Origin of the sequence: Algoriphagus zhangzhouensis (genome assembly GCF_900148515.1) — a bacterium.
GTDB classification, from domain to species: Bacteria; Bacteroidota; Bacteroidia; order Cytophagales; family Cyclobacteriaceae; genus Algoriphagus; species Algoriphagus zhangzhouensis.
This window is the reverse complement of record NZ_FRXN01000001.1, coordinates 1,153,431-1,211,101: the sequence shown is the minus strand read 5'-3', so window position 1 is coordinate 1,211,101 and position 57,671 is coordinate 1,153,431. Positions and strand designations below refer to the sequence as shown.

The window sequence follows — 57,671 nt, the reverse complement described above, 5'->3', positions numbered from 1 at the left end:
TGCTTTCGATGACCAAACTTCTGATCCTAAGGCTGAATGTGAAAGAATTCAGGCAGAGTTGAAAAAGTCTGGACCTATTGATATTTGCATCTTAGGAATTGGTCAGAATGGTCACATTGCTTTAAATGAACCTAATTCAAAATTGCAATTGGATTGCCATGTGGCTGCTTTGTCAGAAAGGACCTTGTCCAGTGGTATGATTGAGAAGGTCGGAATTCCTTTGAAGGAAGGAATGACAATGGGTCTAGGAGCAATTATGGCTTCAAAAATGGTGATTCTGTTGGTCACTGGAAAAGGAAAGAAAGAAGCTTTTGATCAATTGATGAAGAGAGAAATCAACCCTGAACTTCCTGCTTCCATGCTCTGGACGCATCCCAATGCCTATGCGATAGTTGATGAGACTTCGGTTTGAAATAGGCTTAGATTTTTATCCCAAAAGCATGCAATAAAACCAACCTCAAACCAACATAAATCACCAAGATTGCTGTCAAGCCTCCTAAGAAGCGAAGGTTAAATTTTTTATTGGATAAATAGGAACCAATTCCACCTCCTAGCAAAACGGCAATAACGAGCTTCCAGAGGAGATTCAAGTCCAGTTCAAATGTTCCTGCTACTGTCAATCCTAAAAGTCCAGCCAAAGAATTGACCAGACTAAAAATTAACTATTTACAATGATAGATAAATTTATTTTTGCTTAATTGCCTAAAATGTAATTAATTAAATATTATATATAATTAATTGAATTTCTATTGAATATATAATTTATTTTTTGGTATTGTTTTTATTAATAATAATCTCTTAATTAACAGGGATTATTGTTTAGTGGAATGTTTTTATATTTTAGTTGGAGGTAGTATTCTACTAAATAGGAGTTGAGTTGATTTTTATTGCGATAGCAAATTTTTACAGATTTATAATTCTCAAACCTATGAAAAAAATGTTTCTACTTGGAATGATAAATATGTTTATCATTTTCCAAGTCCAATCCCAAAATGAAAGAAATTTGGGCAAAATCCACTTTAATGGAAGTCCAGACATTATTCTTTCTGCGACAGAGTCGAACGGAGCTTTTACCTATGTTTTGGAAAATGAAAGTGAAAAGTCCGAACTTTTTACGTTTACTCTTTATGATAATTCCTATGAAAATTTCAGGACTGCTGTAAAGCAAAAGTTAATTGATGTACAGAGTGTTGCCGAACCCACTCCGGAGATCTTAAATCGGTATTTTTTCTATTTTCAGAATCAAACGCATTTTCAGGTATTAGAAAAGCCTGGCGGTTTGGCTATGAAAATGGATTTTAATGATACTTTGGTTGTATATGGATTTAAATACGCCAATCTAAGCCATGTAAAGAAAAAAGATGTAGCGAATTTTTTAGCTTCTCTAGAATATCAAAATTTTGATCCTGCAAATTTTGATGAAAATCCATGGGACCCTGCAGTATACAGTAATTTTATCTTTTTAAAAGGAATAAAAGCTGGTGTTAATGAAAAAGAATTGACTTTCAAAGCTTTTGAATATAAGCTGTCTGAAATAGAAAAATTCAAGCCGCATTCATTGCGATGGTCTGAACTTTACAAAGAAATCCAATACAGATATTATTTATTCACCATCAGGGGTATTGAAGAAAAAGTGGAAACTATTAGAAAAGGAGGGAAATCCATATCTGAAAAAAAGTTAGATATTTCCATTTTAAAGAAAGAAGTTGATGGCCTTGTTTTGAAAGAGACTATGTTAATTGATACTATCGCCATACTAGCAAATTCTGTGAGAGCCCTCGAAATAGAAAAAGTTCTTTATTCCAAAGAAAATACTTCCATAAAAATATGGACACTTCCGGAAGGATTTTCCCTAGCTGATACTATAGATCAGAAAGAATACATTCAAAAGTTTTCTAATATCCTAACCAGGGCAAACCAAATTGATAGTAGCGTACATGTGAACCCTATACCGAATCTAGATGGGAACTTATCTAAATCGGATCTGGAAAGCAAATACGGCGAAAATTTGCGCATTCTTGAAAGTGCCCAAGCTTCCTTGGACAGGTTTAATGCAATTGACCCTAAAATCAGAGAATTGAAGGACATAATGGCCAGAATGGATGTTATTCTTGAATCCAGCCAATTCAGAATCAATGAAATTAGAGATTCTTTAAAATCCGAAAATGAAAATCTAAAAAATCTGGAGGAAAAAATTCAGGATTCAATAAAGGTTCAAATAGAAGCATTAAAGAAATCCAATAAATTCAACTTTGTTCCTACAACTATTCAAATAGAAATTAATAGGGGGTATTTGGAGAATATTGTTATAGAAGGAGATGCTTTTACCTATGTGGAACCAGCTATTGCTTCCTTTGCTGATGGAGTGTCATTTTCAAAAACAAAAATCAAGTTTGTCAATGATTATCCTTTAGGGATTTCTTCAAAACTGGATATAGAGAAATTGGGAGAAATAAAAATCTATTCCCGGAATGGTGATGGACAAATAAATTTTGAAATGAGGCTCGGTAATTTGATTTCAAATATCGTGGAGATTTTGGCCTTGGATAGAACGGATTATTCACCAAAGGATAGTGCATATACTATTAAAATGAAAGAAAGTTCGTCTATTGATTTCCCGAAACCCAATTCAAAAGAGATTTTGCAAATGAAGGTTTTTTCAGATTTTATTGGTCTAAATGAGGAGAACCCAAATGGATTGATTCAATTGGAAATCGATAAAGAAATACCTTTGGTGACCAAAAGAATTGCACAGCCATATGTGTGGAGACCTTTTAGATGGGCGATTAATAAGTATGGGAATATCGGTTATTTCAATTTCTTTAAACCGAAGTTTGTTTTGTCCAAAGTGGAGGATAACAATCGTTATTTACATCCTAAGGAATTTATTGAATACGATGAAGCAGGAAAACCCATTCCACCTGGAAATCTGGGGGTAACTACTCTTGATCTTAAGTTATACGAGCGATTTGTGATTGGTACCGAGCTTAACCTTTTACTTTACAATATTCCCTATGGCAAATCAACTTTTCTAATTAATGCAGGAATGCATTTCGGAAGAACAGATTTTGTTAGCTATGATACTATTCCGGAAATCACCATTAAACCGAGAGAGTATACCAATACCTATCAACCAAGCATAGAAGGATTGTGGAGAATCTCCGGTGACGAACGCTATGGATTCGAATTTGCCTATGGGGTCAATTGGGTCATTTCTGATCAACAAAATTTCACTCAGCGATCCAATACTTTTGGTATTGACAATTTTAAGGATTTTAAGGACTTAGACAAGCAATATGCAATTCAGAGAGTAACTCTGTTAGCTTATTTAAATGTAAACCAAAATAGAGAAGGGAGACTGTTTTTTCGCTACAGGTCCAATTCCCAGTGGAGATTCTTCAAAAACAATTATTCTCAACTACAAATTGGGTATACAACTTCCTTGACAAAGCGAGTTGACTAATGACTCCAAAAATTTATTTTGAAATGATAAAATACAGAAATCCCAGGTAAGCCTTTTATCTGGGATTTTTGTTTATTTATAAAGCTTCGTCTTTATCCATTTTCTTTCACTATTATTCCTATTTGATTTTTAGGAAAAAAATGAAGTTTATTACCTCATAAGTTGGTTCTGAATGTTCAAATTTTAATCCCAAAAGCATGCAATAAAACTAATCTCAAGCCTACATAAATGACCAAAATAGCGGTTAATCCGCCGAGGAATCGAAGGTTAAATTTCTTGTTGGATAAGTAGGAGCCGATTCCACCTCCTAGCAAAACGGCAATAACGAGCTTCCAGAGGAGATTCAAGTCCAGTTCAAATGTTCCTGCAACTGACAATCCTAACAGTCCAGCTAAAGAATTGACCAAAATAAAAACAGAAGCTAAAGAGGCTACAGTTCTTGGGTTGGCCCAGTTTAAAAGATTTAAGACAGGGGAGAGAAAAATTCCACCACCAATACCGGATACCCCGGCTAATAATCCTACTCCACCACCTAAGGCGAGTTTTTTTGAAAGCTGGAATTCTCGGGAAACCAACTTGGCTTTCACATATCTCAATAGCATAAAACCTCCGGATAAAATCAGAGAAGCACCTAAAATCAGAAAGAAGGTGGTTTGAGATAAACGCAATTGAGCTCCAAAATAGGAGAGGGGAATACTGCTGACCAAAAAGGGCCAGAACAGCTTTAAATCAAATACTTTGTTCCTGATAAATACAATGGTCCCGATAGTTACCACACAGATATTCAGAATTAAAGCAGTCGATCTGATCTCATAAAAGTTGGTGATAAAAAGGCTCATAATCGCCAAATAACTGGATCCTCCTCCAAAACCCACAGAACTGTAAAACAAGGCGATGATAAAAAATAGGATTGGAAGAAATTCTATGGACATTCGGTTGCTAGAGTCTTTTGAAGAAAATAAAAAGCCAACCCAAGTTAAGAATGATTTGGGTTGGCTTTAAAGAAATTGAGGGAGAATTACATTCTCAAATTTTGCATTTCCAACTGTGGAGCAAATGGCTGCTCATAATAGCGTTTTCCAGTTGCCTTATAAAGTGAATTAGCCAGTGCTGCGAAGACAGGAGGGAAGAGCGGTTCACCCAATCCGGTCGGATCTTCAGTGTTTTCTACGAAATGAACCTCGATTTTCTTTGGTGCCTCTCGATGGCGAATCATTCGATATTTATCAAAATTGGTCTTTGTCGGAGCTCCGTTTTCAAAAGCCATTTCCCCAAAGAAGGCATTTCCGATTCCATCGACAATAGCACCTTCACCCATATTGGCTGCGGCATCTGGATTGACAACCACCCCGCAATCCACGGCGGCATAGACTGATTCAACTACTGGCTTGTTGTCTTTCACCACTGTATCAACTACTTCTGCTACATAAGAATTGTGACAGAAATAAGCTGAGACTCCTCTATGAACATTGGCTTGAGGACTATTCCAATTTGATTTTTCCCTCACCAATTCTAAAACTCCTGCATAACGTGAGGGAACATAATCATTGTTTTCTCCCACAGGGTCCATTTCTGCTCTTTTCAAAAGCTCTAATCTAAATTCAATTGGATCTTTCCCCATTTCTTCTGCCAATTCATCCAAGAAGCTTTGTTCCGCTCCCGCGATAAAGTTGGATCTTGGAGCTCGGAAAGCCCCAATAGTAATATTGGAAGGAAGGTCCCAGCCTTCTGCTAAGTAATTTTCAATTGCACCTGCTGGGAATCTGTTAGCATGAATTGGAGATTCAGGAATACCTCCGGCTTTAACATGGAAAGCCAAAAGCTTATTGTTTTCATCCAAGGCTGCTCTATAGGTCGCAGAATAAGTTGGTCTATAAACCCCGGCTGACATATCGTCCTCTCTCGTATAAACCATTTTCACTGGAGCTTGGATCTTTTGTGAAATCAAAGCCGCTTCAACCAAATGGTGGCTATAAGCTCTGCGACCAAAACCTCCACCCATACGAGCTAGGTTGATTTGAATATTTTCTTTAGGAATGCCCAATGCTTGCTCGATAGTCCCTCTGATCATTTCCGGTGCTTGAGTCGGTCCATAGATTTCTGCTTTATCACCTTGTACATGAGCAAAAGCATTCATCGGCTCCATGGTGTTATGAGCCAAGAATGGAGCTGAATAAGTCCTCTCGATTACTTTATGAGCCTTTTTAAATTGACCTTCAGGATCTCCATCTCTTCGAAGTATATTTCCGGGCTTTTGAATGTATTCAGCCATTCTTGCTTTATGACTACTTGTATTTTCCAAGCCTGCTGGAACTGTAACTTCGGTAGCATTTCCACCAAAGCCGGCTGCCATAAATTCAGATTTTGGAGCTTCTTCCCATTCAGCTTTTAGATTCTTTTTAGCCTGCATGACTTCCCAAGTGGAATTTCCTACAATAGCTACGATTTCAGGAAAAGTAGTTGTGTCGAAAAAATTTCTTGCATAATCATCCTTGAAGATGTTGATCGAAAATACATCCATAATGCCTGGCATTCCGCTAATCGATTCCTTATCGAAAGATTTTAATTTCATTCCAAAAGCTGGTGGATGTACAATTGCTGCATATTTCATTCCCTCCACTTTTTTGTCCAAGGCATACATGGGTTTTCCAGTGACGATCTTTTGACCATCAACATTCTTTTTGGAATTACCAATGATTTTGAAATCTTTAATTTCTTTCAACTCCACTTCTTCTGGCACCTCCAAAGTAGCAGCTAAGGAAGCCATTTCTCCATATCCTGCTTTTTTTCCAGAACCTGCATGTGTGATTTCTCCATTTGAAGTAGTGATTTCTGAGGCAGGTACATTCCAAGTCTGGGCGGCCGCAGCAACGAGCATGGCTTTGGCTGTTGCTCCAGCGGTTCTCAATGGTTTCCAACCTTGTCGGATTCCTTGGCTACCTCCGGTAAATTGTCTGTCGAATCGTTCTGGGTAAAAATCAGCCTGCTCAACCATCACATTTTTCCAATCCACATCCAGTTCTTCTGCCACAAGCATGGGCATGGATGTTTTGACATTGGATCCAAATTCTGGGTTGGGAGAGTAGATGGTGATCAATCCGTTATCTCCAATTTTGATATAGCTATTCAATTCAAACCATTCTTTTGGCATGGCAAGCATTTCTTTGGCGGTTGGCTTACAGCCAGCGAGCCAGCTAAAACTCAAAACCATCCCACCACCTGCCAATGCAGATACCTTCAAAAATGATCTTCGGTTTATTTTAGTATTTACAGTTGTCATGGTTTCAGAATTATAGGTTTTGAGAAGCGGTCTTTACAGCTGCTTTAATCCTGGTATAGGTTCCGCATCGGCAAATATTTCCATTCATCGCATTATCAATATCCTCATCACTTGGAGTCGGGTTATTTTTCAATAGTGCCGCTGCTGACATGATTTGACCAGCTTGACAATAGCCGCACTGAGGAACATCATGCTCGATCCAGGCTTTCTGAACAGGATGATCTCCTTCTCCGGAAAGGCCCTCAATGGTTGTGATTTCAGAGTTTTCAACTGCTGAAACAGGCAATTGACAAGATCGGACAGCATTGCCATCTAAGTGGATGGTACATGCTCCACATTGGGCAATTCCGCAACCGAATTTGGTTCCAACTAAGTCTAAGTGATCTCTCAACACCCATAGCATCGGGGTGTTTGGATCCGCATCTACTTGAAGGGATTTACCATTAATAGTTAGGTTGTATGTAGCCATAGTATTTTCTGTTTTTATAAAGATAAGGATTAAGGGAAAGGCTTACTTACGAATATCAAACAGAAAGCCTTATAAATCAAGTAACTATCAGGAGTTTGATTGGTTTTCTAATTGATGGATATAGGGCTGTTTATAAAATCTTTCACCGGTACTTTTATACAATGCATTCGCTAATGCTGCAAAGACAGGAGGGTAGGCTGGTTCACCTAAACCTGTTGGGTCAATGTTGTTTTCTGCAAAGTAGGTTTCAATAACTTTGGGGGCTTCTGGCATTCTGATCATTCGATAGGTATCGAAATTTTTTTTTTGGGGTACTCCATTTTCAAAGATTTGCTCTCCAAATAATGCTGTTCCGATTCCATCAACTACTGCGCCTTCACATAGGTTTTTGGCGGCATCAGGATTAATCACGATTCCGCAATCAATCGCATTGGTGACCTTGAGGATGGCGGGTTTTCCATTTTCGATTTTTAGATCCAAGACTTGAGCTGCATAACTGTTGTGGCAGAAATAGGCGGAAACCCCTCTTGATATTCCTGCTTGTTCGATTCCCCAGTTAGATTTGGCTTTGACTAATTCCAAAACTCCGGCATATCTTTCAGGATCATAATCATTGGATTCTCCCACTGGATTTTCTTTTGCCTTTTTCAAAAGCTCCAATCGAAACTCTATTGGGTCCTTTCCTATTTCTTCAGCCAGCTCATCCAAAAAGGATTGTTCTGCGGAGGCATTGAAATTGGATCTAGGAGCTCGAAAGGATCCGGTTGTTACATTGGAAGGGACATCCCATCCTTCGGCTAGATAATTGTCGATCGCTCCAGCTGGAAATCTATTTTGATGAAGCGGGTTTTCAGGTAAGCCTCCACCGACTACATGAAAGCCTGTCAAGTTATTGTTTTCATCTAATGCAGCACGATAGGTCAGTTGGTATCTGGATCGATAAATTCCATCGGTCATATCATCCTCTCGGGTATAAATCAATTTGATCGGACTATTTACTTTTTGTGAAATAACTGCCGCCTCAATCAACCAATGCGCATAGGATCTTCTTCCATATCCGCCTCCCAATCTTGTCATTTCTATATTGATGTTCTCAATTGGTATTCCTAGCCTTACAGATAAGGCATATTCTGTTAATTCCGGTTTTTGTAAAGGCCCTGCACAATTCATTTGATCTCCTTGAACATCTGCGAAGAAGTTCATAGGCTCCATGCAGTTATGAACCAAAAAAGGTGCTGTGTAGGTTTTTTCGATAATTCTGGAAGCTTCAGCAAAAGCTTTTTCAGGGTTCCCGTCCCTTCTCAATTGATTTGGAGTCTGTGAAGCTTTGATCATTTTTTCCTCCTGAGTGCTCTCACTTTCCAAACCAGCAGGAACTTCCCGTTTCCCGGGTCTTCCAAACATATCCCTTTCTTCGGTATAGGCTTCTATCAATTCCCATTCGGCTTTGACTACTTTTTTAGCATTGAGTACTTGCCAAGTACTCTCCCCGACTATTGCTATCAAATCAGTGAATTGGACCGTGTCAAAGAAAGTTCGAGGATAATCATCCTGAAGTGATTTGATTTGAAATACATCCAAAATCCCTGGCATTGCCTTAGCCTCTTCTGCATCAAATGATTTGAGTTTTTGACCGAAAGCAGGAGCATGGATGATCATGGCATATTTCATCCCTTCCTTTTTGTAATCGATTCCAAAAAGTGGTTTGCCGGTAATAATGTTTTTGATGTCTACATTTCGATGTGACTTTCCGATCAATTTGAAATCGGAAATCTTTTTCAACGGAACCTCTTCCGGAATAGGGAGAGTAGCAGCCAATGAAGCTACTTCACCATAATGTATCTTTTTTCCGCTTCCTTCATGAATCAAAAAACCTGCTTCTGTTTTTATCTCCTGGGAAGGAACATTCCAAGTTTGGGCAGCTGCCTGAATTAATAATTGCCTGGCAGTAGCACCTGCAGTTCTCAAGGGAACCCAACTTGTTCGGATTGCCTGACTTCCTCCGATATATTGTCTAGTAAAATTGTCTGTGTCTAAAGGAGCCTGCTCCACGACCACATTTTCCCAATCAGCATCCAGCTCTTCGGCCACCAACAAAGGCATGGAGGTTTTTACATTTTGACCACCTTCTGGATTAGGAGACATGATGGTGATTAGGCCATTTTCGCCGATTTTGATAAAACCATTGAGTTTAAACCATTCCTTTGGTAAACCAAGATTTCCGACTTCTTCTGGCTTACATCCAGTGAGCATATTGAAGCTCAAAATCATACCACCCCCAGCCAATGCAGAGACTTTGAGAAAAGATCGGCGATTTAACTTTTTGGTTTCTGAAAACATAGGTGAACTAGAGCGGTTGATTTAACCTGTTGTCTATGAAAGACTTGAATAATATAGATAAAAATCAAGTCAACTTCCACCTAGATGTGATAGGCGGGTTTTGTTCATTAGTTGAATATCATTTCAAATGCTCCTTTAAAAATGCAAATACCCGTTCTCTAATTTCTGGCGCATCGAACATAGATCCAAAATGTGGTGCTCCTGGAACGACAATCATATCTGTCGGAACTCCTTTTACTTTCAGCCAAGCATTCAATAAATGAGATTGACGAGGTGATACCAAGTCGTCTTTTTCGCCATGGATAATCAAAAATGGTGGATCCTTTTCATCGACAAAGCTGACAGGACTGGCCATTTTTGCTAGATCAGGTCTATCTAGAGGAGCTGCACCTATCAGTAATCCTTCAGGAGATTTGGCATCGATAGCTCCTGGAAAAAGCGTTAAATCGGCTGGTCCATAAAAGTCTACCACTGCTTTGAATTGGAAGTCCTTGCTCGTGCCCGGAACAAAGAATTCATTCACTTTTTGATTATTAGTTAGTCCCAGCATGGACGCTAAATGCCCACCTGCGGAGAACCCCATTAAAGCAAAGCGGTCGGTATCAAAACCATATTTGGAAGCATTGTCATACAAATAGGAAATGGACGCATTGCAATCGAGCATTTGCGCCGGGAAAGTTGCTTGCGTACTGAATCTATAATCAATGGAAGCCAATGCATATCCCTGATTGATGATTTCTGCAATAGTTTCCTTCATATATCCCATATCGGCATATTTATCATTGCTGAGCCAGCCTCCACCATGTACCCAAATCACTAAAGGGACATTTCCTTTAGCATTGGGAGGAAGGTAGATATCCAACAAATGCTTTTTTAAAGTATCCTGCATATAGGGGATATTTCCGTGAAGTTTGGTGCCTTCTGGAAATAGCTTCATCATGGGATTTGTTTGGGAATATCCAATTCTGAATAATAAAAATGCGAATAGAAACAGGGATGCTTTTTTCATATGACCATAATTTTATCCTAATGTAATTTTTTTGAAATGATAGGAATCCTGTTTTTATTCTTTTTAATAAAATTTTGTTCAGACGATAATAATTTCAATTTTTGCCTGAATTTTTATTAAAAAGGCAAAGTAATTTTGCTGATTAAAGAAAAAGTAGAATGAAAAACAAATGGAAATTGGCGTTTCTGATTACCATAGCAGCGCCAGTAGTAAGTTTCTTTTGGAAAGTAAAAGACCCTGTTATTGACCATTTTGGAACCGAAGATCAATTGGTATTTGCAGATATAGCCTGGCTATTGACTGCTTCCTGTTTGGTGTTGTTAATGACCCCTGGACTATCCCTGTTTTATGGGGGGATGGTAGGGAAGAAGAATTTGATTTCAACCATGTTGCAGAGTTTCATCTCCCTAGGTGTAGTCAGTATGCTGTGGGTGGTGGTGGCTTTTAGCCTTTCATTTGGAGATGCCTGGTTGGGGATTACTATAGATGGGACGCACTATGGAATCCTGGGGAATCCATTCCAGTTTATGTTTTTTGATCAGGTCGCTACATTGCCACATTTAGGATTGGGGACAACCATCCCATTTGTGCTTTTTGCTCTTTTTCAGATGAAATTCGCCGTTATTACACCTGCGATTATCACTGGTTCATTTGCTGAAAGGGTTAGGTTTATCGGATACCTTTTCTTTATTGGGATTTTTACTGTATTAGTCTATGCTCCACTTTGCCATATGGTATGGCATCCTGATGGATTGATAGGTGCCTATTTTGGGGTGGTTGATTTTGCAGGAGGTACTGTGGTTCACATCAGTGCAGGTCTTGCTTCTTTAGCAGGAGCACTTTTCATTGGGAAAAGAAAAAGCCCGAATCATGATCCTTCCAATGTAACTTATGTGATTTTGGGAACCGGAATGCTTTGGTTTGGATGGTTTGGCTTTAATGCTGGATCTTCTTTGGCAGCCAATGGCACCGCAGCCATGGCATTTGCTACAACAACGATCAGTTCGGCAACCGCCATGATGACTTGGGTGCTTTTTGATAGGATTCAAGGAAGAAAAATTTCAGCCATGCAGGCTTGTATAGGTGCTGTTGTAGGATTGGTCGTGATCACCCCAGCAGCGGGATATGTCTCGGTTCCTCAAAGTTTCATTTTTGGATTTATCGGGGCTATCGTTTCCAATCTACTGATGAATGCGAAGTTCCTGAAGAAAATTGATGATACACTGGATGTATTTGCTTGCCACGGCATAGGCGGTATTATGGGGATGATCTTGACAGCTATTTTTGCCAATAAAGAAGGAGCTAGCCTATTACATGGAGGTTGGGGTGTCTTTGCTTCCCATATGATGGTATTGGTTGGGGTAGCAGTCTTTTCTTTTGCAGCTTCTTACTTGATATTCTTTGTCTTGAATAAGTTTGTGACTTTAAGGGTAAGAGAAGAATATGAAGAAATTGGATTGGATCTTTCCCAACATGGGGAGTCTTTGAAAAGTAGCTAAGGAAGGCTTTTGTCTTTCGAAAATAGACTAAATTTTAAAAGTTTGTTTCAGATTATGTCAAATTGAGCGGAGTCGAAATTTTAATGGCTTCGACTCCGCTCAGCCTGACTAATTAATTTTTTAAAGAAATTCATTAAAACAACTTCTCTTGTGGAGGAGTAACTCCGCCCAATCGAAGATAAACTGTTGTTTGTCCTCTGTGATGTGTTTGATGCTCGAAAGCCTTCTCGATTGCTTTCATTCTACTCATATCAAATCTTCCAAATAGCTGAATTTGTTCATTAAACTGGCCTGCAGGTAGTTTTTTGATACTTTCAATCACAAAGTCATATCCATCGCTTACCAATTTGATGACTGTTTCTTTGGATTGATCTTCACTTTTTTCAGACCCACCAGCTCCTTCAGGCATGCTTGCTCCTGTAGCGGTAGCAACAAAACCATAATTGGCATCATTTAGATGAAGCATCTGCTGAGCGAAAGAACGCATTTCAGGGGTTGGCTTTAGATCGTATTTATCGGCAGGCATGGCTTCTAGATATTCCAGGGTATAGGCTTTCGCTCTTTCCCAGTCTTTGACCATTTCACCGGTAAGAGTTTGGGAAAAGGCCACCGTGCTGATCCCAATGAAGAATAGAAGTGTTGTTAAGGCTTTCATTATTTCAGGTTTTTGTTTCCAGAAGGTACAAAAAATCCCATTTAGAATCTTTGATTTTGTTTCCTATCATGATTCCCTCCGAATGTCATTTGATAAAATATTGTTTGAATATTATAAGTATTGATTTGAAAAGTGGTGGTGGATTATTTGGTGATTACTGATTTTTGTAAAATAAATTGGAAAAGAATAGCTATTTTCCATTCTATATCTGCTATAACCCAACCTAATGAAATCTCAATCTATCAAGGGAATTGCGTTGATCTTTGCTTTGATCAGTGTAACTCTAACTAGGTATTCCTATGCCCAATCAACAACTGAAAATCAATCATTAATCAAACATTTCAACGGAACAATCACTGCTACAAATAATGGGATTTCTATCATTCCCTCTTTCACATTGGGAAGACCAGCGGTGTTCTTTGACCTCAATGTTGGAGGTGAAAGACTGACTTTTGAACCCATGTTTCGTTTTGGAATGGATGGGAAACCTTGGTCATTCGTGTTGTGGTGGAGGTACAAGGTGATCAAGGATAAGAGATTTTCGTTAACAGCTGGAGCTCATCCGGCCTTTTTGTTCAAAGAAATGGAAGTGTTGGTTGACGGCCGGCCCGAAAAAATGATGGTTTCCAAACGCTATTTGGCTATGGAGCTTTCACCTTCTTTTCAGTTTACTCCTAAATCGAGTATAGGCATTTATTTCCTGAAAGGGCATGGCTTTGATCCTGATCCGCCCGTCAATTCCACATTTGTTGGGTTTAATTGGGTGCTAAAAAATGTAGCTATGGGCGAAAACGTAAGATTCAAGATGACTCCTCAGTTTTATTACCTAAAAGTGGATGCAAACGATGGGGTATATGTGACTTCAACTTTCACATTTACTCACCAAAAACTTCCGATTGGTATAGGATCAACGTTGAATCAGAAATTGAACTCAACTATACCAGGTGATGATTTCGTATGGAACATAGCATTGCTTTATAATTTTGCTAACCAGTTTACCAAAAAGAAATAAAGTGGAAAAACCAGAATCATTAGAAGAGTTTCTAGCTCTCGGGACTATCTTTGCAGCTCCAAAAGCATTTGGAGAAGAATAAGAAACCCAATTAGTAACGAATGAAAATTGATATGAAGTTCTGGAAAAAGCTAAGTACAGAGCAAAGACTACAGAGGGTCCAGCAGGCCTTGAAAGGAAATGTGGATTTTTATAATGATGCCAGCCTAGGATATCCAGCCTCTAGATTGGATGAAAAGGTTTTTCCTGTTGATGCGCCTTTTCTCAAGGATGCACCAGTACTTTCCACTTTCGTAGCCAATCCTAATCATATCGGATGTCACACTTTTGGGACATCAGAATCAGCTTTCCAAGGGACGCACGAGATAGAGAGAGATGTGTTGGATATGATTGCTGTGGATCTGTTCAAAGCGGAAGAAGGAGAGTATGATGGCTATATTTCCCCAGGAGGTACCGAAGCTAATATTCAGGCTTTATGGATTTATAGAAATGAGTTCAAAAAGAAGTACAATGCCAAGCTAGACGAGATCGCGATCCTAGCTTCTGAGGATACTCACTATTCTATTCCAAAAGGAGCCAATTTGCTGACTTTGGATTGGATTAAAATCCCTGTCGATTCCGACACCCGTCAGATTGCAGAAGAGGATTTAAAAGCTGAAGTTTCCAAGGCTATCGAGGCTGGTAAAAAGTATTTCATAGCAATATCAAATATGGGAACCACCATGTTTGGTTCGGTTGATGATCCAAACTTGTATTCATCAGTTTTGAAATCATTTGATGTGCCTTTTAGAATGCATATTGATGGCGCTTACGGAGGCTTTGTTTTTCCTTTTTCAGAAAATGAAAGTCAGATAAACTTCCAGAATACAGACATTTCTTCGATTACGATTGATGCACATAAAATGCTTCAGGCTCCTTACGGAACGGGTATTTTTATCTGCAGAAAAGGTTTAATTGAAAATGTTTTAACTACAGAAGCCCAGTATGTTGAAGGTATGGACTTAACCCTTTGCGGTAGCCGTTCTGGAGCAAATGCAATCGCGGTTTGGGTGATCCTGACCACCTATGGACCTCACAAATGGTTTGAGAAAATCTCCATCTTGAAAATGAGGACAAACTACTTGTGCAAGAGCTTGGATGAGATGAATGTTCCTTATTTCAGGGAGCCTGAAATGAATATTGTAACGATTAGATCGCAGGCCGTTCCAAAGGAATTGGCGAAAAAATATAGCCTGGTTCCAGAATCACATACTTCCAATAATGAATGGTACAAGATCGTTTTAATGGATCATGTAGAGGTCGAGCATCTCAAGGATTTTATCCAGGAACTGAAAGTGGCAATAGCTTAAAAATTTTGATTAATGTAAATAGAATAAGGCCTTTGAAAATCGATTTCAAAGGCCTTAATTTTTTTAGTTTTCTGAAAGAATATTTCCTTTTTGATCGATGATGAAGTTCTTTTCTTCTTCACCTTTTTCTATTCGTATAGCGATAATAATCACTCCTTTATTTTCTCTGTAATTCACTCGAGTCACTTCAAAGCCGGGGAAATCCCCTTCGATTTTTCTTTTGAGTTCTTCAGGCAATGGATCCTCATAAGGGATCGTATTATTGAATCTATATTCTGGTCCCAAATCTTGCTTCAATTCGGTGAATTTATTGATCCCATTGGATTGCTTTTCTAAAATGAAAGCATCGTATAATTCACCGATAGCAGTGAAGGATTCAAACTTAAGTGTATTGTCTTCAATGCTGATTACCTGAACCAATTGCGTATTTTCCGCTGCTCTGTCTCTAACAGCTTCGGTACCTTCCCAACCATTTGGATTCAAGCCATACATTTTTCCCCCACTGACAGAGACGACATAAACAGTTCCTGTTTGATCTCTCATGTTCATTCCATCCATGACATTGTCATTTTCTCCAGGATTAGCACGTCCTCTTGCATAGCTGTGATCATGTCCTTGAAGAGCCAAATCTACTTTATACTCATCAAAGATAGGTTTCCAAATTGCCCTTAATTCATCGTTATCACGTCCAGCAGAAGCTGAAAAGAGGGGGTGGTGATAAGAAACAATCGTCCATTTTTTATCATTTTCTGCCAAGATCTTCCTTAACCATTCCGACTGCTTTTCATGATCTCTATTGCTATCTAAGAAAATCATTTTCACATCGGGATAATCAATGAAATAGGCAGTTTCTTCTAAGCCTTCAGGCCCATTCTCAGGAAGAGTAAATTGAGGCTTCCATTGAGCGGAAAGTTGTCTTCCTTCATCCCTTTTTGCTTCAGATAGGTAGTTGTATTCATGGTTGCCGGGAACAGCAATGGTCGGAAGCATACTATGGATAAACCCTCCAGCTGTAAACCATTCGTGCCAATCCTGTTCTCTGTGGGCTGTATTGATCAAATCACCCGCATGAATGATAAAATCTGCATTTGGAGCTTGTCTATATCCTTCGCGGATCAATCTTGACCAGAGTTCAAGGACGTAATTTTGGGCATCTCCTACGTAGAGGAAAGAAAAGGGAGCTGATTTTTCATTTGAAGCAGTTTTGAATTGAAACCATTCTGACCAATGCTCTCCATCACCAACCCTGTAACCATAAATGGTATTGGGTTCAAGCCCAGCAAACTTGACAGAATGATTTGCAGAGATAAGTCCTGCATTGGCAATCTCAGTCCCATCCAAAATGGTGGTTTTTGCCTGAAGGGTTTTACCATTTCTCCAGAATTTCGGTGCTGCTGTTGCTGGAGCAATTTCAGCATAGGCCACAGTAACCTCTGGACTGGTTCTCCAAGTCACTGCCATTTGGGAGGTTGGATCTGGGCCAGGATTAAGAACTATTCGATCAGGATGAATCCCCGGTTTGGTCCAGTCTGCCTGAAATTTTGGAGCCTTGTAGACTCGTATATCTTGAGCTTGTGACTCTGGTTTTAAGATCAAAAAGGAGAGCAAAAAGAGTAATATGGTGTTTTTCATGATTCGGTTTAAATTCCTTTTAAAATAACCCAAAGAATCTGAAAAAAGACTACTCAAATGTCTTCAAATGAAATTGCTAACAAATTGATAACGTTTCTTTTATTTGAATCAGAAAGAAAGAGACCAGACTCCACCTAAATCTGCATTTTGAATTGTAATGCTATCTCCTTTATGGATAAAAATTGGTTGACCGCTAGCACCTAAATCCCAAAATTCACCCTTTAAGAACAAAGTCATTCCAACTGGTGCGTTGGTTTCATATATTTTTTTGGGAAGAGAATATTTTTCTATTGCTTCAATTAAGGTGATATTTCCCAAGTCTGTAGAGTCAACATCTGTAGGGGGAGAAGATATCCCAAATCCTTCCCATGGCTCAGCCATTGAATTAATCCCAGGGGAAAAAGAAGGGTTTAGAATAACTGCCGGGGTGGAGTTTTTAATCAATTGATAACTGTCCTCGAACCAGGCATCTTCATTTAGTAGGATGGATGTTTTCCCGACAGGAAGGTCAAAAACTTCATGATTTTCGCTCTGAACCAGATTTAAAAGTAGATCATCAAAGACGCCAGAATGTTCTTTGATAATGGGGTTTCCGATGATTTTTCCATCAGGCCCAAAAACAAAAGAGACATTAGTAAGTGGTTCAGTGATATCTATATAAATTTCACCCTCTACCACACTTGGTCTAGGTAGGATAATTGATCCAGCAACGATATAAGTTTGATATTGCTGAGCTAAACTAGAAAAGGTATCAAAATAGGCTTCTGCCATATTTTTCGCTTTCATCCTAAATACAGCGGCCATGGATCGATCTTCTTCATCAGATCTTAAATAGGCTAAGCTAAAGTCAAAAATATTGCTCCAAATTAAGGTAGCTTTAGCATCTTCCAATCTTGTTTTTGAAGCTAGGCTATGTTTTTCATCAACTAAAATCAACCAGGTTCCAATATTTTCTGGAAAAACAACTAGCGTGTTTGTTTTTATCAGATCGGATTTTTTTGCTTCGGCCATGTAAAGCCCAAGCTTGTTTTTATATCTCTCTTGTAATACAAAATCCGCCTCTTCCATGTAAGGCTGTATGCCAACCAAATTATTTTTTAAAGTATCATTTGGGTTTATATCTTGGACTAGAGACAGGAAAATCTTGGGAGGGTCAACAGGAGTTTTTCTTCCAGAATAGGACCAAATCAACCAAATAAATATAAATAATAGAACCAGACTGATTCCAATTCTTTTAAGCATGGAGTTTTTTTAAAAATCTATGAAAGTTATAATGGACCGTAAAAAGTAAAATTACTTTTAAGGAAATCGCAATTTATTTTTGGGAATAAGTAAAGATATGAAACTGATCTTGAATTGTCATTTTTAATTTTTTAAGGTGATATTTCAATTGCTGAAAGAGATAAATCCCAGGTTTTTATTTGGTTCAAATAATTAAATGATTGATTTTCAGGTTAAAGAGTTTTTTTTTAGTAGATTTATTTAGTTGAAAATAAGCAGATTGATGCATCCAGGTTTCATCCGGAATAAGCCAACTACTTTTTAAATTTTATTTAGAATTATCCGATTGAAGGTTTCAGTAAAATGAAGGTACTAGCCATACCGTGAAATAGCTTATTCAAAATCTTTTATTCCCGAATTTTGAAATTTTGTAGCTAAGGGTTTATTGAAAAATTGTTGATCTGATCAAGTAAGTTTTTAATTGTTTCATCAATTTTTTTCTGATCAAATGAAAATTGATAAATCTCCGTTTGATAGCAATTTATTGGTTGGTTTGGACCAAAGTGAATTGCTTTTGTCCAAAATAAAGAAATGGGGAGCTTGTCTTGAAGAATCCAATGTCTGGGTTCCTAACACAATTTTTGTTTTTGCGAAAGTAAAAGGATTTGATGTTGAGAAACTAAAAAGGTTTCTAAGGAGTAATGAATTGCAAGAGCATAAACGGAGTTGTGAGTTCGAATTGTCGATCATATTGATAGTTGACAATTCTCTTCCTGAGGCATGGTCTTTATTAGAGTTGGGGATTTCAGACGTGATTTACTTCAAAGAAGTTAATGAGTTTGTCAATTATTGTAAGGATTTAAAATTTCAAAACTCCTTTATTAAAAACATCCTAAGTAGTCAATTGGTTAAGAGTAATCTAATTGGATGTTCTACATGTTGGATGGAATTTTTGAAAGAAATCATCACTGCTTCGATTTCGGGAAAAGGAAATATTTTTCTCTATGGAGAGACAGGCACAGGTAAAGAGTTACTGGCAAGATTCATTCATACGATAGATAAAGTCCGGTCAAAAAATAACTTGGTAATATTGGATTGTACCACAATTATTCCAGAATTATCGGGTAGTGAGCTTTTTGGTCATGAAAAGGGAGCCTTTACAAATGCTTCTTATCACAGAGATGGGGCTTTTTCTCTTGCTGATGGAGGTTCACTTTTTATGGATGAAATAGGGGAACTACCAGTTCAACTTCAATCCGAATTTTTGAGAGTACTTCAAGAAAAGCAGTTTAAAAAAGTTGGAGGAAATTTTTATAAATCTTCCGATTTTAGACTTATCAGTGCGACTAACCGTAATTTAATTCAAATGATAAAAAATGGTAGTTTTCGTTCTGACCTTTATTTTAGAATTTCGGATCATTCTTTTAAGGTGCCAGCTTTAAGAGAAAGGAGGGAAGATATACCGGGCCTCGCAAGATATTTTTTGTCCAAGGCATTAGATGCCCCATTAGATGAAACTCCACATTTTGATAAAGGTGTCATGGAGTTTTTAATGCATAGGGATTACCCTGGAAACATTCGTGAGTTAAAACAATTGGTTTTTCGAATTGCGAAAAATCATCATCATCATCATTTGGTGACTCCAGGTGAGGTTCCCTTAGCTGAAAGGGCAAAAATCCCAAAAACAATAAGATTTGAAAAGGAAGGACACTTATATGAGATTATGAAAAAAAACCTTCTCTCTGGAGTGAATCTTACCGAGATAAAAAGGCAAACCATGCGGGAGGCTATCAAAGCTGCACTGGATATTAATAATCAAAATAAGCATTTGGCAGCTAGGTCTCTAGGTATTACTGTTAGGGCTATTCAAAAGTTTCTTCAAAAAGAAAATGAATCGAATGAAGAAGATTCTAAAGAAGAGGGTAAGGATTAGACTTTGTATTATCGAACATTGATTGAAAGGGGGCATTATTCAAATATCTTGGGTCTGAATTGATATCTCTCGATATTCGGAGTTCATCCTTTGATTCACCTTTAATTACATAGTTTTTGCAAGTTTGGCAGCTACATGATTTTATTTTAGAATTACTATTTGAAATTAGTTTAAGGAAATTTTTAGACAGAATGGACTCTTTGTCTTTTCTTGAGATTTCCAAAGCCTTTACTTTATAAAGTTCAACGCCAGGATGGAGCCACGGTCCATCACTTCCAAATAAGAATTTTGAGGATCCGGCTCTTTGTACTGCTTCTTGCAAGACATCAAATCTTCTTATCCCAGAAGTATCTGCAAATGCATTCGGGTATCTTTCCAATAGGCCAATGCAATTTTTTTGAGCTTTCCAATCGTCCGCAAAGCTTCCTAAATGCGGAATAATAAAGTTTACATCAGGATATTCAGATATGGCACATTCTGTTCCTCCAATATCACCCATGGGGTCATAAAGGATAGGTAACCTGAAATACCTGGCTACTTGACAGATTTCTCTGGAAAGTTGAGAGTCGGCTCGGTGAACTTTGATTCCCTTGAACCCATATTCATTTACGGCAATTTTGACCAAATCAAAAATTCTACCTGTATCTCGTGAAGCGTGGACAAAAGCAAATCCATAGAAGCGTTGGGGATTTGAGTTGACTATTTTAGCTACCTCTCTATTTGCAATAGCGTAATTGCTATGAAAAGCTGCAAACAAAACCGATTTGGTTATTTGAGACCGATCACACCACTTAAGGTAGTCCTTAAGTGGTGCATTCGTATCCCAAGGTCCGGTTAGCCCATCACCTTTGCCAGCATGACAATGACTATCAATGATCAGCATAAGAGTTCTATTGTTGAGAAAGTCTTCTTTTGATCAGGATGGCCGGCTTGATGTGATAATCCCGCTTTGCATAATCCGGAGCATTGGCGCTTAAATCCACTCCTGTGACTACCTGATACCTGTGAATATATCCCTGGATTTCATTTCTCCACTCATCTGCCCATTGTGCGGCAAAGTTTGCCTGGTTGATAACATACCAGTCTCCGTATCGGATACTGAGGATTAGTTGCTCCCCAAAGATTGCCAAATCATGGAAATTATTGATACTGACTGGATCCCAGCCTTGAAGGTTTTTCATACTATCTACTCTCGGCATCCATCCTTGGCTATAAGGGATCATTACCTTACCTCCCAGAAATTCGCGAACCTCCGGACGGGATAGAATCCATTGCTCTATGAGCATTTCTATTTTGGATACGGTAGGCAAATCACCAAATTGATTATGGGCACCTTCAGCCAAAATCATATGTACTTCCTTTAGTGCATTTAGCACAGGAAATCCATCAGGAATTCTTTGGATGTTGTCCCGTTCTCTATAAAAGTGAGCACATTTATTCAATAAATTATTAAATGCGGCCATAAAGCCAGATCTACTGTTGACTGGATTTAAATTAGATATGGCTTTGCCTATGATATTGATTCCATAGTGATTCTCATATTCGTAAGCACGTCTCGGTATAGTAAGCCGATGTTGGGTATCCTGAATATATCCCCACAAAATATTACTTAGAGGTCTTAGCGGATCTATGTCCATTTGATTTAAGGCATTTTTTCCATCTGTCTTGATGTTTTGGAACCTGTGGGATATCGCATTCATGGTCTGCACCAGGTATCCTTCTTCATGCCAGTAATTCCATATCAATTCAGAAAGAACAGGGAACTCGAATCTACCGCATTCATCATTGCAAAGAGTCAGCGAGAAATCTTTTAAACTTTCTTTGATTCTGTCAATATATGGCGAGTTTGATAATGAGATTGAGTTTATCTCATAATCCAGATTGTTTCCTGCATCTGATATGATTTTTACATACAACTCCGTAGCGTTTTTCAATACACTATATGCCTGAGAGTTATGGAAGGGGATTTGATTGGATAAAATAGGCTTTACTACTTTTTCCTTACAATTATCAGTCGACTTACTTTCTTTTTTTATAACATTTTCGGAAGTAGTAGGACACATGATACTCGTGATGAATTTTTCATAGTTGGCAAAATCAATTTTCCGACTTCTGATTACTTTCCATAAGGTTTCATCTTTACTGAGAGCTCCACCGTGATCTTCATATTCGAGATTTGTTCGACGGTTAGATATTGTCAATGTATTCTCGGAGACAAATTTTTTCCCTTCTTCGTGAATGAATTTTTTCAAGCCTTCATCTTGATACCATTTTGCCTCATTGTCTTGAGTGTTTTGTTTTTGAGTTGTCATTTTATGTTTGTTTAATGTCTTTTAAAAGCCCAATTCCTTAGCTGTTGGGTAAATATTTTGCTCTCCTCTTTTGGAGAAATTTTTCCTAAAAACCTTGCCTGTCCGAATACAGAAAAAACCAATGTTGGCGGGGCTGTTTGAATCAATTTTGTATTGGATTTCCATTCCAAAAATTTTTGATTGAGTTTAGCCGGCTGCCGATCTCGAATCGGAAATAATTCTCCGAGAGATTTACCCTTTAGGGCTTTCGGTTTATGTAAATGAACAAGTTTTATAAATTCCGGAATCATTGCTTGAAGGTTTTGAACTAATTCAACCTTCTTTTCAGGAAGCCCATCAAGAGGATAAAATCTCTCCCAAAAACTCCATAGTATGTTCCAGGCTTGGTTTGGGAATAGCCATCTCCCAAATGCGCAACTAATAAATACCCTCATATACGGTGCAGGGTGCGGGTCATCCAGATCCAATCTAAACTGGAAGTATTTGGGCAGTGAAACTACTCCCATCAATCCGGTAGTTGCCGAGATTCCCAAATGACACATGGCCCAATAATCGGCTAGGATCTCAGAAATCCATCTTTCATAATATTTCCAATATTCAGAATTCTGTGGTTGTAGAGTTTGCATTTTCTGGAGCTCACTTCTCAAAGATTGAGTGATACCCAATAGTTCTGCACCTTGATGTCCGACTTCATGAATGATTGATGCCGCTATGCCATTTCCTACCAACCTTTCCCGAGGAATTTGAATTACTGCTACCGGATTTTGATCTCCGCCTGGTAGCCTAGTTCTCGCCCTTCGTATCGCAGCTCCATGGCCTCTTTCTAAAAAGACCATTAGGTCGGGTGTTTCATCGAAATAAGGTTGTCCTACTTTCAATCCATCTTCGGATAAGGCGTCCAATCCACTTAGCCATATTCCAGTCTCATGTTCTGATCTCTGAGATAAAACGTCAGCAAAAATGTCCATTTGATCCAAAATGCTATTGAAGCGTAACTTGAGGATCACTAAATCTTTTTGAAGATTTTCAGGAGCCTTATTCTCCTTTTTGGCTCTTTTCAAGTTTTCCAGAAAAAGATTGATTCCCTTGAATAATTTGCTTTTGCTTGATTGCAGTAAGTGGCTGACTTTCTGCATGGCTGATGACGATACCTCTGCTCCTTTGACCATGGGCATTGTCATGATAAATGGTTTGTGCTGAATCAATCTTACTTGCAGCGACTCAGCCTCCCTAGTTAGGTAGTCGTATGCTAAGCTTGAAGTATTCATGGTCCCGATTAAATTCCCTGAAGAATTATGTTTCCGCCTTTTCTATACCATCTACCTGATTTTCTTTTGGAACTGCTAGGTAAAGATCCCCCTCTCACTCCAAGCAATCCTGGAGCAAATGTTCTCGCCGCATGTTTGAAAGCAGAACTGGCCGAAGCCCTTCCTCCATTAGGAGGCATTTTGACTGCATTTTTTGCAGCATTGCTGGCAAATCTCACATAAGCTCTCGCCATTTCGAATTCTTGATCCTCAGGACTGAGACCTTCAAGTTCCAGTTCGAAAAGGTTTCCTGCGAAGGATCCAAGTTTCCGGCCTACCATCCCGCCTACACCTGGAACCAAAAAATTGCCAATGGCTCCGCCTGCAATTGGTAATGCTCTCTTGGCAACTTTTTTAAGCATTCCTCCAAGGGCTCTTCCGGTACTGCTCCTTGCAAACCGTCTCACTCCTCTAGCTGCTTTTTTGAATAGTTTGCCAAGAAACATATCTAATTCCTGGTCTGAATTGATATTTAGAAGTTCTCCGGCGAGTTCCATTTCCATGGCTTCAGTCAACCCTGTTTCACTGTCTACCTCGCCTTCGAATTCAAATTCATTTTCAAATTCGTATTCGTTTTCAAATTCATTCTCAAATTCCTCTTCAAACTCGTATTCATTTCCACTTGAACTCCCTCTTGCTCTTAGAATTATTGGATAATGGTTGGAAGCTGCCTTGATTATTGCAGGATTGATTTCCATACTCATTCCAGAGTTTAGCTCTTTGGATAAATTTCTAAAGGTGTCTGCCGTAAGCCTTACAAACCCTGGCAATCGATTAGCAATCACCTTTCCTGCTTTTCCACCTAAAAATGCTCCTGCTCTTCGACCCCACGCAGCTCCTGTTCTTGCGCCAGCTTTTCCATAAACTCTTCTGCCAATAGCTGAGCCTATAGCACGACCCGCAGAACCACCCCAAGCCGGAAGAGTTCTTTTTGCAATTCTTCCCAATGATCGAACGGCCTTCCTACCTGCAGAACTTGAAAGTAAATCCGCGGCAACTCCTGCAGTCCGTTTTGCTACTTTTTTTGCCCAATCAAAAAATTCGGCTTCTGATTCCAACTCAAGTAATTCTTCGGCGAGCTCCATTTCAAAGACTTCAAATTCCATCTCATCGGAAGCATAGTCTTGATCAAGTTCAAACTCAAATTCATTCTCTTCATCGTATTCTTGTTCGAATTCAAATTCTGGATCAAACTCAAACTCAAACTCATCTTCTACAGAATTAAATTCCTGCTGAAAATGATCGTTAGGTATATTGTGCATGATATTTTTGTTTTGGTTAAAAATGTGAACGCTTGCAAGCCAAAACTTTATTTCTATCATTGTGCCAAAGTTAAAAAGCTGAAAATCAGATTATTGTAAAATAATTTATGCGAACAAAATTTCTTATTTAAAAATTAGTGGAACTTGAGCGAACTTTTTTTCGCTGAAAAATTGCCACTTTTTTGAATGAGGATTCAAGAAAGAGCAAACCTTGGAATAGCAGCACTTTTCTAATTTGTAACTAGAAGTAATACTCTAAATAACTTAAAGGCCAATTAAAAAATCCCTAAATTCTTTTGTGTTGAAATTGCTCATTCCTTCTTGATAGAAAACAATTTTACCTTCTGGATTTACCACTAACGTAGTAGGAATGGATTCACTTTGTAGGTCTTCATTCAAGCCAAAAGAAGCATGGGCAGTTGGGAAAGTCCAAGATTTACCATCCAGCATTTTTCTGCTTTTTTCGATGTCATTATCCAATCCAATCATTAGGAAATCGATATTGTCTTCACCTTCCAGACTCTTATATAATTCCGAAATATGGGGCATTTCCGCACGACAAGGACCACACCATGATGCCCATAGATTGATAAAAAGGGTTTTTCCTTTGTAGTCTTTTAAATCAATTCTATTTCCGTCAAAACCCATGAATTGGCCTCTGTAATCAAAATCATTATTTGTCAGATCAACTCTTTCGATTTTTGGTTTGATCAAACCTGTGGACAAAAGAACTGATTGAATAGCTCCCTGAACTACAGGTAATAATCCTGTAAAGTACAAGAAGGCAAAAAAAGACAAAATCAGTCCCCAGGACTTCAATTCTTTGAAAATGGTTTCTCTATTCATACTCTTAATTTAGAATTCCGATAATTATCGGAAGAGATTTGAAATTTCAGATTCCAATACCCAACGTTTAAACCTTAATTCCGATTGGTTAATTTTTAAATTTTCCAATTCTCTTCAGTAAAATTACTTCCACGATTTCAGACGGTTAGTGACATGACTCACGAACAGTCCTTTTTTCAACGAAAAGCTGCCTTATCTTGCAGGTCCAAAATTTACGAGAATATCCAATGAGTATGAATTACGAGATAAAAATAGCTTCCGAACTTTCCATCAAACCACATCAGGTTAAGGCTACCTTAGAGTTGTTGGACGAGGGAGGAACCGTTCCATTTATTTCCAGATATCGAAAAGAGGCGACCGGAAGTTTAGATGAAGTTCAGGTTGCGGCAATCCGTGACCGAGTGACTCAACTTCGTGAATTGGATAAACGAAAAGAGGCGGTTCTCAAATCAATCGAGGAGCAAGGTAAGTTGACGGATACTTTGAAGAAATCTGTCGAAGAGGCAGAGACTATGTCCAAATTGGAGGATATCTACCTTCCCTACAAGCCGAAAAGAAGAACAAAGGCGACTATCGCTCGAGAAAAGGGTTTGGAGCCTTTGGCAGAATTAATTTTTGAGCAGAAAAGCAGCAATCTCTCTTCTGAAGCAGAATCTTATGTAAGCGAAGAAAAAGAAGTGAAATCAGTAGAGGAGGCGCTTCAAGGTGCTAGAGATATCATTTCAGAATGGATCAATGAGAATGCACCTTTGAGAGAAAAAATGAGAAAGCTTTTCTTGGAAGATGGAACATTCACCTCCAAAGTGATTCCAGGAAAAGAGGCAGAAGCGGCCAAATATAAAGACTATTTCGACTGGTCTGAACCGATCAAATCGGCTCCATCTCACCGAGTTTTGGCGATGAGAAGAGGGGAGAAAGAATTGTTTTTGATGCTGGATTCCTGCCCTGAGGAATTGACTGCTTTAGGAGTGATCGAAAGAGAAATCTTGGCAGACGAGGCCAATGAATCTGTAGATCAGGTGAAATTGGCGATCAAAGATGCCTACAAACGACTTTTGAAACCTAGTATGGAAACGGAAGTTCGCTTGCTTACCAAGAAAAAGGCAGATGAAGAAGCGATTCGTGTTTTTGCTGAAAATTTGAGACAATTGCTATTGGGAGCTCCATTGGGTGAAAAGTCTGTCATGGCCATTGACCCGGGTTTTAGAACAGGATGTAAACTGGTTTGCTTGGGACCTCAAGGTCAATTTTTACAATACGAAGCTATTTTCCCTCATGAACCGCAGCGTAGATCTGCTGAGGCTGGCATGACCATCAAGGGCTTGGTTGAGAAATACAAAGTGCAGGCGATTGCGATTGGAAATGGTACAGCAGGAAGAGAAACTGAAGCATTTGTGAAGAGCCTAGGCCTTCCGAAATCTGTCATTGTAACTATGGTCAATGAAGCAGGGGCTTCTATCTATTCTGCCTCTGAAGTGGCACGTGAGGAATTCCCAGATTTGGATTTGACTGTAAGGGGTGCTGTTTCGATTGGTAGAAGATTGATGGATCCGTTGGCGGAATTGGTGAAAATCGATCCAAAGTCAATCGGGGTTGGTCAGTATCAGCATGATGTGGATCAAAACTCCCTGAAGAATGCTTTGGATGATACGGTGATGTCCGCGGTAAACGGAGTAGGTGTAGAAGTAAATACAGCTTCCAAACAGCTATTGACCTACGTTTCAGGATTGGGACCTGTTTTGGCTCAAAATATTATTGACTTCAGAAATCAAAATGGGCCATTTGCTTCCAGAAGTCAGCTTTTGAAGGTTCCTAGATTAGGGGAGAAGGCTTATGAGCAAGCGGCCGGTTTCTTGAGAATCGGTCAGGCAAAGAATCCATTGGATGCTTCGGCTGTCCACCCGGAGAGATATGCATTGGTGGAATCCATGGCCAAAGATTTAGGGGCTTCAGTGGCAGAATTGGTTCAGTCTGAGGAATTGAGACAGAAAATTAATTTGAAATCTTATGTGTCTGATCAAGTAGGTTTGCCGACTCTTCAAGACATTTTGGAAGAATTGGCAAAGCCTGGAAGAGATCCAAGAGAGACTTTTGAAGTATTTCAGTTTGAAGAAAGTGTCAATGCGATCAGTGATTTGAAGACAGGAATGAAATTGCCAGGTGTAGTTACGAACATTACAGCTTTTGGAGCCTTCGTAGATGTGGGAGTTCATCAGGATGGGTTGGTTCACTTGAGTCATTTGGCTGATCGATTTGTAAAAGATCCGAATGAGATCGTCCATGTGAATCAGAAAGTCCAGGTAACCGTGATGGAAGTGGATGTGGCTAGAAAGAGAATCGGATTGAGTATGAAATCAGATCCTTTTGCAGAAAGGGGAAAGAAAGCAGATAAACCGAACAGAAATTCCCAAAGAAGAGAAGAACCTCAAGGGACTATGGCTGAGAAACTGGCCATGCTCAAAGGGAAGTTTGGGAGCTAAAAATTTAAGAAATAGCCTCGAATTACCTCGAGGCTATTTTTTATCTCAAATTGAGCTTTGATTGATTTTCATCTCCTCAATCAATTCCAATACTCTCTCCTTTGCCTCCTGCGGGGAAATGATCTGAACCATATCGGCTAAACAGATGATCCAGCGTACAAAGCCTTCGATATGGGATGTCATAAAAGTCATCGTGACTTTGTTTTTTTCACGTGTTTCCATCACAAATCCATGATTGTATTTCTGGGTTCGAAGGTATTTTTCCTTTCTTACAGGAACTTCGATTTTGACCTCAATCAGATTGTCAGCAGATCTTACTTTGTCAATGTAATCTTTCAAGGAAGGGTGTGCCTGTGGATTATAATCCTCTCCCAAAATGCGTAACCAATTGATTCTGTCCAGACGAAAAGTTCGATAATCTTCTCGCATTTTGCACCAAGCTATCATGTACCATTGATCAAAGGCGTAATAAACACCAACCCCTTCCAAAGTCCTTTCGCTCGTTTCCTCTTTATCAAAGGTGGTGTAATTGATACTGATTAGCTTTTTTGCACTCAAAGCCTCTAAAATCAACCTCAGGAACTGATCTTTTCCCGAATGAAGTAATTGATTCTTCTGCGTATAAACTGCAACCAAAGGAGAAAGCTGATTAACACGGTCTTTTTCCTGTGTTTTTAGCACTGATTTAATCTTCATCAAAGCAGAATGAAAATGCTCACTACTTCCTTTGTCCGAGAATTTCTCCAAGATCTTTTCTGCCACTACAAATGCCTGTGCTTCTTCTTGCGTAAACATCACTGGTGGCAATCGGTAGCCTTCCACCAAGGAATAGCCTTGTCCAGCTTCACCAATCAAGGGAACCCCAGCCTCCTCCAAGGCCCTGATATCTCTATAAACTGTCCTTAAACTTATCTGATATCGATCAGCGATTTCCTGTGCTTTGGTAAGTCTTTTGGATTGGAGATGGGTAAGAATGGCAGTCAGCCGATCGATTCTATTCATTTTTTTAAGAAAAGTAAAAATTACAAAATCCTACTGACATACTGTTGTCACTATGCGGCTGTTTCTTTGAATAACATTTAAACAACACATTATGGAAACGCAAGTGAATCAAGCAACATTCATCACCAATCAGCAAGTTTTGGAACATTGGCAAGGACATAGAGCTTTGACAAGAAGAGTCATCGAGGCTTTTCCGGAAAAGGATCTTTTTACTTTTAAAATAGGAGGGATGAGAACCTTTGGAGAAATGGTCGGTGAACTTTTGGCCATAGCAGGACCGGGTGTCATTGGACTGGCGACCAATGAGTGGAAAGCATTGGATGAAAGAGACAAGTCACAGGAAAGTAAAGAGAAATTATTGGAGTTTTGGGACCAGGCTACTGAGGTGATCAATGAATATTGGAGCAAGATTCCAGAGGAGAGGTTTCAGGAGACTCAATCCGCATTTGGGATGTATGAGAATAAAGGCTATGCTTCTCTGTTATATTTTGTGGACAATGAAATCCACCATCGCGGACAGGGATATGTCTATTTGAGAGCTTTGGGTATCGAGCCTCCGGCATTTTGGGAGCGTTAAAATAAAAAGGCTGTTTCAAATTTTTGAATCAGCCTCTTTTTGATTTTCTGTTTTTTAAATATCCCCTCTTCTTCCGCCTTGTCCTGGGCCGCCATCTCCCGTATTGATCATTTCATTGTAATCATTCATGTCCATCCCTTTGCTGAATCGGCGGATATTATAGGAGAATGTCAGCATGAAGTATCTCTGCAAAACATTGGTTTGGACATCTTCGATGAAAGTCTCAGAGATATTTCTTCGAACGCTGGTGTTTTGTCTAAACAAATCATAAACATTCAAGCTTACCTCACCACGTTGGTTGCTGAAGACTTTTTTACCCAAACTCATATTCACCAATGTGAAATTGTTGTCAAATCCCTCTGAAAGGCCGGAATTGACCTGATGAGAAAGATCCAAACGGTAAACAAATCCTTCCCAAATAATCCAGTTTAAATTCACCCTGCCTCTTTGGTTAAAGTATTTGTTGTTCAAGTTGGTGTTTAGGGTATTCTCTACATCGTTGAAAGAAAGCCTAGTCCAAACATTGAAATCAATTTGATCTGAAATATTACTGCTGAAAGAAAGTCCTGTGCTTAATCTTCTGGAGTTGTTGAAGCCGTTTAGTTCATTTACCAAAGTTGGTCTTTTGGTGAAAGAGGCTCCAAAATTGAGATTGAAATTCGATTTGATAAAGCCAGCTGGTATCCCATAACTCAACCAAGATCTGAAATCCATATACCCATCTAAGTTGACTGGCTTATAAAGTTGGGAGCCGGATTCCAAAATGATTCCATCTTGAATTTCTGTTGCCTCCTGGGCAATCAGTGAGCTATTTGTAATCGTGTTGTTTACAAGAGAAGACTGGGCAAATAAGAACCAGTTTCTGTCAGTTTCAGGATTGTTTGATCTGAATCGAACTCGCATTCTGTGAGAATAGGACTGGTTCAAATCCGGATTTCCGACATACAATTGAAGCGGATTGGAATTATCCACCACAGGTTGCAATTGTCTTAGGTCAGGCTCTTGCGTTCTGGTATCGTAATCAAACTCAATGTTTGTATTGTCCGAAAATTTGTAATCTACTCGGACAGTAGGAAGGAAGCTTTGGAAAGTTCTCTGGAGTTCAAATGATTGCGGGAATCCCTGCTGATTGTCCAGCTTTGCATTTTGATATTCACCCTCAGCTTGGAATCTTAGTTTGTCTTTGGAGTACTGATATCCCAATTCAACCTGCTGAGTCAAGAATTTACTTTCAAATGTGTTACTCAACGCAGTGTCTAATGAAAGGTTTGCACTACCCGGAGCTTCGTCTAGCACATCAAAGATCAATTGATCAGAATCATTTTTACGATTTCCGATCTCATACTCCAACTCGAACTGACTTCTTTCACTGACAGCTTCAGTAAAAGAAACTCCGGTTTGCCAAGAGAATCCAGTCCTGTCTCTGTTGATCAGCTGATTGATAGTCTCTGTTCGATATTCTGGTTCGAAATATTGATTTTCTGCCAATCTTTTAGCTCGGTCTTCATTTTTATGATTGCCTATTCTTGCCCTTACTGTCAAAGTCCTTCCCGGTTTGTCAAATTTGTGACTATACAAGAATCGATTGAAAAGATCGTAATCTTTGTTTTTGGCAGTTCGGGTGTTTTCTACTGTATTGATTGGGTTAGTGCCATCTGTCGTTTCTCCAGAGAAATTGGAGTTTTCCGTTTCAAATCTTGCTGATACTCTGGGAATAAATAAAATCCGATTTTTCTCATCCAGATTATACTCCAATCGCATGTCAAATTGATGCTGATTATTGATCCGAGTTTCATTGCTTATTTCTTCATAAAACTGCTGAGTTTCATCATTGGTGATGAATTCCCGGAATCTTTTTTGCTGCCCAATGTTTTCCCTTCTATTGAAAACATAGCTTCCAGAAACCTTGATTTTTTCACCCCAAAGGTCCGAGTAATTTAATCCGGCCAAGTTGGTATTGATCACTCCACTTTGTGGTCTTCCATTGTCTCTAGCATTTGGATCTGCTGAGTAATCTGTCATGTTGATATTGTTGGAAAGCCCTGTAAAAGTGATTCGTTGATCCTCATCAAATGCATTAATGGATGCACCGGCTATATATCTATCATCGGTTCCATAACCTACTGTAGTTCTACCAAATTGACCTTTTCTTCGATTTGGTTTGGTGATGATATTGATGGTTTTAAGTCTCTCTCCATCGTCAAATCCACTCAATCTGGCTTTTTCACTGAGTTGGTCAAATATCTCAACACTTTGAATGACTTCAGCTGGTAAATTTTGCAAGGCTGTTCGTACATCTCCACCAAAGAAAGGTTTACCATCTACTAAAATCTGGGCAATGTTTTCACCTTGAGCTTGAATCGCACCATCTGCTGAGTTTACTCCTGGGAGTTTTTCGATTAAAGTCTGGGCGCTGGCATCCCTCATGGTTTTGAAGGCATCAGCATTGTATTGAGTTGTGTCAGATTTTTGTTGACTGGTAGCTCTTCTTGCAGCGACGGTTACTTCTTGGAGGGCAGTAGCTTCCTCTCTTAGGTTAATTACACCCAAATCGATGTTTTGATTTACCTGAAGAGTTTTGAAGAAGTTGTTGTATCCGAGGTACTGGATCTTGAAGAGATACTCTCCTTCTTTTACTCCACTTATTTCAAAACTTCCTTCAAGGTCTGAAATCATTCCATCTACTTGAGAAGAATCATTGACATTGAGAAGAAGAACATTTGCATATGGAATCGTATTGTTTGAGCCAGATTCCTGGATTTTGCCTTTGACGGAATAGGTTTGGGAAAAGCTAAAATGAGCGCCAATCAATAAAAAAAGAAGTGTACTATAGAATTTCATACAGTTGGTTTATTTGGGAATGGCCAGCACAAAGTCTGCGGCCAAGAATACAATTACAAAGGAAACAGGCATATAATGGATTTGTTTCAACTTTAGGCTAAGCGGTCAAATGTTCCAATAAAAGAGTACCGATCATGTAAAAAATTAACTAAACATCTGATTAATAGTATCTTGGTTGCAGGCCTCTTCATTTCCTGTCATTTTCTGTCAGAAAAACATGTTAATTTTATGATCAATTGAATGTTTATAAAAGTAACATTCTATATTAGTGGTGTAAAACATGACAGCTATGGAAAATCAGGAGAAAATCAACATTACTACTAAGCAATTGGCTTCAGGAAATCATCAAGTGAAATTTTTCGTTGAGGATGACTCTAAGAATCAGTACGGTTACTTATTGATGTCAGAACCTAAGCCGGTTGGTGAGATTATTGCTGAGATCCAGCAAAGACTTGAGAAAAGAAGAATGGCTGAAAAGCAAATCAACCCACTTTTCCCTTTGGCACCTTCTCAAGAGGATTCTAACTTTTATTTATTCTCAGCATGAGTTTTCTCCCTTCCAACTTGAAGTTTTTGCGAAAGCAAAAAGGTATCACCCAAAGCGATCTGGCAGATCAATTGGATGTGCAAAGAACGATGATATCTGCCTATGAGGATGGTAGATCTGAGCCGAAGTTGAATACACTTCAGCGGATTTGTGAATTGTTGGAAGTTGGATTGGAGGAATTGATTGAGCACGATATCGAGAAATTGGGACGAAAAGCGGTGCAAAAAAGAAAGATGAATATCCTGACCATAGCGACCAATGAGGAAGGTAAGGAAAACATCACTTTTGTAAAGCAAAAAGCATCTGCGGGCTATCTAAATGGATTTGCAGATCCGGAGTATATGGAAAGCCTTCCGCAGTTCCATTTACCCAACCTTTCGACTCAGGCAACTTATCGTGCTTTTGAACTGGCGGGAGATTCTATGTTGCCTTTGATTCCTGGGACAATTGTAATCGGTGCTTATGTGGATCAATTGAAATCAATCAAAAGCGGAAGAACCTATGTACTAGTGACCCAGACTGAAGGAGTTGTTTACAAGCGAGTTTTCAATTATCTGGAAGAAAATGGCAAGTTATTTTTAGTATCAGACAATGACCATTACAAACCCTATGAAGTAAAGGGGCAGGATGTATTGGAGGTTTGGGAGGCCAAAGCCTTTATCAGTACAGATTTCCCTAATCCTGGAGACAAGAAGAAACCGTTGAGCCTAGAAGATCTTGGAGATATGATCAAAGATATTCATGATGACCTAAGAAGGTTGAAGGGTTAGTCCTTGCTTAAAATCACATTCATTGATGTGCCTTGAGTAGGGAAACTTAAACTTCCTGCCCAAGATTTTCCAGAATTTGAGGTTTGTAAATTAATTTCACCTGAAAAATTTACTACAGTACTAAAATAATCCGAGAACAAAGTGTTGCCATCGAGGTATCCGTCTCCGCTTCCTACCTCTATTTCGAATAAATTGTATTCGACGAAACTGAATTCATCTCCATTTTGCTCAAAAAAGAAAGTTGAGATAGGATTTCCAAAATTGTCTTGTAAAATCCAATATCCAGAAACATCTAAAATATCCGCGTAAGTCTCCTCTGTAGCAGGATTGGAAGGAGGAGTAAAACTTGCTTCTGAATCTTGCTCTGTTCCATATTCAGTGGGTTGATCCAAGATTTGAGTAGCTTCTGGTTCAAGATAGCCATCATCAAAATCCGGCCCGGAACTTAGATTGATTATGATTAGAAAAACCACAAATGCCCCTAAAATCCATAGGTAGTGTGTGGCCAACCAACTTTTTTCCTTGGGTTTGGCTGCCACAGATGTGGTTCGAGGAATTACTTTTTTGGGAGGTTCTTGATATCCAATTATCTTCTTGAGAATCTCTGCCAATTGATCAGAATCATATTGCCATCTGGAGCTACTCAGTTCATGTGCATGTCTTCTGGTTAAAGCTTTAAGATTTTCTGGTAGCTGATCTGCAGAAGGCATGATTGCACCATTGACTAGAACAGGGATCACTCGGATATCTCTTTCCAATGCCGCTGCTACTTCTAGGCGTATGAAATCATCCTCTTTGAAAAGTCTGAGGTTCCCATCTGAGTCTTTGATATTTGTCCAATAGGGACCGATCATGGCTATCAGAACTTTGCAAGAGCTAAGCGCCTTGTCTATGGCTTGGACAAAATCAAGTCCAGCTTCAATCGTTTCAACATCTAAAAAAACACTGTGCTCCCCAAAAATCTCCTGTAGGTGATCAACCAATCGACCTGCTTCTCCTGAGGCGTCCTGTCTTCTATAACTGACAAAAATTTTATTGTTTGACATAAAAAAGCCTGATTTTCTTCTACTAAATTTAAGAAAATCAGGCTTTTAAATGCAATAGTTTAAATTTTATCCAGCTAGTAAATCTTCAAAACCCTCTTGGATTTTTCCAACTGCATCAAAACTCGGGTCTATATTTACTACACCTTTTCCTAGTTGGTGCCAGTAACCATCTCCACAATCTATGTACTGTCCTCTCTTGGTGCCTGCGCTTTCCTTGGCCATTTCATAATGATAATCAGGAGTGAAAACCAGCTTCATCAATTGGATAGCATATTCCCAGTTGATGTTTCTTTTCTTTCCATCCATTTCAAAAATGACTTCTCTATTTGAGAATTGGACGGTAATTGAGCAATCTTCAGTTTGATCAGAAGTCACATTTCTATAATTGACTTTCAATGGAGCCTCACGATTGGTGCTTTCATAGATCGCTTGAATAAGATCCTGAGCCAAAAGCTGCCATTCTTCCTGGTTGGCAGGAGTCTTATAATCTTTTACTTTTCCGTTTTCAAGAATCCCGATTCTAATACCGCCTTCATCCAATGACTTTCCGGACCATTTGGATGATGAAAGCAATTCTTGAATAGGCTTTGTCCAAACCTTACCTAGATCCCCGTCGAATCGAAAATCATCATCAAGTGTAAAGCCCTCGTCTAATATTTCTTGCTCAGAAAGATCCTCTCTATCTGTATAATGTAATTCCAATAGGGTTTTTAGGGCATTTCCGGACCAATCCAATTCCATGTGGAAAACATGGCTGTATGGAGGTGGGACAATTCCTGAATCATATTCCAGGATAAGGCCTGTATTTTTTGATTTTGAAGAACTCATTTTTAGAAGTTTGCACAAAAATATGTTTTTTCACTCGTTAATACCTGATTTTTAAATCGGTTTCATAGGTTGAGAGATGATATAATACTGCTCCAATGAATTAAAAATGAGCTGTTTTTTTGTCTGCAAATAGCCTCAAAATAAAAGTAAAGTATCTGGTAATTAGATTTTTATGATTGTTGAAAAATTATCAGATACAAGTTTCAACTTATTACATTTTATTTGCGGCCAAAATAGACCAAGATGGAAGAATTGCTCGACCGAATCGCTGAAGGGATTTACTCCCAATCCTATGTAGTGATAGACAATTTTGTGGATGAAATCTTCCGGAAAGCACTTTTTGACGAGCAAACAGATCTATTGGAAAAAGGAAAATTCCGAAAGGCAGCAATTGGTATTGGAGAGCAAAAGCAAATCCGTCCAGAAATCAGGAGTGATGAGGTATTGTGGATGGATGCTGATAATTTAAGTTTGCTCCAATCGGAATATTGGAACAGGGTCGAGCAGATCAAGCAAATGCTCAATAGAAGATGCTATTTGGGACTGAAGTCATACGAAGGACATTTTGCTCGCTATCCTATTGGATCATTTTACAAGAGACATTTGGATCAATTTCATCAGGTTCCTTATCGTGAGGTGACGGTGATATTGTATGTAAATGATACTTGGTCAGAAGAAGATGAGGGGGCTTTGAGAATGTATATTCATCAAGAAGACGGGACTGAAAGGATAGAAGATTACCTTCCATTACCTGGCAGATTGGTGGTTTTCTTAAGTGGAGAAATCCCTCATGAGGTTTTACCTACTAAAAAGGAAAGAAATAGCATCACCGGTTGGTTGAAAACAATTGACTAGTGGAGCTTGATGTGAACCTCTTTGTTTTCATTTTCCTTTATTTCAAAAACACATCTCTCATAAGTTGGAGCTGAGAAGGTGATTTTTGGATTGTTGGAAAAGCCATAGCGTTCAGTTGGATACCCCAAAAGATGTTTTTCCAATTCTCCATCCTCATTTTCATCATGATATGCAGAAATGGCATATTCTCCTGGGCCTAAATCTGGAATACTGATTTCAGCGTGTTTGCCTTTGATTGGAAGGGAGTAAGAAACTACAGCTGTTTTGGTGTTTTCTGGAAATCCGACAGCTTGATTATAAACCAACACCCTCACTAAACCCTCATTGGAAGAGCAATTGGTAATCCTTAGCTTGATTGTTGAAGCTGGTTCAGATGCAATTGGCTGAGAAAGGCCTAAAAGAAAAGAAAGGAGAAAGGTGAGAATCATTGAGCTGTCGCTTTTCGGTTGATTTTTCCACTGGGAGTTTCTACGAATTTAGCTCTAAAAACGATCTCTTTGGGCTTTTCGTACTTATCGAGTTTTTGAGAAAGTTCTTGAATTAACGAATGAGAAGAATCAATTCCATCTTGTTCTTTTTCTATAAATAAAACCAGCTTTTCACCCAGGGTCTGATCAGGAACTCCGGCAAAGAAATAGCGTGATTTTGGATAAAGGTTTTGGATGATTTCTTCTGCTTTTATCTCTAAAAGTTCAGGATGTAATTTCACGCCTCCAGAATTAATAACAAAGTCTGCTCTACCCAACCAACGGAAGGAGTTCCCATTTTCTATTTCTACCAAATCATTGGTCTGGATGGGCTCTGGACCACTCATAGCAGATTTCACCCAAAGTGTATCTCTTTCATCGGTGCCGATACTTACTCTTGGTAGACAGGTGTAAAGCAACTCGTTTTCACTTATTGGAGCCAATGCATAATGTGAAACTGTTTCTGTCATTCCAAAAGTTTGAAATGCACTAATCCCATTTTGGATAATTGATTTTTTCAGTCGAAAATTAACTGGAGCTCCTCCTAAAATGATATGGGGAATGTTTTTAACCAATTCTGAGGTCTCTGGATTAGCTAGAATCATTTCCATTTGCATTGGAACTAAAGCGATGAAAGTTGGAGGATTTGGAAATGAATATCCTAGCAAAGGATTGGAAGAAGGCTCTTGAAGAATCACGGGCACCTGCCATTCCATGGCTCTCACAAGCATCATTTTTCCAGCGATGTAGGCAGGATTTAAGCAGCAGAAAAGCACATCCTGCGGATTGATTTTGAAAAAGCTACCAGTTCCTTTGGTACTGGCTTCCATACTTTTTCTTTGGATGGAAATAATCTTGGGAGCGCCTGTCGATCCTGAGGTCTTTTGGAAAAAAACATCTTTTCCTTCCAACCATTCTTTACAAAATGACAAGGCATCTTTCAAGAATTCAGATTCATTTTCATCGAATTGGTGAAAGTCCTCTAAGTTTTGAAAAGTCCTGTTTTTGTAAATCAGTTGGAACATAGGTTTTTATACTACTTGCTAAGATTTGGTTTTTGAAAGATCGTCAAATTCCATTGAAGCCTGCTATCTTGCAAAAAAATCTGATTTTTAACCAAAACGAAAATCATGGAGTGGATTACTGCCAAAGAATACGAAGATATCACTTATAAGAAATGTAACGGCGTTGCTAGAATTGCTTTTAATCGCCCGGATGTAAGAAATGCATTCCGCCCAAAAACTACTGCGGAATTGTATGATGCTTTTTATGATGCTCAAGAAGATACCTCCATTGGGGTTGTGTTATTGAGTGGAGAAGGACCATCTTCCAAGGATGGGAAATGGGCATTTTGCTCAGGTGGTGATCAAAAAGCCAGAGGACATCAAGGCTATGTAGGAGATGACGGCTACCACAGATTGAATATTCTGGAGGTTCAGAGATTGATCCGTTTTATGCCAAAAGTGGTGATCGCTGTAGTTCCTGGATGGGCAGTAGGAGGAGGGCATAGCCTTCATGTGGTTTGTGATTTGACTTTAGCTAGTAAGGAACATGCTATTTTCAAACAAACTGATGCCGATGTGACCAGCTTTGATGGAGGGTATGGTTCTGCTTATTTGGCAAAAATGGTAGGGCAGAAGAAGGCCAGAGAGATTTTCTTTTTGGGAAGAAACTATTCTGCTCAGGAAGCTTTTGAAATGGGAATGGTCAATGCTGTGATTCCCCATGATGAATTGGAGGACACCGCTTATCAGTGGGCTCAGGAGATCCTTGAAAAATCACCAACTTCCATCAAGATGTTGAAATTTGCTATGAACCTGACTGATGATGGAATGGTAGGTCAGCAGGTATTTGCTGGGGAAGCTACTCGATTGGCTTATATGACTGAAGAAGCCAAAGAAGGTAGAAATGCCTTCTTGGAGAAAAGAAAGCCGAATTTCAGGGATATTAAGTGGATACCTTAATGGAATTTCAATTGAAATAAAGAAGGCCAGTGAATTTCACTGGCCTTAACTTTTGGATTATTTTTCTTCCTCGATGGTTCCATGCTTTCTCAAGCCTGGTCCATCCATTTTGTTCAATGCATCTCCCATATCCGCTCGGGCAATATTTGCCAGAGAATCCATTTGAGCCATTACTTCAGGATATTTATCTTTCACATCAGTAGTCTCTGATGGATCATTTTCCATGTCATAGAGCTCTTTCTTTTCGAATTCCAGATATAGATAGTTTACAGGGAAGCCATCATTTCTCATTTCGGTTCCTTCCGGGATGGTTCTATACCTGTGAGGATATACCACTTTCCATTTTCCATAGATTACAGCCTGAAGTTCATTTCTGTTGTAATAAGCATAATATGGCTTCTCTTCCATTTTTTCTCCCTCGATCAAAGGCCAGATATTTCTTCCATCAATCTTCAAATCCGGAAGTTTGGAATCTGTCAAAGCTGCAATAGTTGGGAAAATATCAATAGTCATCGCAGGCTGAGCTTGCTCTTTGTCCGCTGGAATATGTCCCGGCCAAGTAAAGATGGCTGGCACTCTTATTCCTCCATCAAGAGATGTTCCTTTTCCTTCTCTCAAACCACCTGTAGTTCCGGCATGTCCGCCATAGGAAAGCCAAGGTCCATTGTCTGAAGTAAAGATTATCAGTGTATTATCGGCCAATCCTAATTCCTCTAGCTTTGATCTAACCTGGCCAACAGACCAGTCAATCTCCATCATGACATCTCCATAAAGGCCTTGCTCTGATTTTCCTTTGAACTTATCAGAAACATAAAGAGGTACGTGAGGCATGGAGTGAGCCAAATACAAGAAGAAAGGGCCTTCTTTATTTTCTTCAATAAAGGATACAGCTTTCTCTGTATACCATGTGGTCAATTGGCTTTGTTCATCCAAATATTTAATCACTGAATCTCCTTCATAAAGTGGAAGAGGTGGATAGTAATCTTTTGTCTCTGGGTGATGAGGCCACATATCATTGGAATATGGAAGTCCAAAATATGAGTCAAATCCTTGTTGGCTAGGAAGGAATTCCGGTTGATGTCCCAAGTGCCATTTACCCACTATTCCAGTATGATAGCCCTTCTTTTTCAACATTTCTGCTATGGTTGTTTCTTCCAGATTCAAACCATGTTTTGCAGAATGATCTAATGCTCCAAAGATTTCCAATCTATTGGCATAGGCACCTGTTAAAAGGGCAGCTCTCGATGCAGAACAAACTGCATGAGGTACGTAAAACTGAGTAAACCTTGTTCCATCATGGGCCAATTTATCAAGGTTTGGGGTTTCCCATTGGGTAGCTCCATAGGTGCCCAAGTCTCCATATCCCATATCATCCGCAAAAATGATAACGATGTTAGGTTCTTTGGTCTCCTCAGCTTTTTCTTTTGTAGGATTTGAATTGCATGCAAACGTTCCCATTAAGAGGGCCGAAAGCAAATAGTTGGTGATTTTCACTTTTTTATTGTTTGGTAATCGTTAATTCCTCGTTAGTCACTTTTTCCCAGACCATTTTTCCGATTTTCTCCCCTTGCTTGACGCCTTCTTCAATGGCATCTCGAAAGTGAATTCCTCCATAAAGTCGGGAAATTGCAGCCTCTTCAGAAGCTTGTAAGAATGAGCTGAATTGTCTTTCCGGTAATCCAAAATAGGTTTCTGAATTATCAAGGAAGGAAAAATTATCACCAAAATAGCCTGTCAAAACTACTGCGGATGCTCTAGAAATAACTGAATGGCCAGAAGTGTATTCTGGAAATGGAGGTGTTTGAAGCAATGGTCTCCATCGTTGATCGATTTCGCGGTTGATTATGGTTTCCGGTCGAATTCGATCTGTTTTGTATTTGGTTTTCCAGCAGGAAATAAAAGCATCATGAAGGGTCATGCCCACTAAAGCATGGATATATGCTGTTTCAGCAAAGCTTAAGCCTGCTTTTTCAGCTGAAATGCCTGTGATTCCCATCCAATGTCCTCCTGGTGAAATCTTTTTTACTCCGATAGCCATATGGCCTGCAAACTTTACCATAAATGGATTACAATCCCAGAAGTTGGCGATGAGCTGTTGTTCTGAATCCAGCTCATTGACGGTTTTGAATACCTCCATCATTTGGGTCTGAAATGAACTGCCTTCTGTCAAATCAAATGGAGCCATGGGATTAGCTTCATATTGATCTAGATTGTCGATGTAGAAGGTTCTGATTGTTTGCCATTCTGGTTCGATGGCGGAAATGTAAGCCGGTGGAGTAGGGTACCAGTTTCCAGGACCTTCTTTGGGTGTATACCCAGTCAATGCAGGAAGTTGTAGATAGCCATCCACCTTTGCTTTGGCAAGTACCAAAGAGGCTATTTCTTCCGCATATGCAATGTGGCTAGGAAGATCCTTCTTTTTTAGAAGTTTGTTTTTGATTGCAAAATCAGCCCATTCGGATTGGTTTTCTTTCAAAAGATAGCCTGATGGCATTACGTTTTCTCCCACTTTCATCAAAGCATAAATCGCCGCAAACTCAGGGGAAGCAAGTACAGTTCCAGGAGTTACTCTAATCTCACCAATAGATATTGGACTGTCTAAATCTGGGTTCTTAAAAACACCTCCTTGGTTTTTGATAGCCAAATAGGCGGCAAGGTTGGAATAGGCATAAATCCTTGCAGCAACTGGGGGACTTGCTACATCGGTTACCATCACTTCTGTGATATGAAAAAGCTGCTCTTTGTAGGTTTTGGCCCAATTGATGGGTTGTGCAGCTTGAAGTGAAGTGGATAGAAATACTCCCAAAAGGAGTAAATAAGTAGTTTTAAACTTACTTTTCATTGTGCTGGTAAAGTTCTAAAGGCTGGCCATGAATCCCAAATAGTAGGTAATCTTTTTGATCAATTTGGATTGGCAGAATGGATTTGATATCCCCTTTGATTTTTAATCCGGATTCGCTTGGCAATAGAGGGGTGAAGTTATTTTTACCATCTCCTAGCAAGATTAGGCCAAATCCTGCATCCATATTTCCGATTCGGATTCGAGTCTGAGATTGATTTCCTCCCATTATCAAATCCTCTATTCCATCTCCATTGACATCTTGAATGACGATTTGGTAAATAGGGAAAGATTGAGCTAAGGTAGGTAGTTTGGATGCTTTAAAGCCTGAACCGGTATTTTCAAAGTAGTAAGAATCCAAGGTGTTTGCCTCCAAAACTTGAGCTTCATCCAATTCCTTTTGGGTAAACAGATCCTTCATCTTTGCATCTGCATACATCTCATAATTGGTGAATTTACTTCTCATGCTGACCATTTGTCCCAATAGTTCATCTCTACTTGCAAAAGGATATGCCTCATCACCAACGTAGCATTCTAAGATCGGATCTACTGAACCATTTTTGTCAAAATCAGCAGCATATAGCCTCAATCTTTTTTGTTCATTGACTTTGAATTGGGAGTTCAAACCGAAATTTCCGGCAATCAAATCTAAATCTCCATCACCATCCATATCAGCTTGTGCCAGTGAATTCCACCATCCTGAGAAATCAGCTTCAAAATATTTAGCTGTTTCATCCCTGAATGATTTTCCGTTTTCATTGATGAAAGCTGATATCGGCATGTATTCCCCAACAAGGATAATGTCTGGGAAGCCATCTTTATTTAAATCTTGGGAAACCGCTCCGGTTACCATTCCCAGTTTTCCTTCATTCGGAAGGAGAGTTGATGTTTGGTCAGAGAAAATACCTTGTCCATCATTGATGAGGATTTTGCTTGACGGTGTTTGAGGATATCGGCCCGGAATTACTTTTCCACCTACAAATAGGTCCAGGTCCCCATCTTGATCAATATCAAGTGCCAAAGCAGGTCCTGAAGAAATCGTATAGCTTGGGAATTGTTTGTTTAGGACAAGATTTCCTGCTCCATCATTTAGGAATAATCTGTCTTGAAGGGATTCGTCAGAGCTTAAATAATCATGATATCCTCCGCTTCCAATAAATAAATCCATCCATCCGTCACCATTGAAATCTTCAAATAGGGCAGTGGCATCGGTAAATTCTTGGGTGGATCTGAAGCCTTGGAAATTACTCCAAGTGGTCCCATCAAAGCTAAATATCTGAGCACTTTGTCCTTTATTTCCTCCTATGAAAATTTCCGGTTTTCCATCTTGATCCAAATCAGCGGTTGCGAGGCTTGGGTTGATAGCTCCAGGCATGGATATCATCAAAGGTTGACGCTTGAAATCATTAAAAGGATTTGGTTTCGGGATGAAATTTGGAGAAGAAGCTCCTTTAGAAAATAAAGTGTTTGACTTCTTTTCTGGTGAACTGATAGGCCTTGAGTTCGTGTAGGATAGCTCAATCGCTTGATTGATAGGTGCATTTGAAATGCTTTCTACATTTCCATCAGGCCATGTGACTTTGATAGAGTCAATTTTTTCAGCTTCGCCTAGTCCAAAATGCATTCGATAGGTACTAGAAGATTGAAATCCTCTTACGACCTGATGTTCTTGTATTTGCTGGATACCATTGCTGAATACTTGGACTTCAGCTCCCAATCCGAAATTATTGCCGTTGGGTCCATTGAGATCGATTCCAATCCAATTTCCTTTCGATCCTTTATTTTCTAAAATACTCGGAGTTTCATTTAGGTTGCTGACAACCAAATCCAAGTCCCCATCTTTGTCCAAATCAGAAAATGCAGCTCCGCTTGAAAAGCCTTCTTTTTCAAAACCCCAGTCCAGAGAATGATCTTGGAAGTTCAAATCACCTTTGTTTTCAAAAAAGTAATTATGAACAGGAGTGGATGTCATGCTAGTAACCAGATGCAAAGTATCAGCTTTTTCATTGGCTACTGCTTGTTTGAAATAATAGTCTCCTTTATACTTTAAGAAATCACGGTTGGTATAATCTCTGTAATACCCGTTTGTAATCATCAGGTCTTTGAGACCATCGTTTGTGGCATCAAAGAATAAAGCAGACCAGGACCAATCTGTATTTGATATGCCGGATAATTGCCCCATTTCAGAGAAATTACCATCTCCCAAATTGACTTGAAGCATGTTTCTCATGTTTTGATGATGAAAACCCTGCTTGATCATCAATGCATATTGCTCATAATTTTCAGGACCATATAGCAGCTTTTGTCTACGATTGTCCTCAGGAAGCATATCCAAAGTATAGATGTCTTTCAAGCCATCATTATTGACATCAGCAATATCAGCTCCCATAGAAAAATGGGAAATATGCTGAAACTGAGAAGTCATTTCATCTTTGAATGTTCCGTCTTTTTGATTGATATAGAGATAGTCAGGCTCGATATAATCATTGGTTACCAAGATATCTTCCCAGCCATCTCCATCGATATCGGAAGCAATTACACCTAGACCAAAACCTAAAGGAGACCCTTTTATTCCAGCTTGTTCGCTAATATCGACAAACTTGCCATTATCATTTCTAAACAATTTGTCTCCAGCGAAAGGATGTCGGATTTCTTTTGCTTCACCAAATTCCAATTCGGTAATTACTTCGATATGGTGGTTTAGTAAATAAAGGTCCAAGTCTCCATCTCTATCAAAATCAAAAAATAGTGCTTGAGTTGAATTGGAAGGATCATCTATTCCGTATTCAGCCGCTTTTTCGGAAAACTTAAAATCACTTTCATTGATCCAAAGCTCATTTCGTCGACTTTCTAAATCTCCTTTTCCCGAATAGGAAACATATAGATCCAATAAGCCATCACCATTCACATCGGCCATGCTAACCCCAGTAGTCCAAGAATTTTTACCTTCTATTCGGGCAGATTTTGTAATGTCATCAAATTTCAGTCCCCCCAGATTTTTATACAAACGATTGGAAACCATATTCCCTGTAAAGAAAATATCATCCAATCCGTCATTATTGAGGTCACCGACAGCCACGCCACCACCATTGTAGAAATATTCGTATCTAAGGATGTTGTTTTCTTGATCTTCCGTTAACTGGTTTTTGAAATTTACTTTGGTTTTCCCTGGCTTTAAAGATTCAAATCCGGACTGACTATATGCCATTGTGGACATAAATAGTCCAAGCCCGAAAATCCCAAGCAGGAAAACTCGTAATAATGAAAATCTTAATAAATACATGAATTGGACTGTTATCCCAGTCTGTTAATGATGTCTTCGAACAGCTGTTCGTTTACTACAGCTACTCCTCCCATCAAACCTACATCTTTTCCAAGTTTGTATAGCGCCAATTCCGACTTTTCTCTTGATTTGGCCATGCTGTAGATATTCAATGCCTGTTGGATAGGAGTAATTAAGTATTGATTAGCTTCTGCTACAGATCCTCCAATGATGATTAATTCAGGGTTTAGCAATTGAATCAAGATTGAGATTCCTCTCCCCAGATCCAGGCCTGCTTCAGAAAGGATTGTAATAGCTCTTTGATCTCCCGCTAAAGCTGCTTCAACCACAATTCCCGGTTCCAACTCACCTTGATGGTCTCTTACCATTCTTGCTAGGATGCTGTCTTTATCCAACTTGATAGCTTCCTCTGCCATGCGAACGATTGCAGTTCCAGATGCAACGGCTTCCAAGCAACCTTTTTTACCGCAGGTACAGGTAACATCTCTTGATTCGAATATAGGGGAGTGAGAAAATTCACCTGCAAATCCTGAGGCTCCTTGATAAATTTTTCCATCAATGATAATCCCTAAACCAATTCCCCAACCTACAAATAGTCCTAGGACATTCTTATGGTTATGTTCTGATCCGAATTTGAACTCCGCCAAAGTCATAGCGCGAGCATCATTTTCAAGGAAGATTTTTTTATGGAAACGTGCCTCGAAATTCTCTAACAATGTCTTTTTACCGAAGCGGAAGTAAGTGTAATTTACTCCTCCTTGAGAATCGACTAATCCAGGCATGGAAATCCCTATGGCAATCACCTTATCAGGTGCAATTCCTGAATTTTGAAGGTAGGCATCCATATGATCACAGATTTGATCAAAGGTTTCCTTTTCATTGTTCAAAGTGATTTTATGACTCTCCTTGGGAGTTGCAAGAGCATTATTACAATTGTACAAAGCCAAATTCATATTGAACTTGGATAAGTCTACCGAAAGAACGTAGAAGGCATCTTCAGCCAATCTGTATAAATCGGGTTTTCTTCCTCCTTGAGATTCTGCTCTTCCGTGCTTGATTACTTCACCCGAGCTCATTAGATCATTTAGTAACGAATTGACGGTAGGAAGTGAGATGCCTACTTCATTACAAATTTCGCTGGCAGTATTGGCACCTTTTAGGTAAAGGTTTTTGATGATTTTGATCTTATTGAGGTAGCTTTTAATTTCTACCACTCCGTCCATTTTTTCTATGACGGCATTCGGGTTGATTAGATTCATATTGGTAAGTTGTCCTTGAATTAAGGGATTTTTTACGTTTCAAAAAATACTTTCATAAAAAAATTAGGAAAGAAACTGTGAAAAATCATGAAAAAGACAATTTATTTCTTTTCAGGAAGATTCTGGGGAAAAAAGATTCTGGATTAAACATCGAAAAACCAATTAAAATGAAAAAAAATGGCCCGTTTTCGGGCCATAATTATTGTTTAATCTTCGTCCGTAGCTCAATCACCCTTAAAATAAACTAATCAAGTCAAAAAAATGGTCTAGCGGACTCGCTAAAACAATAACTCAATTTAAACACAATTATTTGAAATACAAATAATTGTGTTTAAAAATATAATTTATGTCTTTTAAATAAATGGACTGAAGTCCAAGTTTCTTGAGAGGGTGTTTTCCTCTTGCTCAACGATTTCATCATCCTTGTAATTGATTAAATCTTCGAGTCTTCCAGCTGAATTATAATATCTCCAAGGACCTTCTTTCTTTCCGTCTTTCATTTGGCCTTCTGAGGCCTTTCTTCCATTCTCATGGAAAAACGTCCACAAACCTTCTGCTTTACCAGATAGGTATTGTCCTTCAGACTCTTTTTTTCCATTTGTGTAATAGGTGATTCGGGTGCCATTTCCATCCTTAAGAGTACCCTTGTCCAAAGTCCCCGTTCCATCATAGTTATGGTACTCGGAAATATTGATTAATCGGCCATTATCCCAAAACTCTTCTTGAGTCAAGGTCTTATTGTCATAGAAAAGACCCCAAATTCCATCTTCGAAACCTAATTTATAAGCTCCCATCGACTTCAGTTGTCCTCCGTCGTAATAATAGACCCATTGTCCATTTTCCATACCAAGATCATATTCACCCTCTGCGATTAGAAGACCAATCTTGTTGAAATATTTCCATAGACCCGTTTTCAGGTCATTTCTGTATTCTCCAATTGAGAAAAGTTGGCCGTCAGGGAAGAAACTCTTCCATAGACCTGTTTTCATGCCATTTGCATATTGACCTTGCACAGATGGAGCTCCATCATCAAAAAACTCCTCGTATTTGCCAACAGGAACTCCTAATTCAAAGGTTTTCCTTTTAGCGATTGCCTTATTTGGGTAATACTCTTCCCATGTACCTACTGCAATCCCACTTTCATAGTTTTCGATTCTGGCAAGTCTTCTATTATCGTAATAATATTTCCAGGTGCCTACACGATTCCCATTGTCATCATAAAATTCATTTGCTTCCAAAATTTTGGTGTAAGGGAAATAGCGGACCCATGAACCTACTTTTTTACCATTTTTGTAGTTGCCAGTTTCGAGAACATTGTAATCTGAATAGCTGGTATACTCGCCTTCTAATTGCCCATCTTTGTAAATAGCTTCAACTTCCAGCTTACCTTCCATGTCGTATTCCAAATATGGACCATCTTTCTTGTTGTCGACATAAAATTCACGTATGGCAACCTCTCCAAATGGATGATATGTAACCCATTGACCAGTTTTTTTACCTTTCTCAAATTGACCTTCTGAGTAAGGTTGCATGGCTTTTATATAATCAGGTTGCCCAGTTTTGCCATAATATTCTATGTATTTGCCAACTAAAACGCTGTCTTGGAATACCATAGATCTTTTTAAAGCTCCATCTGCATCAAATACCATGGCAGGTCCGAAAAGGACACCGTCTTTATACTCTGCTTCAACTTGTCTTTTTCCATCTTGGAAAAAGGTGAGCCAAGTGCCAACTCTTTTACCATTTTCGTAATTTCCTTTGAGAAGTACGGTATTTGTTTTTGGGTTTGAAAATTCCCAAAGTCCCTGCCTCTGATTATTATTAATTACTCCAGTTGCAACAATAGAAGAATCCGAACTGTAAATTCTGACCAATTGATTCTGCTGTGCAAAAAGTGGGGAGCTAATGAATAGAAGCAATATGATTAGTTTCCTCATAAATATTTTCTCGTGTTCTAGGCGAATTGCCAATCGGGCGATTTTTAGTTGATCAAATTTATCTATTGTACGCACAATTGAAATTCCTGTTTAAAAATAACCTAATTCTCCTTCTTTGCCAGAAAAGCTTTGGCAGAGATTAGGATGCTTTCTATTTCTTTTTTCCAAAGAAATAGACTATTGGATGTCTCCGGATCAATGGGTAATTCCTTAAACCACTGTATGTAGGTTAATTCCTCATTCTTCAACGAAGACTTTTCTATGATTTCTGAATAATCCCAAGGACTAGGCGCTTGGCAAAGTTCAAAGTCTAAACTTTTTAAATCCCAATCTTGAAAAGCTTCTTTTCCACAGAGAACAAAAAGGTAGATCCCTTTGCCAAACCAATTAAGAACTCGAATATTTAGTCCCTGATCGAAATCAAAGTCTCGAATCAAGTCCAAAACTTGGTAGGGGAGCCCAATTAAATCATTGCCTTGAGTGACCTTTTTTCCTTTGGATGGAAAATGGAGGTCTTGGAGAGTTTGGTTCGAAAATTCATTTCCCAACTCACCCAAAAGCTCATGAAATATTAATTTAAGCCGGTTTTGTTTTCGGATAAGCTCCTCATTGCTCCAAAGTTCCAGATCTAAAAGTTTGGAATGGTCTATCATATTACCATTGAAGTAATGCTGATGCCCAAGTGAATCCAGAACCAAATGCAGCCAGACAAATCAAATCACCGTCTTTGATTTTTCCTTGCTCCCAAGCTTCACTCAAAGCAATAGGAATAGTAGCTGCAGTGGTATTGCCCATGTGCATGATGTTGTTGAAGACTTTATCGTCAGGAAGCTCCAATTTTTGTTGGATGTATTGACTGATCCTCAAGTTTGCCTGATGTGGAACCAATAAATCAATGGCAGATTTGTCCAAACCATTATGATCCAGAGCCTCCTCGATCACTTCCATAAAACGAACTACTGCATGCTTGAAAACTGCATTTCCATTCATTTTTAAAAAAAAGCTACCTGAATCAATCAATTCAGGGGAAAGCCTGACATCACGGCTACTACCTGGATCCTTACAGTATAACTCTTCTGCGTGTTGTCCCTGAGAATGTAAATGAGTCGATAGAATGCCTTGGTGATCTCCTTCTGCGGCACCGACTACTACCGCTCCAGCTCCATCAGCAAAAATCACAGCACTGGACCTTCCTTCATCACTTTTATCCAACGCAGAAGATTGAATCTCGGCTCCTACAACCAAAACTTTATTATACATGCCGGTTTTGACGAATTGATCGGCAATGGAAAGTCCATAGATGAATCCAGAACAAGCATTTCGGATATCTAAAGCCCCAATATTTCCAAAGTTGAGTTCTCTTTGAAGCAAAACTCCATTTCCAGGAATAAAATAATCAGGAGTAACTGTGGCAAAAACAATGAAGTCAATTTCCTCAGCTGTAACACCAGCGCGCTCCAAAGCCATTTCAGTAGCTTTTTTGGAAAGTGAGGTGACCGTATCGACTCCAGGAGTGAACCAATGTCTGGTTTTGATTCCAGTGCGTTCTACAATCCACTCATCATTGGTATCCATCATTTCTGATAGTTCATCATTGGAAACTACTCGTTCTGGAACATAATGACCAACTCCTAAAATCCGGGATTTTCTCATGGTTCTTGGGTTTGTTTAAATACAAAAGGGAGCCAAATATCGGGACTCTACTTTTGATCTACAAAAAATAACCCAAAAGGACTCAACCGAATAAGGTATAGTTCCCAAACTGATCCATAGGGGAAGTCTTGCGAATGATGGCTGGGCTATCATTGTGGACCGAATTGACTAATGGCGAAACTGTAAATCCAACCATCCTGTCCGGATCATAGGGATGGAGCATTTCCAAAAGTTCTTTTTCCTCAGTGTATTTATCGAGCCATTTTTTCTCCATTTCCTTGGATAGAATGACGGGCATTCGATCATGCACTTCTGAAACCACTTCGTTCGGGGTAGTTGTCAAGATCAAAAAGGTGTGTTGGGTATCTCCATTGACGTTTTCATATTCCTCCCAGATTCCAGCAAAAGCGAATAATTCATCATCCCTCAGTGTGAATCGATAAGGGATTTTGGTCTTTTTTCCCAATCTCTTCCACTCATAGAAGCCGTCAGCAGGGATGATGCACCTTCTTTGTTTAAAGGATGATTTGAATGAAGCCTTTTCATGAACAGATTCTGCTTTGGCATTGATCAATTTTTGTGAAACTGGCTTGTTTTTACCGAAATCTGGCGTGATTCCCCAGTAGAAGAATGAAAAACCCTTTGGGCTTTGAGAGGTGATAACCGGAACCAGTTGGGTGGGAGCAATATTGTATCGCGGTTTGAAATCGGTCAGCATTTCAGCTTGGAACCTTTCTTCCAGATCAATTTTGCTTTTACTCAATGAATATCTTCCGCACATAGGAGTTTTATAATTTGCTGGAAGTTAGATATCCATCCGAATAAATTCAAATGCTCTTTGATCAGAATAGTAAGGATCTTTGGAATTTAGTGGAGTAAACCCAACATGTCCCCCATGTTTTGGGAATTCAAAGTAGACACTGTCTAATTCCTTGGCCATTTTTTCAGGAAAGCAAAGCTCACTCAGGAAAGGGTCATTTTTGGCATTAAGGACTAGGGTAGGGATGCGGATATCCTTTAGAAAATTAATAGAAGAATTGATCTCATAATACTCTTCAGCGTCACTGAAGCCATGTAAAGGGCCTGTGTAAACATCATCAAAGTCGCTGAGTGTTCTGATATTTTTAAGGAAATGAACAGGGATTTGCTCGGGGTGCTCTTTGGCTTTTTGAATCACCTTCTTCTTCAATGTTCTCAAAAAACGCTTGGAATACAGCGTGTTTTCAGTTTCAGATATTTTTTTGCTGGAACTTGATAAGTGGAGCGGAACTGATACCGCGACACCTTTTTTGATTTGAGGAATGGAATCTCCTTTTTCTCCCAAATATTTGAGAACCAGATTTCCACCTAAACTAAAGCCGACCAAACTTATAGAATCATAATCCTTAATGGCACGCTGGACTACCTCTTGTAGATCATAGGTGGCTCCGGAGTGGTAGAATATTGCATTTTGATTCAGCTCGTCACCACATCCACGGTAATTCCAAGTCATGACATCATAGCCATCCTCCAAGAAAAGTTTGGCCATTCCCAACATATAAGGTCTACTGCTATTTCCCTCCAAACCGTGGCAAATAATGATTAAATGTTCTCCATTTTGCCGATACCAATCCAAATCCAAAAAATCTTTGTCGGGAGTTTTTATTCTTTCTCTTTCAGGAGTCCCTAAGGTGACTTTTCGGAAAAGAGCAGGATAAATAGTCTCTAAATGTCCATTAAACAGCCACTTAGGTCTTTTGTAGGAGCTATTGGAGATCAAAGGCATGTAAATAGCAGGGGATATGTAGTCTTAAAAGGGTTGGGAAAATACTAGTTTTAAATTTGAATAAAGACATTATAAAAACTATTTTTGGACACTTTAAAACGAACTAGCGCGCAATAACCTATGGCCGAAGTAATAAGAATGCCTAAGATGAGTGACACCATGGAAGAAGGGGTGATCGCTGCATGGTTGAAAAAAGTTGGAGATTCTGTGAAGCCAGGAGATATCCTTGCTGAAGTAGAAACCGACAAAGCAACTATGGAGCTTGAGTCCTACGAAGAGGGTGTCCTTTTATACATTGGAGTAAAAGAAAAAGATGCAGTTCCAGTTAATGGAATTATTGCTGTGATCGGAGAGAAGGGAGAAGATTTCCAAAGTCTATTAAGCGAAGGTGGTGCATCTGAAGCGAAAGCTGAAGAGGCTCCTAAAGCTGAAGAGAAAAAAGAAGCTGCTCCTCAAGCGGCTGCACCTGTTGAGAAAATTGACACTTCCAACATCGCTGCAACTGTAATTACAATGCCTAAGATGTCTGATACCATGCAGGAAGGTACTATCGCTGCATGGTTGAAGAAAGTAGGTGATGATATCAAATCAGGTGAAATCATTGCAGAAGTAGAAACTGATAAGGCAACCATGGAATTGGAGTCTTATGAGGATGGTACTTTGCTTTACATCGGTGTAGAAGCTGGTGATAGCGTTCCTGTGGACGGTGTCATAGCTGTGATCGGTGAAAAAGGTGCTGATTTCGAGACTTTGTTGAAAGCTCAAGAGCAATCTTCTTCAGAGCCAGAAGCTGCTGCACCTGCTCCAGCTGAGAAGCCTGCTGAAACCAAAGCTCCAGAAGCTCCTAAAGCTGCACCTGCTGCTTCTACCGCTGCTCCAGTTCTTGCTGATGGAGAGAGAGTGAAAGCTTCCCCACTTGCAAAGAAAATTGCTGAAGAAAAAGGAATTGACATTCGTCAGGTAGCCGGAAGCGGTGAAAATGGGAGAATTGTCAAAAGAGATATCGAGAACTTTGTACCTGCTGCTGCACCTGTTGCCGCTGCTGCCGGAGCCTCTGCACCTGTAGTTGGTCAGGAAAGCTTCATAGAGGAGAAAGTTTCTCAAATGAGAAAAGTCATTGCGAAGAGATTGGCAGAAAGCAAATTCTCTGCTCCTCACTTCTATTTGACAATGGAAATCAACATGGACAAAGCAATCGAAGCTCGTAAGAGCATGAATGAGATTGCCCCTGTGAAGATTTCATTCAATGATATGGTGATCAAAGCTGCAGCTGCTGCTTTGCGTCAGCATCCAAAAGTAAACTCCAGCTGGTTGGGAGATAAGATCAGATACAATGATCATATCCATATCGGTATGGCGGTAGCTGTTGAAGAAGGATTGTTGGTGCCTGTGATTCGTTTCGCAGACAGCAAATCTCTTTCTCAGATTTCTACTGAAGCAAAAACTTTGGGTGGAAAAGCTAAAACCAAAGAACTTCAGCCTAAGGATTGGGAAGGAAACACCTTCACTATCTCCAACTTGGGTATGTTTGGAATCGATGAATTCACTGCTATCATCAACCCACCAGATGCATGTATTCTAGCTGTAGGTGGTATCAAAGAAACTGTGATCGTGAAAGATGGCCAGATGAAAATTGGCAACGTGATGAAGGTAACTTTGTCTTGTGATCACCGAGTAGTAGATGGAGCTGTAGGCTCTGCCTTCCTATTGACACTGAAAGGTCTACTGGAGGATCCAGTCAGAATCTTAATCTAATAAACTGCCAAAAAGTCCTGTTTCGACAGGACTTTTTGCTTTAGAACGGTTATTGGTAGAAAGATGCCACACGATAACCAATTAGAATAGAAATTTTTGCCACATGGAGAAAATTAAATCAACAACGGTCGTTGCTATCAAGCACAATGGAGAAACAGTCATTGGAGCAGATGGGCAGGCGACTTTGGGAAATACAGTTGCCAAAAGCAGCGTCAAAAAGATTCGAGTATTGCAAGGAGGGAAAATCGTAACTGGTTTTGCTGGTTCTACCGCTGATGCTTTTACACTTTTGGAGAAGTTTGAAGAGAAATTGGGAGCTTTTGGAAATAATATGAAAAGAGCCGCCGTTGAATTAGCAAAGGAATGGAGAACAGACCGGATGCTGAGTAAGCTCGAGGCAATGATGATTGTTGCAGATCAGGATGATATCTTGATCATCTCTGGAACTGGCGATGTGATCGAACCGGATATGGAAATTGCCACTATTGGATCTGGAAGCATGTATGCCCAGTCTGCAGCGAGAGCCATGAAGAAATTTGCACCAACCATGAGTGCAGAGGAAATGGTCAGAGAAAGCCTTCATATAGCAGCTGATGTCTGTATTTATACCAACCATAATTTGGTCGTTGAAAAGGTCAAAAGTTGATATCACTCAAAAAATGAAACCGGGACAATAAAATCCCGGTTTTTTTATGCCTTTTTAAAAACCTCTGGGGCCTTTTGCTTGTTTATCAATTAAATCAAAGCCTTGAAGATGGAAACTCAAACTGCTAGAAAAACTACCAAAAAAGACCCAAGAAAGAAGATCATTGAAAGCTATATCTCTCATGTTTTGGAACATGGATCTGAGCCCAAATCAATTTTCAAGTTTACGCAAGAGATGAAAATGAAGGAGGGAGATTTTTACTCCTATTTCACTTCCTTTGAAGGGATCAAATCAGCTATTTGGTCCCAAATTCTTGATGAAACATTAAGTCAGCTGAAGGAGCAGGAAGTTTATCCTGAGTATTCATCTAGAGAAAAGTTTTTGGGCTTTTTATTTACTTGGATTGAAGTATTGAAAAATCACCGTTCATTCTTATTGGCGCTATACCAAAAACAAAGCAGTCGTTTAGGGATGATACCAACTGAATTGAAAGCATTTAGGAAAGAGTTTCTGGAATATTCCTCAGAAATCCTCAAAGAAGGAGAGGAGTCTCAGGAGATTACCAAACGACCGATTTTATCAGATCGATATGGAGAGGCGCTTTGGGTTCAGGTTTTATTTGTTTTCAAATATTGGATGGAAGATCAATCTCCTCGATTTGAAAAAACAGATGCGGCAATTGAGAAATCAGTCAATTTGGCTTTCGATCTAATGGGGCAAAGTGCATTGGACCGTTTTCTAGACTTTGCTAAGTTTTTATACCAAAACAAGTAGGCCATGGCTGAGAAGTTAAAAGAGCAGGAATCCATTCCGGTTTCCAAAGTTCAGCGTGCTGCCAAATTTATCTCAACAGGAGCTAAAGTGGGAGGGAATTATGTGAAGCATTATGCGAAGAAAATAGTAGATCCCAAACTTGAGAAGGAGGCTTTGCATGAATCTAATGCAAGAGATATTTATAGCTCTCTAAGTGAGCTAAAAGGTTCTGCTTTGAAGGTTGCACAGATGATGTCCATGGATAAGAATCTGCTTCCAAGGGCCTATCAAGATCAGTTTACTATGGCTCAGTATTCGGCTCCACCTTTGTCATATCCACTTGTCGTAAAGACTTTTCAACAAAATCTGAAGAAAACCCCTGATCAGATCTTTGATACATTTACTCGATCTGCTGTTAATGCTGCCTCCATTGGTCAAGTCCATCAGGCAACGAAAGAGGGGAAATTGTTGGCAGTGAAAATTCAATATCCCGGAGTGGCAAACTCAGTAAGTTCTGATTTGAAATTGGTGAGACCCTTTGCCTTAAGACTCCTCAATATGAATGAAAGGGAGTTGGATCATTACATGGCAGAAGTTGAGGAAAGATTGCTTGAGGAAACAGATTATATTTTGGAAGTGGGGCGCTCTAGAGAGATTTCGGAAGCTTGTTCCCATATTCCACATTTGAATTTTCCTAAGTATTATGACCAATGGAGTGGAGACCGGATCATTACCATGGATTGGATTAAAGGAAAACATATCAAAGAATGGCTGGAAACCAACCCAACACAAAAAGAAAAGAATAAGATTGGGCAAGCTCTTTGGGATTTCTATGATCATCAGGTTCACCATCTGAAGCAAGTCCATGCTGATCCGCATCCGGGAAATTTCATCGTTCAGGATGATGGAAACCTGGGAATTATCGATTTTGGATGTGTTAAAATCATTCCAGAAGACTTTTATCAAGGATATTTTGCTTTGATCAAAAAGGATATGCTTTTGAATGAAGATGAGCTCAACCAGGTATTTTATGATCTGGAATTTATTTCAGATAAGGACAGTCCAGATGAACGGGAATTCTACAAAGGGGCTTTCCGTGAAATGATTTCCTTATTGGGAAAACCATTTCATTCAGACCGTTTTGACTTTGCAGATAATCGGTTTTTTGATCAGATTTTTGAATTGGGAGATCGGATTTCCAATGATAAAATGTTTAAAAAGTCTAGGCAAGCACGGGGATCTCGTCACGGCTTGTATATCAATAGGACCTATTTTGGGCTTTATAATTTATTGAATCAATTGGAAGCAGAAATAGATACGACTAAGCCGCAATGGCTTCAATAAAAAAAGCGCCAACAGGCGCTTTTTTTATTTCCAATTTTTCTTCAATGTAGGCCACTCATGCTCCAACACACTGTAATATATGGTGTCTCTTCTCCTTCCTGTACAAAGGAGCGTATGACTCCTTAAAACTCCTTCCTCAATAATTCCCATTTTCAACATTGCTTTTCGAGCTGGCAGGTTTAGGACATCAGTTTTGATTTCTACTCGCTTTACTTTCAGGATTTCAAATGCATATTCCATCATCAAAAATTTCATTTGAGAATTAACTCCTTTTCCCTGTGACGGTTTTCCTAGCCAGGTCCAGCCTATTTCTATTCTTTCATCCTTTTTGGAGTAGTTTCCAAAAGCAGAGGAACCTAAAATTTCCTGTGTTTCTTTATCTATAACCGTAAACTGGACTCTATCCCCATCAAATGCTGGTTGAGCCCATTTTTCCAATTCCTCTGGAATGCTCAGGTCCGAGGTAAAGTAATTCCACATTTCCTTTTCCTGCGTCAAGGTTAACATAAAAGGAAAATCCTGCTTAGAAATAGGTCTTAGCAGGATTTGATGATTTTGTAGGGTTATTGTTGATTCTAGCATCAGCTATAGACTTCTCGTAATGTTTGGTTAAATAACGCAATTTCTTCTGTAGTTCCGGTCGAAATTCTACACCAATCATTCAAGGGAGGAAAAGGTCTTCCTATGATGATTCCCTTGTCCCTAAATGTTTGATTTAATTCCACAATATCTTTTCCTGAATGGAAGAAAATGAAATTAGCATGTGAAGTAGCATAGGGAAGTTTCAAGTCATCTAAAGTGGCTATGATTTCAGCTTTTGCCTCATTGGTTTTCTGAATGGCAAAGTCATAAAACTCTTGATCCTGAAGTGCAGCTTTTCCGGCTTCAATCGCCATGATATTGGTACTGGCAACAACACGTTCTCTCAGTTTTGCAGCTAAAGCAGGCCTGGCGATCAAATATCCCAATCTTATTCCCGCTAAACCATACACTTTAGAGAATGTTTTGGATACGATTACATCTTTTCCCTCCTTAACTAATTCGACCATGGAGGGATAGTTGGGTTCGGTGATAAAATCATAATAGGCCTCGTCACTAAACACGATTGCTTTCTTGCTGACTGTATCGCAGAAATCTCTTACTCGATCTGCTGGGAGTAGTTTTCCGGTTGGGTTGTTAGGATTACAGAGGAAAACTAGTCTTGTTTCATAGGAAACTCGCTTTTCGATTTCATCCAAATCAAAATCCAGGTCCTTTGTTAATGGAACCCAATTAATTTCCGTGCCCCAAAGCGCAGAATAATCCATCATAGCGAGGAAAGTAGGGGCACAGCTGATGATTTCTCCGCCTTCTCCAAATGTAATCCCTGTGATTTTTAGTCCTTCAGTAGATCCGGCAACGAGTACAATATGATCTTCTGGTACATCTTCTTTCTCAGCAATCATTTTGGTCAGGTCTCCATTATAGGCAT

47 protein-coding genes (2 of these 47 cut by a window edge) are annotated in these 57,671 nt (G+C 39.2%); 16 read left to right on the top strand and 31 right to left on the bottom strand.

Annotated features, from left to right (window positions below; genetic code table 11):
• Positions 1–412, top strand: partial view of a 6-phosphogluconolactonase gene (locus BUF13_RS05110; RefSeq protein ID WP_073570635.1) — the 3' portion only. 299 nt of this gene lie to the left of the window's left edge; only the last 412 of its 711 coding nucleotides appear in the window; its start codon lies off the left edge, out of view; it ends in the stop codon at positions 410–412.
• 7 nt (positions 413–419) lie between these two features.
• On the opposite strand, the gene BUF13_RS05105 is transcribed toward BUF13_RS05110, so the two are convergent.
• Positions 420–638 (bottom strand): hypothetical protein, encoded by a 219-nt coding sequence (locus BUF13_RS05105; RefSeq protein WP_073570634.1) that lies wholly within the window; start codon positions 636–638, stop codon positions 420–422.
• A gap of 290 nt (positions 639–928) precedes the next feature.
• Here BUF13_RS05105 and BUF13_RS05100 point away from each other — a divergent pair, with 290 nt between their 5' ends.
• Positions 929–3,463, top strand: a complete 2,535-nt coding sequence (locus BUF13_RS05100; RefSeq protein ID WP_073570633.1) for a hypothetical protein — start codon at positions 929–931, stop codon at positions 3,461–3,463.
• Between the two features lie 176 nt (positions 3,464–3,639).
• Here BUF13_RS05100 and BUF13_RS05095 read toward each other — a convergent pair whose 3' ends face one another.
• The 5 genes from BUF13_RS05095 to BUF13_RS05075 form a co-directional block, all read right to left on the bottom strand.
• On the bottom strand, positions 3,640–4,395 hold the full coding sequence (locus BUF13_RS05095; RefSeq protein WP_073570632.1) for a sulfite exporter TauE/SafE family protein: 756 nt from the start codon (positions 4,393–4,395) through the stop codon (positions 3,640–3,642).
• Between the two features lie 86 nt (positions 4,396–4,481).
• Positions 4,482–6,743, bottom strand: a complete 2,262-nt coding sequence (locus BUF13_RS05090; RefSeq protein WP_073570631.1) for a xanthine dehydrogenase family protein molybdopterin-binding subunit — start codon at positions 6,741–6,743, stop codon at positions 4,482–4,484.
• Positions 6,744–6,753: 10 nt separating this feature from the next.
• Positions 6,754–7,212 (bottom strand): (2Fe-2S)-binding protein, encoded by a 459-nt coding sequence (locus BUF13_RS05085; RefSeq protein ID WP_073570630.1) that lies wholly within the window; start codon positions 7,210–7,212, stop codon positions 6,754–6,756.
• 87 nt (positions 7,213–7,299) lie between these two features.
• Positions 7,300–9,552: a xanthine dehydrogenase family protein molybdopterin-binding subunit gene (locus BUF13_RS05080; RefSeq protein ID WP_073570629.1), complete on the bottom strand. Its 2,253-nt coding sequence runs from the start codon at positions 9,550–9,552 to the stop codon at positions 7,300–7,302.
• A gap of 118 nt (positions 9,553–9,670) precedes the next feature.
• Complete coding sequence (locus BUF13_RS05075) at positions 9,671–10,561, bottom strand: alpha/beta hydrolase (RefSeq protein WP_073570628.1); 891 nt, start codon at positions 10,559–10,561, stop codon at positions 9,671–9,673.
• Between the two features lie 158 nt (positions 10,562–10,719).
• Between BUF13_RS05075 and BUF13_RS05070 the strand changes: the two genes are divergently transcribed.
• Positions 10,720–12,060 carry an ammonium transporter gene (locus BUF13_RS05070; protein WP_073570627.1) on the top strand — a complete coding sequence of 447 codons (1,341 nt, stop codon included), beginning with the start codon at positions 10,720–10,722 and terminating at the stop codon, positions 12,058–12,060.
• Between the two features lie 133 nt (positions 12,061–12,193).
• Here the strand turns inward: BUF13_RS05070 and BUF13_RS05065 are convergent, their stop codons facing one another.
• Positions 12,194–12,715: a DinB family protein gene (locus tag BUF13_RS05065; protein ID WP_073570626.1), complete on the bottom strand. Its 522-nt coding sequence runs from the start codon at positions 12,713–12,715 to the stop codon at positions 12,194–12,196.
• A 226-nt stretch (positions 12,716–12,941) separates the two neighbouring features.
• Here BUF13_RS05065 and BUF13_RS05060 point away from each other — a divergent pair, with 226 nt between their 5' ends.
• Entirely contained in the window at positions 12,942–13,727 is a 786-nt protein-coding gene (locus BUF13_RS05060) for a hypothetical protein (RefSeq protein WP_073570625.1), read from the top strand.
• A 101-nt stretch (positions 13,728–13,828) separates the two neighbouring features.
• On the top strand, positions 13,829–15,076 hold the full coding sequence (locus BUF13_RS05055; protein ID WP_243839698.1) for a pyridoxal phosphate-dependent decarboxylase family protein: 1,248 nt from the start codon (positions 13,829–13,831) through the stop codon (positions 15,074–15,076).
• A gap of 63 nt (positions 15,077–15,139) precedes the next feature.
• On the opposite strand, the gene BUF13_RS05050 is transcribed toward BUF13_RS05055, so the two are convergent.
• Together BUF13_RS05050 and BUF13_RS05045 are read right to left on the bottom strand one after the other, a co-directional pair.
• Positions 15,140–16,708, bottom strand: coding sequence for a purple acid phosphatase family protein (locus BUF13_RS05050; RefSeq protein WP_073570624.1), 1,569 nt, complete (start codon positions 16,706–16,708; stop codon positions 15,140–15,142).
• Positions 16,709–16,816: 108 nt separating this feature from the next.
• Positions 16,817–17,950, bottom strand: coding sequence for a carbon-nitrogen hydrolase family protein (locus tag BUF13_RS05045; RefSeq protein WP_073570623.1), 1,134 nt, complete (start codon positions 17,948–17,950; stop codon positions 16,817–16,819).
• 487 nt (positions 17,951–18,437) lie between these two features.
• On the opposite strand from BUF13_RS05045, the gene BUF13_RS05040 reads away from it, so the two are divergent.
• Positions 18,438–19,862: a sigma 54-interacting transcriptional regulator gene (locus BUF13_RS05040; protein WP_134204336.1), complete on the top strand. Its 1,425-nt coding sequence runs from the start codon at positions 18,438–18,440 to the stop codon at positions 19,860–19,862.
• Here the strand turns inward: BUF13_RS05040 and BUF13_RS05035 are convergent.
• The 5 genes from BUF13_RS05035 to BUF13_RS05015 form a co-directional block, all read right to left on the bottom strand.
• Positions 19,840–20,745: an amidohydrolase family protein gene (locus BUF13_RS05035; RefSeq protein ID WP_073570621.1), complete on the bottom strand. Its 906-nt coding sequence runs from the start codon at positions 20,743–20,745 to the stop codon at positions 19,840–19,842. The two genes, BUF13_RS05040 and BUF13_RS05035, sit on opposite strands and share 23 nt — an antisense overlap.
• A gap of 7 nt (positions 20,746–20,752) precedes the next feature.
• Positions 20,753–22,174, bottom strand: coding sequence for a hypothetical protein (locus tag BUF13_RS05030; protein WP_073570620.1), 1,422 nt, complete (start codon positions 22,172–22,174; stop codon positions 20,753–20,755).
• Between the two features lie 11 nt (positions 22,175–22,185).
• Positions 22,186–23,442, bottom strand: coding sequence for a hypothetical protein (locus BUF13_RS05025; protein WP_073570619.1), 1,257 nt, complete (start codon positions 23,440–23,442; stop codon positions 22,186–22,188).
• A gap of 8 nt (positions 23,443–23,450) precedes the next feature.
• On the bottom strand, positions 23,451–24,743 hold the full coding sequence (locus BUF13_RS20455) for a hypothetical protein (RefSeq protein ID WP_134204334.1): 1,293 nt from the start codon (positions 24,741–24,743) through the stop codon (positions 23,451–23,453).
• Between the two features lie 264 nt (positions 24,744–25,007).
• Positions 25,008–25,589, bottom strand: coding sequence for a TlpA family protein disulfide reductase (locus BUF13_RS05015; RefSeq protein ID WP_073570618.1), 582 nt, complete (start codon positions 25,587–25,589; stop codon positions 25,008–25,010).
• A gap of 227 nt (positions 25,590–25,816) precedes the next feature.
• Between BUF13_RS05015 and BUF13_RS05010 the strand changes: the two genes are divergently transcribed.
• A complete protein-coding gene (locus BUF13_RS05010; protein ID WP_073570617.1) occupies positions 25,817–28,069 on the top strand; it encodes a Tex family protein in 2,253 nt (750 codons plus the stop codon).
• 45 nt (positions 28,070–28,114) lie between these two features.
• Here the strand turns inward: BUF13_RS05010 and BUF13_RS05005 are convergent, their stop codons facing one another.
• Positions 28,115–29,071 carry a helix-turn-helix transcriptional regulator gene (locus BUF13_RS05005; RefSeq protein WP_073570616.1) on the bottom strand — a complete coding sequence of 319 codons (957 nt, stop codon included), beginning with the start codon at positions 29,069–29,071 and terminating at the stop codon, positions 28,115–28,117.
• A 91-nt stretch (positions 29,072–29,162) separates the two neighbouring features.
• Here BUF13_RS05005 and BUF13_RS05000 point away from each other — a divergent pair, with 91 nt between their 5' ends.
• Entirely contained in the window at positions 29,163–29,648 is a 486-nt protein-coding gene (locus BUF13_RS05000) for a DinB family protein (protein ID WP_073570615.1), read from the top strand.
• Positions 29,649–29,702: 54 nt separating this feature from the next.
• Here BUF13_RS05000 and BUF13_RS04995 read toward each other — a convergent pair whose 3' ends face one another.
• Entirely contained in the window at positions 29,703–32,489 is a 2,787-nt protein-coding gene (locus BUF13_RS04995; protein WP_073570614.1) for a TonB-dependent receptor, read from the bottom strand.
• 280 nt (positions 32,490–32,769) lie between these two features.
• On the opposite strand from BUF13_RS04995, the gene BUF13_RS04990 reads away from it, so the two are divergent.
• Together BUF13_RS04990 and BUF13_RS04985 are read left to right on the top strand one after the other, a co-directional pair.
• Positions 32,770–33,036, top strand: a complete 267-nt coding sequence (locus tag BUF13_RS04990; RefSeq protein ID WP_243839697.1) for a hypothetical protein — start codon at positions 32,770–32,772, stop codon at positions 33,034–33,036.
• A complete protein-coding gene (locus BUF13_RS04985; protein ID WP_073570613.1) occupies positions 33,033–33,806 on the top strand; it encodes an XRE family transcriptional regulator in 774 nt (257 codons plus the stop codon). Before BUF13_RS04990 ends, BUF13_RS04985 begins: the two co-directional genes overlap by 4 nt.
• Here BUF13_RS04985 and BUF13_RS04980 read toward each other — a convergent pair.
• Both BUF13_RS04980 and BUF13_RS04975 read right to left on the bottom strand, forming a co-directional pair.
• Positions 33,803–34,852 carry a toll/interleukin-1 receptor domain-containing protein gene (locus BUF13_RS04980; protein ID WP_073570612.1) on the bottom strand — a complete coding sequence of 350 codons (1,050 nt, stop codon included), beginning with the start codon at positions 34,850–34,852 and terminating at the stop codon, positions 33,803–33,805. The two genes, BUF13_RS04985 and BUF13_RS04980, sit on opposite strands and share 4 nt — an antisense overlap.
• Positions 34,853–34,918: 66 nt before the next feature.
• Positions 34,919–35,680 carry a hypothetical protein gene (locus tag BUF13_RS04975; protein ID WP_073570611.1) on the bottom strand — a complete coding sequence of 254 codons (762 nt, stop codon included), beginning with the start codon at positions 35,678–35,680 and terminating at the stop codon, positions 34,919–34,921.
• Between the two features lie 243 nt (positions 35,681–35,923).
• Between BUF13_RS04975 and BUF13_RS04970 the strand changes: the two genes are divergently transcribed.
• On the top strand, positions 35,924–36,535 hold the full coding sequence (locus BUF13_RS04970; RefSeq protein ID WP_073570610.1) for a 2OG-Fe(II) oxygenase: 612 nt from the start codon (positions 35,924–35,926) through the stop codon (positions 36,533–36,535).
• Here BUF13_RS04970 and BUF13_RS04965 read toward each other — a convergent pair.
• Both BUF13_RS04965 and BUF13_RS04960 read right to left on the bottom strand, forming a co-directional pair.
• Entirely contained in the window at positions 36,532–36,963 is a 432-nt protein-coding gene (locus BUF13_RS04965) for a DUF2141 domain-containing protein (protein ID WP_073570609.1), read from the bottom strand. The two genes, BUF13_RS04970 and BUF13_RS04965, sit on opposite strands and share 4 nt — an antisense overlap.
• Positions 36,960–38,027 carry an AMP-binding protein gene (locus BUF13_RS04960; RefSeq protein WP_073570608.1) on the bottom strand — a complete coding sequence of 356 codons (1,068 nt, stop codon included), beginning with the start codon at positions 38,025–38,027 and terminating at the stop codon, positions 36,960–36,962. The genes BUF13_RS04965 and BUF13_RS04960 overlap by 4 nt, the downstream gene beginning before the upstream one ends.
• 105 nt (positions 38,028–38,132) lie before the next feature.
• On the opposite strand from BUF13_RS04960, the gene BUF13_RS04955 reads away from it, so the two are divergent.
• The gene (locus BUF13_RS04955; protein ID WP_073570607.1) at positions 38,133–38,966 is read left to right on the top strand and encodes a 1,4-dihydroxy-2-naphthoyl-CoA synthase; all 834 of its coding nucleotides are present in this window, start codon (positions 38,133–38,135) and stop codon (positions 38,964–38,966) included.
• Between the two features lie 57 nt (positions 38,967–39,023).
• Here BUF13_RS04955 and BUF13_RS04950 read toward each other — a convergent pair whose 3' ends face one another.
• From BUF13_RS04950 to BUF13_RS04910, 9 genes are all read right to left on the bottom strand, one after another.
• Positions 39,024–40,460 carry a sulfatase family protein gene (locus tag BUF13_RS04950; protein ID WP_243839696.1) on the bottom strand — a complete coding sequence of 479 codons (1,437 nt, stop codon included), beginning with the start codon at positions 40,458–40,460 and terminating at the stop codon, positions 39,024–39,026.
• Between the two features lie 4 nt (positions 40,461–40,464).
• Positions 40,465–41,808 carry a vanadium-dependent haloperoxidase gene (locus BUF13_RS04945; RefSeq protein WP_073570605.1) on the bottom strand — a complete coding sequence of 448 codons (1,344 nt, stop codon included), beginning with the start codon at positions 41,806–41,808 and terminating at the stop codon, positions 40,465–40,467.
• Positions 41,798–45,088: a VCBS repeat-containing protein gene (locus BUF13_RS04940; RefSeq protein WP_073570604.1), complete on the bottom strand. Its 3,291-nt coding sequence runs from the start codon at positions 45,086–45,088 to the stop codon at positions 41,798–41,800. Before BUF13_RS04940 ends, BUF13_RS04945 begins: the two co-directional genes overlap by 11 nt.
• Before the next feature lie 11 nt (positions 45,089–45,099).
• Positions 45,100–46,347 carry an ROK family transcriptional regulator gene (locus BUF13_RS04935; RefSeq protein ID WP_073570603.1) on the bottom strand — a complete coding sequence of 416 codons (1,248 nt, stop codon included), beginning with the start codon at positions 46,345–46,347 and terminating at the stop codon, positions 45,100–45,102.
• 353 nt (positions 46,348–46,700) lie between these two features.
• The gene (locus tag BUF13_RS04930; RefSeq protein ID WP_073570602.1) at positions 46,701–48,284 is read right to left on the bottom strand and encodes a toxin-antitoxin system YwqK family antitoxin; all 1,584 of its coding nucleotides are present in this window, start codon (positions 48,282–48,284) and stop codon (positions 46,701–46,703) included.
• A gap of 101 nt (positions 48,285–48,385) precedes the next feature.
• Complete coding sequence (locus BUF13_RS04925) at positions 48,386–48,937, bottom strand: hypothetical protein (protein WP_073570601.1); 552 nt, start codon at positions 48,935–48,937, stop codon at positions 48,386–48,388.
• 1 nt (position 48,938) lies between these two features.
• Positions 48,939–49,937, bottom strand: coding sequence for a 3-oxoacyl-ACP synthase III family protein (locus BUF13_RS04920; RefSeq protein ID WP_073570600.1), 999 nt, complete (start codon positions 49,935–49,937; stop codon positions 48,939–48,941).
• A gap of 82 nt (positions 49,938–50,019) precedes the next feature.
• The gene (locus BUF13_RS04915) at positions 50,020–50,718 is read right to left on the bottom strand and encodes an SOS response-associated peptidase (RefSeq protein WP_073570599.1); all 699 of its coding nucleotides are present in this window, start codon (positions 50,716–50,718) and stop codon (positions 50,020–50,022) included.
• A gap of 24 nt (positions 50,719–50,742) precedes the next feature.
• Positions 50,743–51,702 carry a YheT family hydrolase gene (locus BUF13_RS04910; protein WP_073570598.1) on the bottom strand — a complete coding sequence of 320 codons (960 nt, stop codon included), beginning with the start codon at positions 51,700–51,702 and terminating at the stop codon, positions 50,743–50,745.
• A gap of 120 nt (positions 51,703–51,822) precedes the next feature.
• On the opposite strand from BUF13_RS04910, the gene BUF13_RS04905 reads away from it, so the two are divergent.
• From BUF13_RS04905 to BUF13_RS04890, 4 genes are all read left to right on the top strand, one after another.
• Complete coding sequence (locus tag BUF13_RS04905; RefSeq protein ID WP_073570597.1) at positions 51,823–53,457, top strand: pyruvate dehydrogenase complex dihydrolipoamide acetyltransferase; 1,635 nt, start codon at positions 51,823–51,825, stop codon at positions 53,455–53,457.
• 103 nt (positions 53,458–53,560) lie between these two features.
• On the top strand, positions 53,561–54,103 hold the full coding sequence (gene hslV, locus BUF13_RS04900) for an ATP-dependent protease subunit HslV (protein ID WP_073570596.1): 543 nt from the start codon (positions 53,561–53,563) through the stop codon (positions 54,101–54,103).
• Between the two features lie 108 nt (positions 54,104–54,211).
• Entirely contained in the window at positions 54,212–54,877 is a 666-nt protein-coding gene (locus tag BUF13_RS04895) for a TetR/AcrR family transcriptional regulator (protein WP_073570595.1), read from the top strand.
• A 3-nt stretch (positions 54,878–54,880) separates the two neighbouring features.
• Complete coding sequence (locus BUF13_RS04890) at positions 54,881–56,200, top strand: ABC1 kinase family protein (protein WP_073570594.1); 1,320 nt, start codon at positions 54,881–54,883, stop codon at positions 56,198–56,200.
• A gap of 24 nt (positions 56,201–56,224) precedes the next feature.
• Here BUF13_RS04890 and BUF13_RS04885 read toward each other — a convergent pair whose 3' ends face one another.
• Both BUF13_RS04885 and BUF13_RS04880 read right to left on the bottom strand, forming a co-directional pair.
• A complete protein-coding gene (locus tag BUF13_RS04885) occupies positions 56,225–56,782 on the bottom strand; it encodes a GNAT family N-acetyltransferase (protein ID WP_073570593.1) in 558 nt (185 codons plus the stop codon).
• Positions 56,782–57,671, bottom strand: partial view of a pyridoxal phosphate-dependent aminotransferase gene (locus BUF13_RS04880; RefSeq protein WP_073570592.1) — the 3' portion only. 232 nt of this gene lie beyond the right edge of the window; only the last 890 of its 1,122 coding nucleotides appear in the window; its start codon lies beyond the right edge, outside the window; the stop codon is at positions 56,782–56,784. The genes BUF13_RS04885 and BUF13_RS04880 overlap by 1 nt, the downstream gene beginning before the upstream one ends.

What these genes read in the sequence shown, in the direction of transcription:
- BUF13_RS05100 (WP_073570633.1), top strand. Translation starts at nt 929, where the DNA reads ATGAAAAAAATGTTTCTACTTGGAATGATAAATATGTTTATCATTTTC.
- BUF13_RS05095 (WP_073570632.1), bottom strand. Translation starts at nt 4,395, where the DNA reads ATGTCCATAGAATTTCTTCCAATCCTATTTTTTATCATCGCCTTGTTT.
- BUF13_RS05090 (WP_073570631.1), bottom strand. Translation starts at nt 6,743, where the DNA reads ATGACAACTGTAAATACTAAAATAAACCGAAGATCATTTTTGAAGGTA.
- BUF13_RS05085 (WP_073570630.1), bottom strand. Translation starts at nt 7,212, where the DNA reads ATGGCTACATACAACCTAACTATTAATGGTAAATCCCTTCAAGTAGAT.
- BUF13_RS05080 (WP_073570629.1), bottom strand. Translation starts at nt 9,552, where the DNA reads ATGTTTTCAGAAACCAAAAAGTTAAATCGCCGATCTTTTCTCAAAGTC.
- BUF13_RS05075 (WP_073570628.1), bottom strand. Translation starts at nt 10,561, where the DNA reads ATGAAAAAAGCATCCCTGTTTCTATTCGCATTTTTATTATTCAGAATT.
- BUF13_RS05070 (WP_073570627.1), top strand. Translation starts at nt 10,720, where the DNA reads ATGAAAAACAAATGGAAATTGGCGTTTCTGATTACCATAGCAGCGCCA.
- BUF13_RS05065 (WP_073570626.1), bottom strand. Translation starts at nt 12,715, where the DNA reads ATGAAAGCCTTAACAACACTTCTATTCTTCATTGGGATCAGCACGGTG.
- BUF13_RS05060 (WP_073570625.1), top strand. Translation starts at nt 12,942, where the DNA reads ATGAAATCTCAATCTATCAAGGGAATTGCGTTGATCTTTGCTTTGATC.
- BUF13_RS05055 (WP_243839698.1), top strand. Translation starts at nt 13,829, where the DNA reads ATGAAAATTGATATGAAGTTCTGGAAAAAGCTAAGTACAGAGCAAAGA.
- BUF13_RS05050 (WP_073570624.1), bottom strand. Translation starts at nt 16,708, where the DNA reads ATGAAAAACACCATATTACTCTTTTTGCTCTCCTTTTTGATCTTAAAA.
- BUF13_RS05045 (WP_073570623.1), bottom strand. Translation starts at nt 17,950, where the DNA reads ATGCTTAAAAGAATTGGAATCAGTCTGGTTCTATTATTTATATTTATT.
- BUF13_RS05040 (WP_134204336.1), top strand. Translation starts at nt 18,438, where the DNA reads ATGAAAATTGATAAATCTCCGTTTGATAGCAATTTATTGGTTGGTTTG.
- BUF13_RS05035 (WP_073570621.1), bottom strand. Translation starts at nt 20,745, where the DNA reads ATGCTGATCATTGATAGTCATTGTCATGCTGGCAAAGGTGATGGGCTA.
- BUF13_RS05030 (WP_073570620.1), bottom strand. Translation starts at nt 22,174, where the DNA reads ATGACAACTCAAAAACAAAACACTCAAGACAATGAGGCAAAATGGTAT.
- BUF13_RS05025 (WP_073570619.1), bottom strand. Translation starts at nt 23,442, where the DNA reads ATGAATACTTCAAGCTTAGCATACGACTACCTAACTAGGGAGGCTGAG.
- BUF13_RS20455 (WP_134204334.1), bottom strand. Translation starts at nt 24,743, where the DNA reads ATGCACAATATACCTAACGATCATTTTCAGCAGGAATTTAATTCTGTA.
- BUF13_RS05015 (WP_073570618.1), bottom strand. Translation starts at nt 25,589, where the DNA reads ATGAATAGAGAAACCATTTTCAAAGAATTGAAGTCCTGGGGACTGATT.
- BUF13_RS05010 (WP_073570617.1), top strand. Translation starts at nt 25,817, where the DNA reads ATGAGTATGAATTACGAGATAAAAATAGCTTCCGAACTTTCCATCAAA.
- BUF13_RS05005 (WP_073570616.1), bottom strand. Translation starts at nt 29,071, where the DNA reads ATGAATAGAATCGATCGGCTGACTGCCATTCTTACCCATCTCCAATCC.
- BUF13_RS05000 (WP_073570615.1), top strand. Translation starts at nt 29,163, where the DNA reads ATGGAAACGCAAGTGAATCAAGCAACATTCATCACCAATCAGCAAGTT.
- BUF13_RS04995 (WP_073570614.1), bottom strand. Translation starts at nt 32,489, where the DNA reads ATGAAATTCTATAGTACACTTCTTTTTTTATTGATTGGCGCTCATTTT.
- BUF13_RS04990 (WP_243839697.1), top strand. Translation starts at nt 32,770, where the DNA reads ATGACAGCTATGGAAAATCAGGAGAAAATCAACATTACTACTAAGCAA.
- BUF13_RS04985 (WP_073570613.1), top strand. Translation starts at nt 33,033, where the DNA reads ATGAGTTTTCTCCCTTCCAACTTGAAGTTTTTGCGAAAGCAAAAAGGT.
- BUF13_RS04980 (WP_073570612.1), bottom strand. Translation starts at nt 34,852, where the DNA reads ATGTCAAACAATAAAATTTTTGTCAGTTATAGAAGACAGGACGCCTCA.
- BUF13_RS04975 (WP_073570611.1), bottom strand. Translation starts at nt 35,680, where the DNA reads ATGAGTTCTTCAAAATCAAAAAATACAGGCCTTATCCTGGAATATGAT.
- BUF13_RS04970 (WP_073570610.1), top strand. Translation starts at nt 35,924, where the DNA reads ATGGAAGAATTGCTCGACCGAATCGCTGAAGGGATTTACTCCCAATCC.
- BUF13_RS04965 (WP_073570609.1), bottom strand. Translation starts at nt 36,963, where the DNA reads ATGATTCTCACCTTTCTCCTTTCTTTTCTTTTAGGCCTTTCTCAGCCA.
- BUF13_RS04960 (WP_073570608.1), bottom strand. Translation starts at nt 38,027, where the DNA reads ATGTTCCAACTGATTTACAAAAACAGGACTTTTCAAAACTTAGAGGAC.
- BUF13_RS04955 (WP_073570607.1), top strand. Translation starts at nt 38,133, where the DNA reads ATGGAGTGGATTACTGCCAAAGAATACGAAGATATCACTTATAAGAAA.
- BUF13_RS04945 (WP_073570605.1), bottom strand. Translation starts at nt 41,808, where the DNA reads ATGAAAAGTAAGTTTAAAACTACTTATTTACTCCTTTTGGGAGTATTT.
- BUF13_RS04940 (WP_073570604.1), bottom strand. Translation starts at nt 45,088, where the DNA reads ATGTATTTATTAAGATTTTCATTATTACGAGTTTTCCTGCTTGGGATT.
- BUF13_RS04935 (WP_073570603.1), bottom strand. Translation starts at nt 46,347, where the DNA reads ATGAATCTAATCAACCCGAATGCCGTCATAGAAAAAATGGACGGAGTG.
- BUF13_RS04930 (WP_073570602.1), bottom strand. Translation starts at nt 48,284, where the DNA reads ATGAGGAAACTAATCATATTGCTTCTATTCATTAGCTCCCCACTTTTT.
- BUF13_RS04925 (WP_073570601.1), bottom strand. Translation starts at nt 48,937, where the DNA reads ATGATAGACCATTCCAAACTTTTAGATCTGGAACTTTGGAGCAATGAG.
- BUF13_RS04920 (WP_073570600.1), bottom strand. Translation starts at nt 49,937, where the DNA reads ATGAGAAAATCCCGGATTTTAGGAGTTGGTCATTATGTTCCAGAACGA.
- BUF13_RS04915 (WP_073570599.1), bottom strand. Translation starts at nt 50,718, where the DNA reads ATGTGCGGAAGATATTCATTGAGTAAAAGCAAAATTGATCTGGAAGAA.
- BUF13_RS04910 (WP_073570598.1), bottom strand. Translation starts at nt 51,702, where the DNA reads ATGCCTTTGATCTCCAATAGCTCCTACAAAAGACCTAAGTGGCTGTTT.
- BUF13_RS04905 (WP_073570597.1), top strand. Translation starts at nt 51,823, where the DNA reads ATGGCCGAAGTAATAAGAATGCCTAAGATGAGTGACACCATGGAAGAA.
- hslV (WP_073570596.1), top strand. Translation starts at nt 53,561, where the DNA reads ATGGAGAAAATTAAATCAACAACGGTCGTTGCTATCAAGCACAATGGA.
- BUF13_RS04895 (WP_073570595.1), top strand. Translation starts at nt 54,212, where the DNA reads ATGGAAACTCAAACTGCTAGAAAAACTACCAAAAAAGACCCAAGAAAG.
- BUF13_RS04890 (WP_073570594.1), top strand. Translation starts at nt 54,881, where the DNA reads ATGGCTGAGAAGTTAAAAGAGCAGGAATCCATTCCGGTTTCCAAAGTT.
- BUF13_RS04885 (WP_073570593.1), bottom strand. Translation starts at nt 56,782, where the DNA reads ATGCTAGAATCAACAATAACCCTACAAAATCATCAAATCCTGCTAAGA.